The 55,590-nt window shown below is 63.2% G+C and carries 58 protein-coding genes and 1 pseudogene (2 of these 59 running past the window's edge); 29 read left to right on the forward strand and 30 right to left on the reverse strand.

Going from position 1 to position 55,590, the window contains the following annotated elements:
- The 9 genes from ACFFNA_RS24935 to ACFFNA_RS24975 form a co-directional block, all read left to right on the forward strand.
- On the forward strand, positions 1-69 hold the end of the coding sequence (locus ACFFNA_RS24935) for a hypothetical protein (RefSeq protein WP_378922395.1). Its footprint begins 324 nt before the window's first position; 69 of the gene's 393 nt are visible here — the last part of the coding sequence; the start codon falls outside the window, past its left edge; it ends in the stop codon at positions 67-69.
- Positions 36-554 carry a hypothetical protein gene (locus ACFFNA_RS24940; RefSeq protein ID WP_378922397.1) on the forward strand — a complete coding sequence of 173 codons (519 nt, stop codon included), beginning with the start codon at positions 36-38 and terminating at the stop codon, positions 552-554. The genes ACFFNA_RS24935 and ACFFNA_RS24940 overlap by 34 nt, the downstream gene beginning before the upstream one ends.
- Positions 529-1,011 carry a hypothetical protein gene (locus ACFFNA_RS24945; RefSeq protein ID WP_378922399.1) on the forward strand — a complete coding sequence of 161 codons (483 nt, stop codon included), beginning with the start codon at positions 529-531 and terminating at the stop codon, positions 1,009-1,011. The genes ACFFNA_RS24940 and ACFFNA_RS24945 overlap by 26 nt, the downstream gene beginning before the upstream one ends.
- Positions 1,012-1,155: 144 nt before the next feature.
- A complete protein-coding gene (locus ACFFNA_RS24950) occupies positions 1,156-2,061 on the forward strand; it encodes a ribokinase (protein WP_378922401.1) in 906 nt (301 codons plus the stop codon).
- A 1-nt stretch (position 2,062) separates the two neighbouring features.
- Positions 2,063-3,511 carry an amidase gene (locus ACFFNA_RS24955; protein WP_378922403.1) on the forward strand — a complete coding sequence of 483 codons (1,449 nt, stop codon included), beginning with the start codon at positions 2,063-2,065 and terminating at the stop codon, positions 3,509-3,511.
- A gap of 113 nt (positions 3,512-3,624) precedes the next feature.
- On the forward strand, positions 3,625-4,239 hold the full coding sequence (locus tag ACFFNA_RS24960; protein WP_111548778.1) for a LysE family translocator: 615 nt from the start codon (positions 3,625-3,627) through the stop codon (positions 4,237-4,239).
- Positions 4,240-4,358: 119 nt separating this feature from the next.
- Positions 4,359-4,676, forward strand: coding sequence for a hypothetical protein (locus tag ACFFNA_RS24965; RefSeq protein ID WP_146606215.1), 318 nt, complete (start codon positions 4,359-4,361; stop codon positions 4,674-4,676).
- The gene (locus ACFFNA_RS24970; protein WP_146606216.1) at positions 4,673-5,047 is read left to right on the forward strand and encodes a hypothetical protein; all 375 of its coding nucleotides are present in this window, start codon (positions 4,673-4,675) and stop codon (positions 5,045-5,047) included. Before ACFFNA_RS24965 ends, ACFFNA_RS24970 begins: the two co-directional genes overlap by 4 nt.
- Before the next feature lie 160 nt (positions 5,048-5,207).
- Positions 5,208-5,519 (forward strand): hypothetical protein, encoded by a 312-nt coding sequence (locus ACFFNA_RS24975; protein ID WP_378922406.1) that lies wholly within the window; start codon positions 5,208-5,210, stop codon positions 5,517-5,519.
- 83 nt (positions 5,520-5,602) lie between these two features.
- On the opposite strand, the gene ACFFNA_RS24980 is transcribed toward ACFFNA_RS24975, so the two are convergent.
- The gene (locus ACFFNA_RS24980; RefSeq protein WP_111548782.1) at positions 5,603-6,544 is read right to left on the reverse strand and encodes a nucleoside hydrolase; all 942 of its coding nucleotides are present in this window, start codon (positions 6,542-6,544) and stop codon (positions 5,603-5,605) included.
- A gap of 315 nt (positions 6,545-6,859) precedes the next feature.
- On the opposite strand from ACFFNA_RS24980, the gene ACFFNA_RS24985 reads away from it, so the two are divergent.
- Complete coding sequence (locus ACFFNA_RS24985; protein WP_111548783.1) at positions 6,860-7,285, forward strand: Hsp20 family protein; 426 nt, start codon at positions 6,860-6,862, stop codon at positions 7,283-7,285.
- Between the two features lie 65 nt (positions 7,286-7,350).
- Entirely contained in the window at positions 7,351-7,608 is a 258-nt protein-coding gene (locus ACFFNA_RS24990) for a BQ00720 family protein (protein WP_095084707.1), read from the forward strand.
- A 73-nt stretch (positions 7,609-7,681) separates the two neighbouring features.
- Here the strand turns inward: ACFFNA_RS24990 and ptsN are convergent, their stop codons facing one another.
- From ptsN to lptC, 6 genes are all read right to left on the reverse strand, one after another.
- Positions 7,682-8,146: a PTS IIA-like nitrogen regulatory protein PtsN gene (ptsN, locus tag ACFFNA_RS24995; RefSeq protein WP_111548784.1), complete on the reverse strand. Its 465-nt coding sequence runs from the start codon at positions 8,144-8,146 to the stop codon at positions 7,682-7,684.
- 59 nt (positions 8,147-8,205) lie between these two features.
- Positions 8,206-8,790, reverse strand: coding sequence for a ribosome hibernation-promoting factor, HPF/YfiA family (hpf, locus tag ACFFNA_RS25000; protein ID WP_378922409.1), 585 nt, complete (start codon positions 8,788-8,790; stop codon positions 8,206-8,208).
- Positions 8,791-9,056: 266 nt separating this feature from the next.
- Positions 9,057-10,583 (reverse strand): RNA polymerase factor sigma-54, encoded by a 1,527-nt coding sequence (gene rpoN, locus ACFFNA_RS25005; protein WP_378922411.1) that lies wholly within the window; start codon positions 10,581-10,583, stop codon positions 9,057-9,059.
- A 200-nt stretch (positions 10,584-10,783) separates the two neighbouring features.
- Complete coding sequence (lptB, locus tag ACFFNA_RS25010; protein WP_111548787.1) at positions 10,784-11,602, reverse strand: LPS export ABC transporter ATP-binding protein; 819 nt, start codon at positions 11,600-11,602, stop codon at positions 10,784-10,786.
- Positions 11,602-12,183: an LptA/OstA family protein gene (locus ACFFNA_RS25015; protein ID WP_111548788.1), complete on the reverse strand. Its 582-nt coding sequence runs from the start codon at positions 12,181-12,183 to the stop codon at positions 11,602-11,604. The genes lptB and ACFFNA_RS25015 overlap by 1 nt, the downstream gene beginning before the upstream one ends.
- Complete coding sequence (gene lptC / locus ACFFNA_RS25020; RefSeq protein ID WP_111548789.1) at positions 12,170-12,883, reverse strand: LPS export ABC transporter periplasmic protein LptC; 714 nt, start codon at positions 12,881-12,883, stop codon at positions 12,170-12,172. Before lptC ends, ACFFNA_RS25015 begins: the two co-directional genes overlap by 14 nt.
- Before the next feature lie 412 nt (positions 12,884-13,295).
- Here lptC and sppA point away from each other — a divergent pair, with 412 nt between their 5' ends.
- The 4 genes from sppA to lhpI all read left to right on the forward strand — a co-directional run bounded on the left by sppA (position 13,296) and on the right by lhpI (position 16,020).
- Complete coding sequence (gene sppA, locus ACFFNA_RS25025; RefSeq protein WP_378922414.1) at positions 13,296-14,252, forward strand: signal peptide peptidase SppA; 957 nt, start codon at positions 13,296-13,298, stop codon at positions 14,250-14,252.
- Positions 14,253-14,333: 81 nt separating this feature from the next.
- The gene (locus ACFFNA_RS25030; RefSeq protein WP_006200394.1) at positions 14,334-14,618 is read left to right on the forward strand and encodes an integration host factor subunit beta; all 285 of its coding nucleotides are present in this window, start codon (positions 14,334-14,336) and stop codon (positions 14,616-14,618) included.
- 42 nt (positions 14,619-14,660) lie between these two features.
- Positions 14,661-15,017, forward strand: coding sequence for a LapA family protein (locus ACFFNA_RS25035; RefSeq protein ID WP_111548791.1), 357 nt, complete (start codon positions 14,661-14,663; stop codon positions 15,015-15,017).
- A 37-nt stretch (positions 15,018-15,054) separates the two neighbouring features.
- Entirely contained in the window at positions 15,055-16,020 is a 966-nt protein-coding gene (gene lhpI / locus ACFFNA_RS25040; protein ID WP_378922419.1) for a bifunctional Delta(1)-pyrroline-2-carboxylate/Delta(1)-piperideine-2-carboxylate reductase, read from the forward strand.
- On the opposite strand, the gene ACFFNA_RS25045 is transcribed toward lhpI, so the two are convergent.
- Positions 16,017-16,454 carry an EVE domain-containing protein gene (locus ACFFNA_RS25045; protein WP_378922421.1) on the reverse strand — a complete coding sequence of 146 codons (438 nt, stop codon included), beginning with the start codon at positions 16,452-16,454 and terminating at the stop codon, positions 16,017-16,019. The two genes, lhpI and ACFFNA_RS25045, sit on opposite strands and share 4 nt — an antisense overlap.
- Positions 16,451-16,846, reverse strand: a complete 396-nt coding sequence (locus ACFFNA_RS25050) for a VOC family protein (protein WP_378922423.1) — start codon at positions 16,844-16,846, stop codon at positions 16,451-16,453. The genes ACFFNA_RS25045 and ACFFNA_RS25050 overlap by 4 nt, the downstream gene beginning before the upstream one ends.
- Positions 16,847-17,054: 208 nt before the next feature.
- Here ACFFNA_RS25050 and ACFFNA_RS25055 point away from each other — a divergent pair, with 208 nt between their 5' ends.
- On the forward strand, positions 17,055-17,384 hold the full coding sequence (locus tag ACFFNA_RS25055; protein ID WP_378922425.1) for a hypothetical protein: 330 nt from the start codon (positions 17,055-17,057) through the stop codon (positions 17,382-17,384).
- A 27-nt stretch (positions 17,385-17,411) separates the two neighbouring features.
- On the opposite strand, the gene ACFFNA_RS25060 is transcribed toward ACFFNA_RS25055, so the two are convergent.
- The 3 genes from ACFFNA_RS25060 to ACFFNA_RS25070 form a co-directional block, all read right to left on the reverse strand.
- On the reverse strand, positions 17,412-18,101 hold the full coding sequence (locus ACFFNA_RS25060) for a helix-turn-helix transcriptional regulator (protein ID WP_378922427.1): 690 nt from the start codon (positions 18,099-18,101) through the stop codon (positions 17,412-17,414).
- An 82-nt stretch (positions 18,102-18,183) separates the two neighbouring features.
- Positions 18,184-18,795, reverse strand: coding sequence for a peptide chain release factor H (prfH, locus tag ACFFNA_RS25065; protein WP_378922429.1), 612 nt, complete (start codon positions 18,793-18,795; stop codon positions 18,184-18,186).
- Positions 18,782-20,002, reverse strand: coding sequence for an RNA ligase RtcB family protein (locus ACFFNA_RS25070; protein WP_378922431.1), 1,221 nt, complete (start codon positions 20,000-20,002; stop codon positions 18,782-18,784). The genes prfH and ACFFNA_RS25070 overlap by 14 nt, the downstream gene beginning before the upstream one ends.
- A gap of 327 nt (positions 20,003-20,329) precedes the next feature.
- Between ACFFNA_RS25070 and ACFFNA_RS25075 the strand changes: the two genes are divergently transcribed.
- The 6 genes from ACFFNA_RS25075 to olsB all read left to right on the forward strand — a co-directional run bounded on the left by ACFFNA_RS25075 (position 20,330) and on the right by olsB (position 27,327).
- The gene (locus ACFFNA_RS25075) at positions 20,330-21,415 is read left to right on the forward strand and encodes an RsmD family RNA methyltransferase (protein ID WP_378922433.1); all 1,086 of its coding nucleotides are present in this window, start codon (positions 20,330-20,332) and stop codon (positions 21,413-21,415) included.
- Positions 21,416-22,273 carry a TrmH family RNA methyltransferase gene (locus tag ACFFNA_RS25080; protein ID WP_378922435.1) on the forward strand — a complete coding sequence of 286 codons (858 nt, stop codon included), beginning with the start codon at positions 21,416-21,418 and terminating at the stop codon, positions 22,271-22,273.
- 13 nt (positions 22,274-22,286) lie between these two features.
- Entirely contained in the window at positions 22,287-22,769 is a 483-nt protein-coding gene (lspA, locus tag ACFFNA_RS25085) for a signal peptidase II (protein WP_378922437.1), read from the forward strand.
- 57 nt (positions 22,770-22,826) lie between these two features.
- On the forward strand, positions 22,827-23,816 hold the full coding sequence (acuI, locus tag ACFFNA_RS25090; RefSeq protein WP_111548954.1) for an acrylyl-CoA reductase (NADPH): 990 nt from the start codon (positions 22,827-22,829) through the stop codon (positions 23,814-23,816).
- A gap of 143 nt (positions 23,817-23,959) precedes the next feature.
- Positions 23,960-26,248, forward strand: coding sequence for a hybrid sensor histidine kinase/response regulator (locus ACFFNA_RS25095; RefSeq protein ID WP_378922439.1), 2,289 nt, complete (start codon positions 23,960-23,962; stop codon positions 26,246-26,248).
- A gap of 206 nt (positions 26,249-26,454) precedes the next feature.
- Complete coding sequence (gene olsB / locus ACFFNA_RS25100; RefSeq protein WP_167458820.1) at positions 26,455-27,327, forward strand: l-ornithine N(alpha)-acyltransferase; 873 nt, start codon at positions 26,455-26,457, stop codon at positions 27,325-27,327.
- A 131-nt stretch (positions 27,328-27,458) separates the two neighbouring features.
- Here olsB and ACFFNA_RS25105 read toward each other — a convergent pair whose 3' ends face one another.
- Positions 27,459-28,091: a trimeric intracellular cation channel family protein gene (locus ACFFNA_RS25105; protein WP_378922441.1), complete on the reverse strand. Its 633-nt coding sequence runs from the start codon at positions 28,089-28,091 to the stop codon at positions 27,459-27,461.
- Between the two features lie 139 nt (positions 28,092-28,230).
- Positions 28,231-28,866, reverse strand: a complete 636-nt coding sequence (grpE, locus tag ACFFNA_RS25110; protein WP_378922443.1) for a nucleotide exchange factor GrpE — start codon at positions 28,864-28,866, stop codon at positions 28,231-28,233.
- A gap of 242 nt (positions 28,867-29,108) precedes the next feature.
- Between grpE and ACFFNA_RS25115 the strand changes: the two genes are divergently transcribed.
- Entirely contained in the window at positions 29,109-29,306 is a 198-nt protein-coding gene (locus tag ACFFNA_RS25115) for a hypothetical protein (RefSeq protein ID WP_111548804.1), read from the forward strand.
- A 249-nt stretch (positions 29,307-29,555) separates the two neighbouring features.
- The gene (locus ACFFNA_RS25120; protein WP_378922445.1) at positions 29,556-30,578 is read left to right on the forward strand and encodes a fatty acid desaturase; all 1,023 of its coding nucleotides are present in this window, start codon (positions 29,556-29,558) and stop codon (positions 30,576-30,578) included.
- Between the two features lie 130 nt (positions 30,579-30,708).
- Here ACFFNA_RS25120 and ACFFNA_RS25125 read toward each other — a convergent pair whose 3' ends face one another.
- The 7 genes and pseudogenes from ACFFNA_RS25125 to cysG all read right to left on the reverse strand — a co-directional run bounded on the left by ACFFNA_RS25125 (position 30,709) and on the right by cysG (position 38,165).
- On the reverse strand, positions 30,709-31,329 hold the full coding sequence (locus ACFFNA_RS25125; RefSeq protein WP_258596473.1) for a DJ-1/PfpI family protein: 621 nt from the start codon (positions 31,327-31,329) through the stop codon (positions 30,709-30,711).
- A gap of 193 nt (positions 31,330-31,522) precedes the next feature.
- Positions 31,523-33,129, reverse strand: a pseudogene (locus ACFFNA_RS25130) (GMC family oxidoreductase).
- Between the two features lie 142 nt (positions 33,130-33,271).
- Positions 33,272-33,805: a DUF934 domain-containing protein gene (locus tag ACFFNA_RS25135; protein WP_378922447.1), complete on the reverse strand. Its 534-nt coding sequence runs from the start codon at positions 33,803-33,805 to the stop codon at positions 33,272-33,274.
- A gap of 166 nt (positions 33,806-33,971) precedes the next feature.
- Positions 33,972-34,736, reverse strand: coding sequence for a phosphoadenylyl-sulfate reductase (locus tag ACFFNA_RS25140; protein ID WP_378922449.1), 765 nt, complete (start codon positions 34,734-34,736; stop codon positions 33,972-33,974).
- Positions 34,711-36,381, reverse strand: coding sequence for a nitrite/sulfite reductase (locus ACFFNA_RS25145; RefSeq protein ID WP_378922451.1), 1,671 nt, complete (start codon positions 36,379-36,381; stop codon positions 34,711-34,713). Before ACFFNA_RS25145 ends, ACFFNA_RS25140 begins: the two co-directional genes overlap by 26 nt.
- Before the next feature lie 42 nt (positions 36,382-36,423).
- On the reverse strand, positions 36,424-36,717 hold the full coding sequence (locus ACFFNA_RS25150) for a DUF2849 domain-containing protein (protein ID WP_378922453.1): 294 nt from the start codon (positions 36,715-36,717) through the stop codon (positions 36,424-36,426).
- On the reverse strand, positions 36,714-38,165 hold the full coding sequence (gene cysG / locus ACFFNA_RS25155; RefSeq protein WP_378922455.1) for a siroheme synthase CysG: 1,452 nt from the start codon (positions 38,163-38,165) through the stop codon (positions 36,714-36,716). Before cysG ends, ACFFNA_RS25150 begins: the two co-directional genes overlap by 4 nt.
- 484 nt (positions 38,166-38,649) lie before the next feature.
- On the opposite strand from cysG, the gene ybaL reads away from it, so the two are divergent.
- Positions 38,650-40,437: a YbaL family putative K(+) efflux transporter gene (gene ybaL, locus ACFFNA_RS25160; RefSeq protein ID WP_378922457.1), complete on the forward strand. Its 1,788-nt coding sequence runs from the start codon at positions 38,650-38,652 to the stop codon at positions 40,435-40,437.
- A gap of 91 nt (positions 40,438-40,528) precedes the next feature.
- Here ybaL and ACFFNA_RS25165 read toward each other — a convergent pair whose 3' ends face one another.
- Entirely contained in the window at positions 40,529-41,338 is an 810-nt protein-coding gene (locus ACFFNA_RS25165) for an AraC family transcriptional regulator (RefSeq protein WP_378922459.1), read from the reverse strand.
- 205 nt (positions 41,339-41,543) lie between these two features.
- Between ACFFNA_RS25165 and ACFFNA_RS25170 the strand changes: the two genes are divergently transcribed.
- On the forward strand, positions 41,544-42,527 hold the full coding sequence (locus tag ACFFNA_RS25170) for a zinc-binding dehydrogenase (protein ID WP_378922461.1): 984 nt from the start codon (positions 41,544-41,546) through the stop codon (positions 42,525-42,527).
- Between the two features lie 47 nt (positions 42,528-42,574).
- Here the strand turns inward: ACFFNA_RS25170 and ACFFNA_RS25175 are convergent, their stop codons facing one another.
- The 7 genes from ACFFNA_RS25175 to ACFFNA_RS25205 all read right to left on the reverse strand — a co-directional run bounded on the left by ACFFNA_RS25175 (position 42,575) and on the right by ACFFNA_RS25205 (position 48,817).
- Complete coding sequence (locus tag ACFFNA_RS25175) at positions 42,575-43,327, reverse strand: SDR family NAD(P)-dependent oxidoreductase (RefSeq protein ID WP_095199543.1); 753 nt, start codon at positions 43,325-43,327, stop codon at positions 42,575-42,577.
- Between the two features lie 51 nt (positions 43,328-43,378).
- Positions 43,379-45,655, reverse strand: coding sequence for a transglycosylase domain-containing protein (locus ACFFNA_RS25180; RefSeq protein WP_378922463.1), 2,277 nt, complete (start codon positions 45,653-45,655; stop codon positions 43,379-43,381).
- A gap of 191 nt (positions 45,656-45,846) precedes the next feature.
- Positions 45,847-45,993, reverse strand: coding sequence for a hypothetical protein (locus tag ACFFNA_RS25185; protein WP_013529552.1), 147 nt, complete (start codon positions 45,991-45,993; stop codon positions 45,847-45,849).
- 25 nt (positions 45,994-46,018) lie between these two features.
- Positions 46,019-46,273 carry a GlsB/YeaQ/YmgE family stress response membrane protein gene (locus ACFFNA_RS25190; RefSeq protein WP_111548817.1) on the reverse strand — a complete coding sequence of 85 codons (255 nt, stop codon included), beginning with the start codon at positions 46,271-46,273 and terminating at the stop codon, positions 46,019-46,021.
- A gap of 110 nt (positions 46,274-46,383) precedes the next feature.
- Complete coding sequence (locus tag ACFFNA_RS25195; RefSeq protein ID WP_378922466.1) at positions 46,384-46,587, reverse strand: hypothetical protein; 204 nt, start codon at positions 46,585-46,587, stop codon at positions 46,384-46,386.
- A 99-nt stretch (positions 46,588-46,686) separates the two neighbouring features.
- A complete protein-coding gene (locus ACFFNA_RS25200; RefSeq protein ID WP_378922468.1) occupies positions 46,687-47,307 on the reverse strand; it encodes a ribonuclease D in 621 nt (206 codons plus the stop codon).
- A gap of 124 nt (positions 47,308-47,431) precedes the next feature.
- Positions 47,432-48,817 carry a M20/M25/M40 family metallo-hydrolase gene (locus tag ACFFNA_RS25205; protein ID WP_378922470.1) on the reverse strand — a complete coding sequence of 462 codons (1,386 nt, stop codon included), beginning with the start codon at positions 48,815-48,817 and terminating at the stop codon, positions 47,432-47,434.
- Positions 48,818-49,238: 421 nt separating this feature from the next.
- Here ACFFNA_RS25205 and polA point away from each other — a divergent pair, with 421 nt between their 5' ends.
- Positions 49,239-52,205 (forward strand): DNA polymerase I, encoded by a 2,967-nt coding sequence (polA, locus tag ACFFNA_RS25210; protein ID WP_378922610.1) that lies wholly within the window; start codon positions 49,239-49,241, stop codon positions 52,203-52,205.
- A 179-nt stretch (positions 52,206-52,384) separates the two neighbouring features.
- Here the strand turns inward: polA and ACFFNA_RS25215 are convergent, their stop codons facing one another.
- The gene (locus tag ACFFNA_RS25215) at positions 52,385-52,789 is read right to left on the reverse strand and encodes a transcriptional repressor (protein ID WP_378922472.1); all 405 of its coding nucleotides are present in this window, start codon (positions 52,787-52,789) and stop codon (positions 52,385-52,387) included.
- A gap of 260 nt (positions 52,790-53,049) precedes the next feature.
- On the opposite strand from ACFFNA_RS25215, the gene ACFFNA_RS25220 reads away from it, so the two are divergent.
- Together ACFFNA_RS25220 and ACFFNA_RS25225 are read left to right on the forward strand one after the other, a co-directional pair.
- Positions 53,050-55,254 carry a caspase family protein gene (locus ACFFNA_RS25220; RefSeq protein WP_378922474.1) on the forward strand — a complete coding sequence of 735 codons (2,205 nt, stop codon included), beginning with the start codon at positions 53,050-53,052 and terminating at the stop codon, positions 55,252-55,254.
- Positions 55,255-55,361: 107 nt separating this feature from the next.
- Positions 55,362-55,590: the 5' portion of a hypothetical protein gene (locus ACFFNA_RS25225; RefSeq protein ID WP_378922476.1), read on the forward strand. Its footprint extends 152 nt past the window's final position; the window shows 229 of its 381 coding nt (coding positions 1-229); it begins with the start codon at positions 55,362-55,364; its stop codon lies off the right edge, out of view.

The raw sequence follows: 55,590 nt of genomic DNA on the forward strand, positions 1-55,590 counted from the left end.
TTTCCCAATCAGCAGACCCAGATAAAGGCACAGATATGCGGAAAGTTTTTTGGGCACCGCAAGTCCTGACAGTCGCGCTTGCAGCGATGTCAGCGGGGATCTCGCCGGTTCTGGCCGAGGATGTCTACAATCTCAACCAGAATGAGAGCGGCTTCAACCTGCCCGGTGTGACCTTGCCTCAGGGGCAGGACGAGGTCCACGCTTCCGACGGCACCACCTGCCGTTCCGCCGTCTCCGGTTCCGGCGCCTATCTCGACCTCGGCGTCATTAGAGGCAATAACCGGTCGAACAATGACGTCGCCACCTACGGCCGCGTGGTGATTCCGATTGGGCGTACGCCGAAGCGCGTCGACTGCAGCCGCCTCTACGAGCTTGAGGTCGAGCGCCTGCAACTGGAGCTGAAACTCCTCAAAATGGGGCTCGGCGCCGACGGCCAGACGGCGAGCGTGGCCGCGAGCGCTCCCGCTCCTGCGGCCGCATCACCCGGATGGGCCAACGAAGGCTGGAGCATCAGGACCGGAAATGGCGATGGCACGAAAAAGAAAAAGAAATAACCGCGCGTTGCTTGCAACGGCAGCACTTGCCGGCTTCTGCCTTCCGGTGCAAGCGGCGATCATCGGCACCTGCACCATCATGGTCGGGGCGTCGGGAACGATGACCGCAAATCCCGCCATCGGCATACTGGGCTCCAAACAGGCAGGCGGATCGAGTGCGAGCGCCACCATCGTGGCAAGTTCCCTGGCGTGCTCCGTGCTCAACTTGCTGGACTGCTATTCCGTTTCGGCGCCGGCGCCTGCCGCGTTCTCGTCCGCGCCAAGCGGCGGCGGCACCAACGTCACCTTCGCCTCGGTCTTCCGTCTCGACGGCTCGGGGGTCGACAACAACGGAAGCGTGCCGCAGAGGGTTATCAACGGCACCCACCCCATGCAGGTCGACCTGACCGCCACCAAGTCGAGCGGTATCTTTCCTGCCGGCAACTATCAGGGCACGGTCACCGTGCGCTGTGAATAACCACAAATCGAGCTGGACCATTCGCGTGGTCTGGCAAGCCGCGGCCTTACAGGTTAGCTTCCCGCGCGATTGGAACGACCGGCGTTCGCCCGCATGCACAAAGGACGCTCCAACATTTGAATTTGTTCTGGCAGGAGGCCTTGCTTGATTATCGTTATCGGCTCGATCAACCTCGACCTGATCGCCAATGTCGACCGCTTGCCGAGCCCAGGCGAAACGGTAGGCGGCTCAAGCTTTGCCACGGCGCCCGGCGGCAAAGGGGCGAACCAGGCGCTGGCGGCGGCACGCGCCGGCGCCCCGGTGCGCATGGTGGGCGCCGTTGGTAAGGACAGCTTCGCCGCCGAGGCGCTGGCATTGCTGCGCGACGGCAAGGTCGACCTGTCCGGCGTCGCCGAGACTTTTGCCTCGACGGGTACAGCCCTGATCATGGTCGGCGACGACGGCGAGAACATCATCGCCGTGGTGCCGGGCGCCAACGCTTCGGTCGTGCCCGGCGATCTCTCAAAAGCCTTTCTGAAAAAGGGCGATGTCGTACTCCTGCAGCATGAGATTCCGCTGGCGACCGTCGATGCCGCGCTCGACCAGGCAAGAGTGGCCGGCGCCATCACGGTGCTCAACACCGCGCCTTTCCAAGGCGAAGCAGCGGCCTTTCTCGGCAAGGCAGACTATGCCGTAGCCAACGAAACCGAATTCGACCTCTATGGCGAGGCGCTGTCGCTGAACGGCCGCGACCGGGCGGCGCGCATGCGCGACTATGCCGGGAAGACCGGCCGCACCATCGTCGTCACGCTCGGCGGCGACGGTGTGATGGCAGCGACGCCAAGCGATTTCCTGACCGTTCCGGCGATGAAGATCACCCCTGTCGACACGGTCGGGGCCGGCGACACATTCTGTGGTTATTTTGCCGCCAGCCTGTCGTCCGGCCTCGCGCTCGACAAGGCGCTGGCACGCGCCAGCGCGGCCGGCTCGCTTGCCTGCCTGAAGCCAGGCGCCCAGCCGGCGATCCCGCTGGCCAAGGATGTCGACCAGGCGTTGCAGGAAACTCATTGAGATGCTGCGCCCTCAGACGAAACACGCCGTGGCGCCGGCCGGCGACATCTGCCGCCTGTCCGCGGTCGCACTTGCCGACGCGATCCGCCAAAAGAAGCTTTCCGTCCACGAGGTGGTCGCGGCTTTCCTCGACCGCATTGAGACGGTCAATCCGCTGGTCAACGCAATCGTCTCCTTGCGCGACCGCGGCGACATCCTGCGCGAGGCCGACGCTGCCGATGCCCGGCGGGCAGATGTCGAAACCGGCCCGCTCTTCGGCCTGCCGATCGCCATCAAGGACCTCGCCTCGACCGCGGGCCTCAGGACCTCGCTCGGCTCGCCGATCTTCGCCGATTTCGTGCCGCAGGAAGACGATTTCTTCGTCGAGCGTATCCGCGACGCCGGCGCCATCATCATCGGCAAGACCAACGTTCCGGAATTCGGGCTTGGCTCCAACACCTACAACAATGTGTTCGGGCCGACGCTGAACGCCTTCGATCCAGCCCTGACCGCCGGCGGCTCGAGCGGCGGCGCGGCGGTGGCGCTGGCGCTCGACATGCTGCCTGTCGCCGATGGCAGCGACTTCGGCGGCTCGCTGCGCAACCCGGCGGCCTGGAACAATGTTTTTGGCTTCCGCCCGTCGCAAGGGCTTGTTCCCGGCGGACCCGACTTCGAGGTCTTTCATGCGCAGATGGGTGTCGATGGGCCGATGGGCCGCAATGTCCGCGACATGGCCCTGCTGCTCGACGTGCAGGCGGGTTATCATCCGCACGCGCCATTGTCCTATGAGAAGCCGGGCTCGTTCCTCGATGGGCTTGGAACAGCGACGACTGGCGGCCGCATTGCCTGGTTCGGCGACCTCGGCGGTCATCTGCCGGTCGAAGCCGGTATTGTCGACCTGTGCGAGACAGCGCTCGGCCGGTTCGCCGATGCATCATTCCCCTGCGAACCGCTACGACCCGATTTCGATTTCGAAGCTCTGTGGCAGGCCTTTGTGACACTGCGTCAAGCCAGCAGCGGCTGTGCGCTCAAAACCCACTACGACGATCCCTCGAAACGCGGCCTGCTGAAGCCGGAAGCCGTCTGGGAGGTAGAGAACGCGATGCGGCTGACGGCGCCGCAGATCCGCGCGGCCTCGGTCATCCGCACGTCCTGGCATCGAACGCTGCTGTCGATCTTCGACCGCTTCGACCTCGTCGCGCTGCCGACCGCGCAGGTCTTCCCCTTCGATGTCGGCACGCACTGGCCTCGCGAGGTCGCCGGACGAGCGATGGACAGCTACCACCGCTGGATGCAGGTTTCCGCATTCGCCACCCTGGGCGGCTGTCCGGCGGTCAATGTGCCGGTCGGCTTCGACGACAAGGGCCGGCCAATGGGCATGCAGTTGATCGGCCGCCCGCGCGGTGACCTCGCCGTGCTCAAGGCGGCAGCCGACTATGAGGCGACGCTGCCCTGGCAGGCCGGCGCCTGAACCGGGTGCACTGGCGTATCGCAGCGCTTCGCGTACCGGCTTGCACCGGCAGCGCAGCTATGCATTGATTATCGTCAGCCGCGCCGCCCTGGCGGCATTCCAAGGGAAAAATCATGTCGCTGGAACTCTACGCCGCCTATGTCGTCGCTTGCATCGTCATCATCCTGGTGCCCGGCCCAACGGTCACGCTGATCATCGCCAACAGCATCCGCCATGGCTCCCGCGCCGGGCTCGCCAATGTCGCCGGCACGCAGGCCGGGCTCGCCGTGATGATCGCCATCGTCGGCATTGGCCTCAACACGCTGATCTCGGGCATGGGCCACTGGTTCGAATGGGTGAGGCTGATCGGCGCCGCCTATCTGATCTGGATGGGCGTGCAGATGTTCCGTTCCAAGGGCACGTTGAACGCTGATGGAACGGCAAGGAAACCGCGCGGCGGCTTCTTCCTGCAGGGCCTGCTGGTGGCGCTCAGCAATCCCAAGACGCTGGTGTTCTTCGGCGCCTTCTTTCCGCAGTTCATCGCGCCTCAGGGCAACTACTCGCTGCAGATCGTCGTCATGGGCCTCACCGCCATGATCTTCGCCGCCATATCGGATTCGACCTATGCACTGGCCGCCGGTCGCGCCGGGCGTCTGCTGTCGGCCAGCCGCATCAAGCTCATGTCCAGGATCAGCGGCAGCTTCCTGGTCGGCGGCGGCCTGTGGCTGGCGTTTTCACGGTCGAAGTAGTTAACAAGGCCGCTAAAGCACCGACACTGGCGACATGCGTTCGTCAGGGCATCAAGCCGATGCATTGAAATTGGGATTTCTGGTCTCCACATGATTTCATGAACAGGGGGCCAGGGTTCGTGCCGCGGACTTCTTTGGAATCGCGACTTGATACGCCGGGTGCAATCATCATAGGCGTGTTTTTTGCAATTTTGGTTGCCCTGTTTTTTATCAGGCTTGCAAATGAAGTGAGTCCGATCCGATCTGTTGACGTGTTCGATGCAACGATCAAAAGCGTCTATTGGGGCAAAGGCCACGGCACCACATACGCGCTGTCCCTCAACGACAACTCGTTGGTGCTCGTCGACGATGAGCAACCGCACCTCATCGGCTCAAACGTCAGGCTTGAGCGCGCTACCCACGACAACGGTTCCGTCTCTTACCGGTTTGCCAATTGAGCCATATGGCAAAAGCGCGGTTCGCCCTCGCCTTCATGCTCCTGCAGGAGAATCTCAGGGGTATCGTCATTACTGGCCTGATCGTCGGCACGTGCATTCTTGTGATCGGCATCCCGATTGCAAGGCGGAGCAGCCCGATCGTCACGCTGGAGCGCTTGACAGGTACAGTCGCCACCGTGCTCGACGCCTCTCCATCACCTGATACCGGGATCACCGGCGGGTTCCGCTACCTCTACGGAATCCGCCTCGACGAAAATGGCCCGTTGGTATTCGTCTACGACGCAGCGCCGCGAGCTGCCGGATCTAGCGTTTCGATCGAACGGCAATATCGTGAGAACGGGGTCGATACCTTCCGGTTGCTTCGCGAGTGAACGGTCCTGGCCGGCATTTATCAGGATCGAATTGGCCAACATATTTTAGATCGGCTCTATTGAAGTGAACTCTTGTTCCACTCAAATATACAGCATGGGCCAAACACGGCTTTCTCTTAGAAATCGACTAATTCTGCTTCAAGCAGAATATCGAGACGCAGTGATCGGCGTGGCTTTATTCTGTGCGATTGCTCTGATGAAATCCTTGCCGATTTTGACAAGGCAGAATAGCCCGATTGTCGACACGCAACGCGTGAGCGGCATCGTCGAATACGTTACGATGCCGCAAAATCCGAAAGTTTCCATCGGTCGCGGATTCTATTTCACCTATGAAGTCCGCCTTCAGGACATCAATGCCGTTGTGTTTGTCGATGGCGAAGTCGATACGCCACATAGGATCGGATCGGAAGTTTCTCTCGAACGACAGCACCACCAGAATGGCACCGACACGTACCGATTGCTCAACGGATGAACCCGATCCGTGACGCCCAGAAGCCTACGCCCGGGCTTACCCGAGTGTAGGCAGCAGTGCCGGCGACATGTCTGAGAAGGCGCCTAAAGCCTCCCCAACCTCTCGACCAGCAGTGCGAAGAAGCCATCATGGTCGATGTCGCGCATCACCATGGCGTTCTTCGGCCGATTGGTCACGCTCCACCAGTCGATGACGGTCATGCCCATGGTCAGTTCCGAGGTGGTTTCCACGCTGACATTGCAGTTGCGGCCTTTGAACAGGTCCGGCTTCAACAGATAGGCGATGACGCAGGGGTCGTGCAGCGGCCCACCGTCGGTGCCGTATTTCTCCTCGTCGAAGCGCTCGAAGAATTCCAGCATGTCGGCGGTCGCCGTGCCGACCTTGGTGCCGAGCGCGCGGAAGGCCTGCGTGCGCTTGGCGGTGGTCAGCGCCTTGTGGGTGACGTCGAGCGGCATCATCACGATCGGAATGCCGGATTTGAGCACGACGTCGGCCGCCTGCGGATCGACATAGATGTTGAATTCGGCCGACGGCGTGACGTTGCCGCCTTCGAAGAAGCCGCCGCCCATCAGCACGATTTCCTTGATGCGCGGTGCAATGCGCGGTTCGCGGATCAGCGCCAGCGCAATGTTGGTGAGTGGCCCGAGCGGGCAAAGCGTGATGGTGCCGCTCTCTTCCTTCATCAGCGTCTCGACGATGAAATCGACGGCATACTGCTCCTGCAGCTTCATCGTCGGTTCGGGCAATTGCGGCCCGTTGAGACCGGTCTTGCCATGCACTTCCTCGGCGGTGACCAGTTCGCGCATCAATGGCCGGATGGCGCCTGCATAGACCTTGATGTCCGGCCGGCCGGCCAGCTCGCATATCTTGCGGGCATTCTTTTCAGTAAGCTTCAGCGGCACGTTGCCGGCAACGGCGGTGATGCCGACGATCTCCAGCTCGGAGCTGCCGAGCGCCAGCAAAATGGCGACGGCATCATCCTGGCCGGGATCCGTGTCGATGATGATCTTGCGTGATTGAGGCATTTCAATTCCTTGTTTGGCGAGGCCGTGGACTTGGACGAATCCGATCGAAACATCTAAATGACGCCGAAGCGGCTGCGAGCTGCCATGTCGAACCGCTCGACCGGGGAAGACAATCCCGACCTGCGCGCTTCTCCTTGCATCTGCGAGCCGTTTCAAGCGCCATGTCGATCATTCCTGTGAGTCCACGACCTGGTCTTTTTGGGCGGGTCTTTTGACGGCTTGAACTTGGTCGCGGGGCGGACCATATCAAGACCATCGGGAAAAATGCCATCTGGGTTTTTCCACTTTATGTCGCTCTTGAGAGGACAGTGTAACATGAGCCGAATGACGCCCTTTTCCAGCCCGCTTCTCCTTGGTTTCGACGCCATGGAAAAGACACTGGAACGTCTGGCGAAGTCCGGTGACAGCTACCCTCCCTACAACATCGAACGCCTCAGCGGCGCCGACGGCAAGACCGAAAGGTTGCGCATCACATTGGCGGTCGCCGGTTTCGCCGAAAGCGATCTCGATGTCTCCACGGAGGAAAACCAGCTGGTCGTGCGCGGTCGTCAGACCGACGATACCGAGCGCGAATTTCTTCATCGCGGCATCGCCGCGCGCCAGTTCCAGCGCTGTTTCGTGCTGGCCGACGGCATGCGGGTGATCGCGGCGGAACTGAAGAACGGCCTTTTGTCGATCGATCTCGATCGGCCGGAGTCCGAACGGCTGGTACGAAAAATAAACATATCGGTGAAAGACTGATCTTTACCGATGGCTCTCATGCGGGATGGCCTTGAGCGGCGTCCTCGCGCCAAGGAGGCTTTGAAATGACCAGAACTGACGAAAATCTCACCATGACCAGCGGCGAATTCGCCCATCTCGGCGAGGGCTCGGTCGCCTATCTGCGCAAGGTCTCGAGCGACGAATTGCTCGGCCGTTTCCCGAACCTCGGTGAAATCGCTCCCGGCATGGAACTGTGGGCGCTGTTTGCCGCCAATGGCCAACCGATCCTGCTTTCCGACGCGCGCGACCGCGCGCTGGCCGGCGCCATGGAAAACGACCTGACCACGGTCGCCATTCACTAAGCCCGGCGCGCCCGGCTCAAACGGACAGGGCCGCCCACGGCGGCCCTTGAGTCTGGTTCAATCCAGAAAAATGTCAGGCCGCGTGCGAGGCTTGCGTATCCGACAGCAGCGCATGGATTGCCGTGGCGTCGCGCGTACCCCTGATCTTGGCCACCGTGTCGGCATCGCGCAGCACCCGCGCGATGCGCGACAAGGCCTTGAGATGGTCGGCGCCTGCCCCTTCCGGCGCCAGCAGCAGAAACACCAGATCGACCGGCTGATCGTCCAGCGATTCGAAATCGACCGGCGTCTCCAGCCGGGCGAAAACCCCGGCGATGCGCTTCACGCCGGCCAGCTTGCCGTGCGGAATGGCGATGCCGTTGCCGACGCCCGTCGAGCCCAGCCGTTCACGCTGCAGGATGGTGTCGAAAACTTCCCGCTCCGGAATGCCGGAAATCGCCGCCGCCCGTTCGGACAGCAATTGCAACAGCTGCTTCTTGGAGTTCGCCTTCAACGCCGGCAGTATCGCCGGAACGTTGATAAGATCGCTCAGATCCATGCTTGAAAATCCCTTGTTCGCCTGCCGTCACCAGTCCTCACCCCTCGTGCGGCCGGCTCTTATCCTTGTGCGACCTTGGTCGTGGACGGGTCGATCCAGCCGATGTTTCCATCGGGCCGGCGATAGACGATGTTGAGATGGTCGTTTCCGGCGTTGCGGAAGACGAAGACCGGGCTGTCCTTGGTGTCGAGCTCGATGACCGCCGACGCCACCGACATGGTCTTCAGCGTCATGGTTGATTCGGCGACGATGGCCGGCGCGAAATTCTCCGGGATGTCCTCGTCGTCATCGGCCAGCGGCGCCATCACCGTGTAGGCGATGTCGGTCAGATCGCCGTTGGCGGTGCCCGAATTGTGCGATTTCAGCCGGCGCTTGTAGCGCCTCAACCGGGTTTCCAGGCGATCGGCGGCGGCCTCGAAGGCCACCGTCGGATCCTGGGCATCGCCGGTGGCCTGTAGCGAGGCGCCGGAATCCAGCCGGATCATGCAATCCGCCGAATAGCGCGAACCTGATTTGATGACCGTGACGTGTCCGGCAAAACCGCGATCGAAATATTTGCCGATCGCTTCGCCGACACGATCGTTGATGCGTGTACGGAACGCATCGCCGATATCCATGTGTTTTCCCGATATGCGCAGATTCATCTGAAAACTGACCTTCCTTGCTCAGGCTTCAAACTGGCCCGAGTTTATACTCGTGGTCCGTGCGCACAAGCTTTGCGGCGTCACTCGCGCCGATTTTAAATCCGAACTTTCCGGTTGATCACAAGCCGTCCTTTTGACCGTCCCGAGGCCAACGTCGTGACGGACCATCCGCATGGGGGCATCTAGCCCCTCTCATGCGGGCGGGCTTCTAGCCACTTCGCCGCGGCTTGTCAATGAAGTGCTGGCCTGTGGAAAATCGAACCGTATCAGCGCCCGGCGCTGGCCAGTGCCCGTTTCTCGCGTCGGCGCTGCACCGAGGAGGGAATATTCATGCCTTCCCGGTACTTGGCGACGGTGCGCCTGGCGATATCGACGCCACTCTCGCGCAACATGTCGACGATCGCATCGTCGGAAAGCACGTCGACGGGTTTTTCCTCATCGATCAGCTGCTTGATGCGATCACGCACCGATTCCGAGGAATGCGCATCGCCGCCACCCGACGCAGCGATCGGGGCGGTGAAGAAGTACCGCAGTTCGAACACGCCGCGCGGCGTCAGCATGTATTTGTTCGCGGTGACCCGGCTGACCGTCGATTCGTGCATGCCGATGGCATCGGCCACCGTGCGCAGGTTGAGCGGCTTCAGCTGGCGCACGCCATGGACGAGGAACGCATCCTGCTGGCGAACGATTTCCGAGGCGACCTTGAGGATGGTCTTTGCCCGCTGGTCAAGGCTGCGCGTCAGCCAGTTGGCGTTTTGCAGGCATTCGGCGAGGAAGTCCTTTTCCGCCTGGTTCTTTGCCTGCGGCGAAACCTGGGCGAAATAGATATGGTCGACCAGCACGCGCGGCAGCGTTTCGGCATTGAGCTCGACCGTCCAGCTGCCGTCATTGGCCGCGCGCACCTCGACATCGGCGACGATCGCGTCGCTGGCGCCGCCTGAAAACGCCATGCCCGGCCGCGGATCAAGGGCCCGGATCTCGGCCAGCATGTCGAGCAGATCCTCCTCGTCGACACCGCAGATCCGTTTCAGCGCATGGAAATCGCGCCGTGCCAGCAGTTCGAGATTGGCGACCAGCGCCTTCATCGCCGGATCGAGCCGGTCCCGCACGGCAAGCTGCAGCGACAGGCATTCGGCAAGGTCGCGGGCAAACAGGCCGGCCGGCTCGAACGTCTGGCACACCGCCAGGACCTTGCTCACCGCGGCAGCGTCCGTGCCGAGACGGGCGGCGATCTCGGCCAGGTCTGCGCGCAGATAGCCGGTCTCGTCGAGGCCGTCGGCAAGGTCGGCAGCGATCAGCCGTGCCGCCGGATCGGCGAAGGCGAGCGCCACCTGTTCGCCGACATGGTCGCGCAGCGTGATCGCCGCGGCCGCCATGTCGCCGGCGTCAAAACCCTCGGATGAGGAACTCGCGCCATTGCCGGAAGCCGATTTCCATTGCGCCGTCAGGTCGGGACCGAGCCGCTCGCTCGTCCCCGGATCGTCGGGAAACAGGTTTTCCAGCGACGTATCGAGCTTGTCCGAGATCGCCTCGGCGCTCCACTGCGTCTCGTTTTCGAACCAGTCGCCGTCGGCGGCGGCTTGCGGCTCCGCCTCGGTCTTCTGCGACTGATCACTGGCGGCATCGTCCTGCGGCTCGGCGCGCTCCAGCAGCGGGTTGCGCTCTATTTCCTCGTCGATGAAATGCTCGAGCTCGACATGGGTGAACTGCAGCAGCCGAATCGACTGCATCAGCTGCGGCGTCATCACCAGCGACTGCGATTGTCGTAGCTGTAGTTTCGCCGCCAATGCCATCGTCTGGTTTCAAACGCCTCGTCTACGCATCCGGGCTTCCGGACAGGAATTTTTGCAGCCGGTCATAGAAACTGGCCCAGCTTTTGCTTGTCAAGGCAATAGCTAGCAAAACTCGCTTACCGGAGCGTTATCTGGCGGCAAAATCGAAGAAAAAGGGCCGACTGGGCACCAAAAATCGTGTCAGGAAACAAATTTCACGCTCAGAGCGTAAAACCCTCGCCGAGATAGAGCCGCCGGACATCCGGGTTTGCCACCACTTCGTCGGCCCGGCCATGGGTCAGCACTTGGCCGGCATGGATGATGTAGGCGCGGTCGATCAGGCCGAGCGTTTCGCGCACATTGTGATCGGTGATGAGGACGCCGATGCCGCGCGCCGTCAGGTGGCGCACCAATTGCTGGATATCGGCGACGGCGATCGGATCGATGCCGGCAAAAGGCTCGTCGAGCAGCATGTAGGCCGGACGCGTCGCCAGCGCACGCGCGATTTCCAGGCGCCGCCGCTCGCCGCCGGAAAGCGACATGGATGGTGCCTTGCGCAGATGGCTGATGTGGAATTCCTCGAGCAGTTCGTCGAGATTGCGCTCGCGCTCCTTGCGGCTCTTTTCGACCACTTCGAGCACGGCGCGGATGTTCTGCTCGACACTCAGGCCGCGAAAGATCGAAGCCTCCTGCGGCAGATAGCCGATGCCGAGGCGCGCACGACGGTACATCGGCATCGAGGTAACGTCGAAGCCGTCGATCTCGATCGTGCCCTCATCCACCGGCACCAGGCCGGTGACCATGTAGAAACAGGTGGTCTTGCCGGCGCCGTTGGGGCCGAGCAGCCCGACGGCCTCGCCGGCGCGCACGCCGATGGTGACGCCGCTGACGACCTTGCGGCCCTTGTAGCTCTTGGTCAGACCCTTGGCGATCAGGGTTCCCTTGAACTTTCCCTTATCGACGGTCACCGTGGCCGGCGCCGAAACCTTGCCGGCGGCCCGTCCCGGAAGACGCGCCGTCAGCGACGACAGGCTGGCCATCAGGGGTTCGCCGCTCCCGATTTCGGCGGCGGTGTGATCGACATCTGGACACGTTGCCCAGCGCACGGATCAACCTGGGCCAGCCCGGTTTTCATCTGCACGACGAGCTTGCAGCCGACCAGCACGTTGTCGTTTTGCGAGAGCACCACCTTCTGACCCGAAAGCACCAGAACCTGGCTCTTCATATCGAAGCTGCCCTGATCGCCGGTCGCGATCTGCGCATCCGACTTGATGTAAACCTTGTCAGAGATCTCCAGATGATCGATGTTGGCCGAGCCGGTCATCGCCGCACCCGCGGCTTCCGTGCCCTTGGCCGCGGCATTGGGGTCCTTGACATAATAGACCGTCATCTTGCCGGCCTTCATCAATGTCGGCCCCTGGACGACGCTGACATTGCCCGTGAAGATGGCGACATTTTCGGCCTGGCGGACTTCCAGCTTGTCGCTTTCGATCTGGATCGGCTTGTCGCCGGACAGTTTGAGACCTGATTGGCTGGTGGACTGCGCCAATGACGGCACCAGCCCGAGCAGCAGCAACGCCGAAGTTGCAGCCGCGAGCCGCGTCGAACTACTGAGCCGCATTGGTTTCTCCGCTGTTTCCCTCTGCCGTCTTCAAGGCGGCGGAATCGATGTTGACGCGCACTTTGTTCTCGAAAACCAGAACCTTGCCATTGTCCTGGACCGACATCGAATCCGCCGTGATCCGCGACCCTTCACGGCCGACATCGACGGGATCTCCCGTCTTCATAGTGCCTTTGCCCATGTCGAGGAAGACCGATTTGAACTTGGCCCGCATGCCGTCGGTCGTGGTGATGGTAACGTCGCTGGTCAGGTTCATCGTATTGCCGTTGCGATCGTAGGTGCCGTGCGAGGCCTTGATCGCCGCGATATTGTCAGGTCCGACCGGGACCTTGGCGTCGATGCCTTCCAGTTCGATGATACCTTGCGTGCTGACATCCTGGATGGCGCGCAGGGCGGTCATCGAATAGGGCTGCTTCTGCTTGGTGAAACCGTTGAGCTTGGGATTGGCCATCACCAGCTTGCCGTTGGAAAAAGCGGTGCCATCCGCCTGGACCGCGACGGAGACGGGTGCGGCGAGATAGGAATAGACCGGGAAAGCGACGGCGATCAGTACCGCAGCCAACGGCACGGCAAACTTGAGAACGCGCACGCGGCGCGAATGACGCTGCGCGCGGTCGAAAGCATCGCCACGCATCCGGCCGTCCGCCGGGGGAGCCAACTCCATCTCGGCGTTGGTCGATTCAATCGGTCGCGCTAACATTTACCGCTTTCTTCTAAACCCCTTGCCCACCCGCGAGCACCGCCTATAGGTGGGACGCCGGCGCCTTCAAGCAAGCACAAGCCTATGAAAACTGCAAAAATGTGACAGCCGCGTTTGTACAGATGAAAATGAGATCCGCACAACTGCCCGTTCTTCATAGCAGAAACAGACACGCGGCGTAAAATTTATCAACTATCGGTCACGCCGTCCGACCTCGCGGCGATTGCACAAATACGTGAAGAGAGCTGTGCCTGGAGGGGGGCGGAGCCCGCCTGACCGCCCGATCGCGCATCCGGCATGGCCATCTTGACCGTCCGCGCCGATTGTCTCGTCTGGCCGGAAAAGAGAATTGCTTCCAGATGGGAAGATGATGGTCTAAAAGCGTGTCCTCCCGCCGACTGAAAGGCTGACCATGGCACTGAGAGCCGACGACCTGATCGACCGCCGCCGCTTGCGGCGCAAGCTGACATTCTGGCGGATTGCCGCCATCGGCATCGTAGCCCTTGGGGTGATTGCACTTTCAGCTTGGTTCTACGGCGACGATTTCACCGGCTCGGCGGTCGACCATATCGCCAAGGTCAGGATCGAAGGCACCATCACCGAGGACGAGGAGCTGATCAAGCGGCTGGAAACCATCCGCCAGTCGTCGAAGGTGAAAGGCGTGATCCTGTCGATCGATTCGCCTGGCGGCACCACGGTCGGCGGTGAATCGATCTACGAAGAGGTGCGCAAGCTGGCCGCCGACAAGCCTGTCGTGGCCGAAGTCGGCACGCTTGCCGCATCGGCGGGCTACATGATCGCCAGTGCCGCCGATCACATCGTCGCCCGCAAGACCTCGATCGTCGGCTCGATCGGCGTGCTGATCCAGTATCCGGACGTCAGCGGCCTGATGGACAAGCTCGGCGTCAAGCTGGAGGAAGTGAAGTCCTCACCGCTGAAAGCCTCGCCGTCTCCCTTCAAGCCGACCAATGACGAAGAGCGCGCCATGGTCCGCAAGCTCATCCTCGATAGCTACGACTGGTTCGTCGGCATCGTCGCCGAGCGTCGCAAGATGACCCGCGAGCAAGCGCTGGCGCTCGCCGATGGCTCGATCTTCACCGGCCGCCAGGGCGTCGCCAACGGACTGATCGACGGCGTCGGCGGCGAGACCGAAGCCGTCGACTGGCTGGCGACCAAGGGCGTCGATGCCAAACTGAAGGTCGTCGAGTGGAAGGATACGGAACGGCGCGGCGGCTTCCTGTTCTCGAAAGCGATGGCGCAAACGATCGGCAGCGCGCTCGGTCTGCCCGCCTACAGCGGCGATGTCATCCATGAACTCGGCGTCGACCGCTTGTTTCTTGACGGTCTCGTTTCCGTCTGGCACCCTTGAGATGCCGCTTGGGGCAAGTGAAAAAGCAAATAAAATCATCCTCATAATTTTGACCGCACTGCTTTCACGGGGACCCGTCTGATGATCAAGTCCGAACTTGTGCAGATTATTGCCACGCGCAATCCGCATCTTTTCCTGCGCGACGTCGAAAACATCGTCGGCGCGATCTTCGATGAGATCACCGACGCTCTTGCCGAAGGCAATCGTGTCGAGCTGCGCGGCTTCGGTGCTTTTTCGGTGAAAAACCGTCCCGCCCGCACCGGCCGCAATCCACGCACCGGCGAATCCGTCGAGGTCGAGGAGAAATGGGTGCCGTTCTTCAAGACCGGCAAGGAGCTGCGTGAAAGGCTGAACGGCGGCAAGTAGCCGCGGCGTCAGCGCCAAACGGCCTTTCCGACGGAAAACATCATGTTCAATCGCTTCATGCTCATCGTGGTCTTCGTACCCCTGGCGGTCATCCTGATCGCGCTCGCCGTCGCCAATCGCGAACTGGTCGCCTTCACGCTGGACCCGTTCAACCCCGGCAATCCAAAGCTGACGCTGACCTTGCCGCTGTTCATCTTCCTGTTCCTGGCGCTCGCCGTCGGCATGGTCGTCGGCAGCCTGGCAACCTGGGTCAAGCAGGGCCGCTACCGCAAGCTGGCGCGCCAGCGTGGCGCCGAGGCCGAGAACCTGCGCCAGGCGATCAGCCGCGCGCCGGCGGCACCGCAAGGATCGGCCCAGGGGTCAGCCCAAACACCGGTCTTGCCGAAACCGACCACTTGAACCGCCGGTCGGCGGTTTTCTCTCCACGGAGTTTTCCATGCTGACCATTTCGGCCGCCGAGGTCGATCATGCGCTGACCTTTCCCGGACTGGTCGAGACGCTGCGCTCGGCGTTTCGTGACGGTGCGGTGCAGCCGGTCAGGCACCATCACTCGGTCGAACGGCCCGACGGCGCCGCCTCGACGCTGCTTTTGATGCCGGCATGGACCGACTTCAACGCCGCCGGCACGTCTTCCGGTGGTCACATCGGCGTCAAGATCGTCACCGTTTCGCCCGACAACAATACCATCGGCAAGCCCGCGGTGATGGGCCTCTATCTCCTGCTCAACGGTGCCACCGGCGAACCTGAAGCCTTGATCGACGGCCAGCGGTTGACGCAGTGGCGCACCGCCTGCGCTTCGGCGCTGGCCGCTTCCTATCTCGCCCGCGAGGACGCTTCGCGGCTGCTTGTGGTCGGGGCCGGCGCGCTGTCGCCCTTCCTCGCCAAGGCGCATTGCGCCGTGCGGCCGATCAGGACCATCCGCATCTGGAACCGCACGCCGGCCAATGCCGAGAAGGTCGCCGCCGATCTGCGTGCCGATGGTTTGGCGGCCAGCGCCGCAAGCGATCTCGATGCCGAACTTGGGCAGGCCGACATCGTCTCCTCGGCGACGATCACCACCACGCCGCTGATCAAGGGCGCGTTGCTGCGGCCGGGAACGCATGTCGACCTGGTCGGCGGCTTTACCCCGACGATGCGAGAAAGCGATGATGACGCGATCGCGCTTGCCCGCGTCTATGTCGACACCCGCGCCGGCGCCACCAAGGAGGCCGGTGACATCGTTCAGCCGCTGGCCTCCGGCGTGCTGAAGCCGGACGCCATCGTTGCCGATCTGCACGAATTGGCGCGCGGCCAGAAGAAGGGTCGCGAGAGCGCCAGTGAAATCACGCTGTTCAAGTCGGTCGGCGCAGCACTCGAGGACCTTGCCGCCGGCATTGCCGTCTACAAGGCGCTCGTGGCTTAGTTTGCTGCCACGGCCATTTTGGCGGCCATCGCCTTGGCGATCACACGAAAATCGTGATCGCTGATTTCGAAAAGCCCGAAGCGAAGCTGATAGCCCCAGTTCGACTTGCCGGCGGTGAATTCCAGCCTGTCGAGCAGCGGCTTGATCGATGTTTCCTCGGCCTTTGCCCACGCGACATCGCGCCGGAACGGCGTGAAGCCGCCGCCCATGTCGCCCTGATAGGGCTCGCCTTCCCGCACCGTGCCAATTGCCGTGAAAGCCTGAAGGCCGTCCTTTTCGCGAAGAACAGTGGTCGGCGAATAATAGATGATGCCGTCACCGGGTTTGACGCGACGCAAGGGTGCTGCCTTGCCGTGATTGACCTGCATGAAGCCGCCCAGGCGGCCGCGCCGGACATGGTCGGCCGACGCCACCGCGATCCAATACGCACTCATTTCTGTCCCCCATTGGCCTGTTCCCCATCGGACAGCCAGTAGACGCGCAGGCGATGATTGTCGGGATCGAGCGCGACGAAGGTGCGGCCGAAATCCATGTCGGTCGGGGTCTGCAGGATCTTCAGCCCGCGCCCGGCCCAGTCGGCATGGGTAGCGTCGACGGCATCAGGCGTATCCAGCGCAAAGACGATTTCGGCGCCACCGCCTGCCGCGGCGGCTGCCGGCTCCACCGTGTGGCGCGACCAGAGGCCGAGCTTGAAGCCCGCATCGAGAACGAACAGCACGAAGGTCGGCGAACTTTCGACCGGCTCGCGACCGAGCAGCGCGCTGTAGAAGGCGCCGCTCTGCCGCGGCTGGTCGACATAGAGGATGACGAAAATCGAGGCGGTCATGTCTGCTCTCCAAGGTTCAATGTTTCGACTTGGCGACCATAGGATGAGCTACTGTCAGATTCTGGCAGTAGCCGTCAGGTGACCTACGCCTGACCAACGGTTTCTCGAAGAAGGTAGGGCAGCACGCCAACGCGGTGGTTCATTCGTCCAACCGCCGTGAACCCTTGCGGGCATTGGACATTTTAGTGCATCATGCTAGTTCAGTTAGATGTTTTTTCTGATCTTATCCTTTGTAGCAGTCGCCATCCCGTATGGTCTTGAGCGACTCTATTTTGCGAGAAAATTTGGATTCTTTGCAGCTCTATTCTGGCTGTTTGTCTTTCAATCCAGCATTATGTTCGTCGGTGAAATCATTCTCGAAAATCGGGTAGGCCAATCGTTGCCCAGTTGGATTAAATCCCTCGGCCTTGCGATTGGAGTATTCGCCTACCTGACGATTGGCATGACGTCTTTCGCTGCCGTCGTAGCCGCATTGGGATTCGGGACCGTGATCGCAGCCAGCTGGTTCTTGAGAAAGCTAGGGGACAATTCAAACTGACCCGCTACCAAATTAGGGCAATGGCCGTCAGGAACCACGCGGCTTGTCGAGTGTCGCCCGCCATTCCTTCAGCAGCGCCTGGCGACGGCGCGGATAGCGCGTATCGGTGGTGTTGAGGCCAGATATGCGATCGGCGCGAAAATGCCGGAAATCCTGGCGCATCTCGCACCACGCCACCACGACCCGCACCTTGTCGAAGAACCCCAGCGCAAACGGCCAGACCACGCGTTCGGAGGCGGCGCCACCGGCATCGCGGTACAAAAAGCCGAGCTTGCGCTCATTGCGGATGGCCTGCCGAACCAGGCCGAGGTCGATGCCCTCGATGGCCGCGGCGGGAGGCCCGACCAGCAGCGTGCTCGCATCGAGATCCTCGCGCAGATCGTCCGGCAGCACGGCGGCGATCTTGGCCAGCGCGTTGGCGGCGGCGGCCGAGAGACGCTGGTCCGGCTGCTTGGCGACCCATCGCGAACCGAGCACGATGGCTTCGATCTCCTCGTCGCTGAACATCAGCGGCGGCAACATGAAGCCGGGCTTGAGCACATAGCCCAGGCCAGCTTCACCATCGATCGGCGCACCCTGGCTCTGCAGCGTGGCGATGTCGCGGTAGAGCGTGCGGATCGAAATCCCGAGTTCATCAGCCAGCGCCTGCCCGCTCACCGGCCGGCGGTGCCGGCGCAGCGTTTGGATCAGGTCGAGCAGGCGTTCTGAGCGGGACATGATTCTCGGGTTTTTCTGTCTCCACGATAATGCATGTCGCCCGCAAGTGCGCAGCGGGTTTGACGCTGATGGCGCGGCAACGTCAGAGATGGAATACCTTGACTGCGTTGCCGCGTTCCAAGGCCTTGTTGGCGACGAACATCTGCGTCTTCGACATGTCGATTTCACGGTCGGCAAGGACACGCAGCATCGCCTCCAGCCGCCGCAGTGCGATCGCCTTGTTGCGGTGCTGCGAGCGTTCATTGCGAGCCACCACGGCAATGCCGGTCGGCAGGTGAACGGCACGCACCGCACTGTCGGTGGTGTTCTGATGCTGTCCGCCGGGACCACCGGCCCGCAAGGTTTCGAAACGGACATCGGACGGCGCGACCGACACGGCAGTCGCCACCGTCAAATCGACGGTCTGCACGCCGACGAACCAATTCTGCCGTTTGTGGCCCAGCCGCACCGGGCTCTTGAAGACGACCTTGACGGTGCCGCAATACTCCTCAGCGAGTGCCGCGGCGGTACGCCCCTCAAGACTGAGTATGGCGGATTTGGCGCCATGCCGGTCCGGCTTGTGGCCAAGCGTAACTTCGATCGTACAGCCAAGCCGACCGGCTTCGCTCTCGATGATATCGACCAGCGCCATCAGGGCGATGCGGCATTCCACCGGTCCGCTGCCCGATGTGACGAGCATGTCAATTGCGGCCATGGTCTGCCCTCCTTGGAACGCGTTCACGCGATGGCTTCTTGCGTGTCCGATCGGGCGGGCCGTCTATCGCCTTCTTGTAGGTCACCAGCGGTTTCATCGCCGCAAGCGTCACGACCAGGCCGGCATCGGCGAGATCTTGCACCACCTGCCCGGCATCCTTGTAGGCGGAAGCCGCTTCCTCGATGACCAGGTTACGGTCATCGCAGATCAGCTGCCCTCCCCACACGTTTCTCAGCAAGGCGTCGCGCTCTGACCTGTTGCGCCCGGCACGGCCATGCATGGTGGCGCGGTCGTATTTGCGGCCGGCGCCATGCGAGATGCCGCCCAGCGATGGACCCGTCCCGTCGAGTGCCCGCACGACATAGCTCAGACTGGCGCGCGAACCCGCGATCGGTGCGATATCCCCTATTCGCACCGCGGCCGATCCCTTGTGATGGACGAAACCATCGGCCCGGTCGCGGACAAGATTGTGCGGTACATCAGCCACCAGCCGGACTTCGCTGCGCAGGGCGCTTGCAGCACGCTCGGCGATCAGCCTGCGGTTGAGCGATGCCCAGGTGACGCAGAGATCATGCTGGCGGCGCCAGCTCCTTCCTGCGGCGGACTCCGGATCGAGCCCGGCCGTGACCGCCGACTGAAGGTCGAGCATCTGCCCGAACACAAAGGCGCCCAGCCCACGCGAGCCGGGATGCACCAGGAGATAGAGCTTTTGGCGGTCGAGGCGGCCTTCATCAGCCGTTTCGATCACCTGATCGACCGCCTGCAACTCGCAGAAATGATTGCCGCCGCCGATCGTGCCCAGCGCGTCCGGATAGAGATCCAGCGGCAGGTCCGCAGCTGCGAGCGCGGCGTACGGGTCGATATCCTCCGCTTCGATCTGGCGCAGGCATTCGACGGCCTTGTCGATCCTGAGTTTGCGCAGCGGTAAATCGAGTTCGAACAACGACATGCCGCAGCCAATGTCATTGCCAATCAGCTGCGGATGCAGCCGTTCCGACAACACGGCAATTCCGGTCGGACCATATTTGCCGGGATGCAGGTCCGGAAAAGCCGCAACCGAGGTAACGCCGGGCAGAGCCGCGACCGTTTGCAACTGCTGAAGCGCCGCACCTTCGATCCAGGTGCGCGGTGAAAAACAATGCTGGATATGCGCCGTCGCGGCAACGCGCGGCGAAGAGGAGGCTGAGCCCCCGGTCAAATTGCCCATGATGGAACACTTCTGGATACAGGTCAGAATGCGGACGCCATCAGGCATCCGTTCGACCGGCGGCAGTCAGCAAGATGCTGGCTTACGCCGGAACCCTCGAGGGGTGCGCGGTGAAGATGTGCGTCATCTTTCGCTCCCATGCCAGAAAACAATGCGGGCCTCGTAAACGAAGCGCGCGAAAAAACAAGTGTAATGCTGCAACACCCCCCGCACTGTTTCGAACGCTAGGGCTTCCAGCCTGCACCAATCAACCCTGGAGGCCATCGCTTGTTGCACCGCCGCTGTCCTCATGCCAAAAGCGGCCACGCCGCTCGGAGATGCTCCTGCTTGAAGTCTTTTCGCGACAAACGCCGCGACAACCGCCCGCCCGCGAAGGGCGGATCTGGAGAGGCGCGCCCGCATGAGACGCGTGGCACAGCAAGGCCGGACGCCAGGCCGCGCGAGCGGCTCGAGGCGAAAGCGGAAGACCGCTCCGGGCCGAAAACGGCGCCGCGCATCCTTGCCCGCCGCGATGGTATCCTGCCCACCGAGCATCTTCCTGTAATCCTCGAAGTGGCGCCCAATGCCGATTATGCGCTGCTCGACAGCGGCGCCGGGCAGAAGCTCGAACAATACGGCCCCTACCGCATCGTGCGGCCCGAAGGCCAGGCGATCTGGCAAAAGGCCTTGCCGGCAAAAGACTGGGAGCGCGCCGACGCCATCTTCACCGGTGATACCGACGAGGAAGGCATCGGCCGCTGGCGCTTCCCGAAAACGCCGCTCGGCGAGACCTGGCCGATGAAGCATGATGGCATCGACTATCTCGGCCGTTTCACCTCGTTTCGGCATGTCGGCGTTTTTCCGGAACAGGCCTCGCACTGGGATCACATGGCCGGGCTGATCTTGGCGGCGAAACGGCCGGTCAAGGTGCTGAACCTGTTCGGTTATACCGGTCTTGCCTCACTGGTGGCGGCCCGCGCCGGCGCCGAGGTCACGCATGTCGATGCCTCGAAGAAGGCGATCGGCTGGGCCCGCGAAAACCAGGAAATGGCCGGGCTCGGCGGCAAGCCGATCCGCTGGATCGTCGACGACGCGGTGAAATTCGCCGAGCGCGAGGAACGCCGCGGCAGCCGCTACGACATCATCCTGTTTGACCCACCGGCCTATGGCCGCGGCCCCAAGGGCGAGGTCTGGCAATTGTTCGAGGATCTGCCTGATCTGACCGACCTTTGCCGCGCGATCCTGACACCGAAACCGCTCGCCGTGGTGCTGACCGCTTATTCGATCCGCGCCTCCTTCTTCGCCATCCATGCCTTGATGCGCGACACCTTTGCCGGCATGGGCGGCACGGTCGAATCGGGCGAGCTGATCATCCGTGAAAAGTCCGCCGGCCGGGCGCTTTCGACCTCTTTGTTTTCGCGTTGGGTGGCCTGAATGAACGAGCGGCATGCAGGCGCACCCGGGCTGGTGAAGGAAGTCACCAGCCTCGCCAACCCGCTGGTCAAGGATATCAAGGCGCTTGCCCAGAAGAAATTCCGCGACCAGCAGAACGCCTTCATGGCCGAGGGATTGAAGCTGGTCATCGATGCGCTCGATCTCGGCTGGCAGATCAGGACTTTGGTTTTCGCCAAGGCCGGACGCGGCAACGCCGCGGTGGAGAAGGTCGCTGCACGCACGGTTGCCGCCGGCGGCACGGTGCTCGAAGTGTCAGAAAAGGTGCTCGTCGCCATCACCCGCCGCGACAATCCGCAAATGGTGGTCGGCGTCTTTTCGCAGAAATTCCTGGCCTTGAAGGATATCCGCGCCGACAATGGCGATGTCTGGGTGGCGCTCGACCGGGTGCGCGATCCCGGCAATCTCGGCACCGTCATCCGCACGATCGATGCCGTCGGCGCCAAGGGTGTCATCCTGGTCGGTGACACCACCGATCCCTTTTCCGTCGAGACGGTGCGCGCCACCATGGGTTCGATCTTTGCCGTGCCGGTGGCCAGGGCGACGACCGAGGCCTTCCTTGCCTGGCGAGGCGGATTTTCAGGCCTTGTCGCCGGCACCCACCTGAAAGGCGCGGTCGACTACCGCTCGGTCGATTTTTCCCGCGGCCCGGTGCTGCTGATGATGGGCAACGAGCAGCAGGGGCTGCCCGAAAGCCTGGCGGCGAGTTGCGACAGGCTGCTTAGAATCCCGCAGGCGGGCCGCGCCGATTCGCTCAATCTTGCGGTTGCCACCGGCGTCATGCTGTTCGAGATCCGGCGCGGCGCGCTGAAGCTCGAACCGTTCGTGGACCAGCAATGAAGGTTGCCCGCCCGTGAGATCATGGTCCCCCTACGCGCTGCTCGTCATCGCGGCCATAGCGCTCGACCAGTGGATAAAACGCCTGGTCGAGACCGGCCTGCCCTTTCAGGAAAAGCTCGATCTCGTGCCTTTCCTGGCACTGTTTCGCACCTACAACACCGGCATCGCCTTCTCGATGTTCTCGTCCTTCGGCGACACCGGGCTGATCGTCATCTCGCTGGCGGTCGTTGCCTTCGTGCTGTTCCTGGCGACGCGAATCGCGTCGTCCCAGATCCTTGCCCGCACCGGCTTTGCGCTGATCGTCGGCGGCGCACTCGGCAATCTGATCGACCGCGCCGTCTACGGCCACGTCATCGACTACATCCTGTTCCACACGCCGGTCTGGTCCTTCGCCGTCTTCAACCTGGCCGACGCCTTCATCTCGGTGGGCGCGGCACTGGTCGTCTTCGACGAACTGTTCGGCTGGCGGCGCGAGCCGAGACCTTCGAACGATTGACCCCGTGCGGCCATCGCCGCACAGTCCATGTCGCTAAACAAGATCGCGGAGAAAGAGATGCCCGAAACCTTCAAAGCCATCCTCGTTTCGCGTGACGCCGAGAAAAAGCAGTCGGTAGCAGTGACCGATCTCACCGAGGCCGACCTGATGGAAGGCGACGTCACCATCGCAGTCGAGGCGACGACGGTGAACTACAAGGATGGTCTTGCAATCACCGGCAAGGCGCCGGTGATCCGCCGCTGGCCGCTGGTGCCGGGCATCGATTTCGCTGGCACCGTCATCTCGTCTTCCCATCCCGACTGGCGCGCCGGCGACAAGGTCATCCTGAACGGCTGGGGCGTCGGCGAAACCCATTTCGGTGCCTATGCCGGCCGCGCCCGCGTCAAGGGCGACTGGCTGGTGCCGCTGCCGCAAGGGATGAGCCCGCATGACGCGATGGCGGTCGGCACCGCAGGCTATACCGCCATGCTCTGCGTCATGGCGCTGGAGCGGCACGGCATCCTGCCCGATCGCGGCCCGGTGGTGGTGACGGGGGCGGCCGGCGGCGTCGGCTCGGTCGCGATTTCGATCCTGTCCAGCCTCGGCTACCATGTCATTGCTTCCACCGGCCGCAATGCCGAAAGCCCCTATTTGATCAACCTTGGCGCCGCCGAAGTGATATCGCGCGACGAGCTTGCCCAGCCGGCCAAGCCGCTGGCCAAGGAGCGCTGGGCCGGCGGCGTCGATGCGGTCGGCAGCCACACGCTGGCCAACGTCCTGTCGATGACCTCCTATGGTGGAGCGGTCGCCGCCTGCGGCCTGGCCGGCGGCATGGACCTGCCGACGAGCGTCGCCCCCTTCATCCTGCGCGGCGTCTCGCTGCTCGGCATCGATTCGGTGATGGCGCCGAAGGCGGTCCGCCTCGAAGCATGGCGGCGCATCGGCACCGACCTCGATCTGCAGAAGCTCGCCAGCCTGTCGACGACCATCGGTTTCGACGGCATCGTCGATGCCGCGCACGACATCGTCGACGGCAAGATCCGCGGGCGCGTCGTCGTGGATATGTGAACCGCTCGACGGCCGGGAGAAAGCGGACGGAATTGCCACGTCTGATGGCAAATCCGCCACCGCGGCGGCAAAAAGCGCTCATCCGCTAAAATTCGAACGATCCGCCGCAATTTTCCATAATCTCTATCTGGCAAGGGTCTCGCATGATCGCGGAATCCGGCAGCCAACAGGCGGACACTGGCGAAGACGTTGATGCGGCGACCCCGCCGACGTCGACGCGGCGCTTTGTCGCCGCGCCGCCGCTGGTGCCCGAGCCACAGTTCTCCACGCGCGAAGGCCTGCCCCTCCTGACGTTTGTCGCCATCGTCGTGCTGGCCGGCCTGGCGCATCTGACCGGGGCGCCGATCTTCATCAGCGTTGGATTGCTGGTAACCGGCCTCGCCGGCCTTGTCATGCATCTGCACGCAAGGCGGAGCAAACACCGTACCGCGGTCCTGCTTGACGAGACCACTGCCCGCAGCCGCGCCGAGATCGAGACGCTGGCCGACCGCATGTGGGAAATGCAGGAGAGCGAGGAACGCTTTCGCGGCCTGATCGACGCGCTTGGCGACCTCGTCATTCATCGCGACCGCGATGGCTACATCGTCTATGCCAACAAGATCTTCGCGGACCTCGTCGAAAGCGATCAACGCGACCTCGCCGGCAAGACCCTGGCGGAACTCGGCATCGATGTCGGCATCGTTCCCGATGCCGCCTTTTCCGACCATGAGTGCCTGAGCTCCACCGATGTCGCCATCCGCACGCCGAGCGGTCCGCGCTGGTTTTCGTGGATCGAACTGTCGGTGCGCGACAAGGACAGCGGCGCCGTTTCGCATCGCGCCATCGCGCGCGACATCACCGCCCGAAAACGCGCCGAATCCTCGCTGATCACCGCTCGCGAGCGGGCTGAATACGCCAGCCAGGCCAAATCCCGCTTCCTCGCCACCGTCAGCCATGAAATTCGTACGCCGATGAACGGCATCATGGGCATGGCCAGGCTGCTGGCCGACACCAGCCTGTCGCCGGAACAGCAGACCTATGTCGGCGCCGTGTCGACCTCGGCCAGCGCATTGCTCGCCCTGATCGAGGATCTGCTCGATTACTCCAAGATCGAGGCCGGACGCTTCGACCCGGAGCCGCAGCCGATGTCGGTGCGCGAGATCGCCGACAACATCGTCGAATTGCTGGCCGCCCGCGCTTTCGCCAAGGATATCGGGCTGGGCTGCCATGTCGAACCCGACGTGCCGCAATTGATCACCGCCGATCCGGGCAAGGTCAGGCAGGTGCTGCTCAACCTGATCGGCAATGCCATCAAGTTCACCGACAGCGGCGGCGTATTGGTGAGCATCGCGCGCGCGCGCACCGAGACCACCGACCGCATCTGCTTCACCATCGCCGACACCGGTCCAGGTTTGCATGAGGACGACCTGGAGCGCATTTTCGAAGAATTCGAGCAGGCCGACGGCACGTCGACGCGCACACATGGCGGGGCTGGCCTCGGCCTTGCCATCTCCAAACGCCTGGTGGCCGCCATGGGCGGCACGATTTCAGTATCGAGCCGGCTCGGTCAGGGATCGGAGTTCGTCTTCGAAATCCCGGCAATATCGGCCACCGAGGCGCCGCAGAGCCGGCAGAACGCGCTCTCGGGCAAGCGCGCGGTGATCCTGTCGAAAAACGCCGTCGAGGCCGACGCCATCGCCCGCACCATCCGCGCCAATGGCGGCGCGGTCGATGTCGCCACCACCGCCGCGCAGGCCGCGCCCTTCGCCGACGGCTGCGATGTGCTTCTGGTCGACGCAGCCATGGAAGAGAGCGACGGAAGGCTGCTCAAGCGCCTGCGCCAAAGCGGTTTCGACGACTGCGAGGCCATCACGCTGATCGCACCGACCGACCGTGGCATGCTTGGCGAGTTCCGCGCCAGCGGTTACGCAACCTTCCTTGCCAGGCCGGTGCGTGGCGGAACGCTTCTGCGTGTGCTGTTGAACAGTCATGCTCCCGCCCTCGCCCAGCCGCAGCCGGAAAAGAGTCGCGGGCCCGCACTTCGTGCCGTTGGCAGCCGCCAGCGGGGCCTGTCGGTGCTGATTGCCGAGGACAATGACATCAACGCCATGCTGGCCCGCGCCACGCTGCTGAAGGCCGGGCACCGCGTCAAGGTGGTCGGCAACGGCAAGGCCGCCGTCGAGGCTGTCACCGGCGCCGGACACAACCACCGCTTCGACGTGGTTCTGATGGATCTTCACATGCCGGTCATGGACGGGCTGGACGCGATTGCCGCCATCCGCCGCCACGAGGAGGAAACTGCCGTGCCTCCGGTGCCGATCATGGTGCTGTCGGCCGATAGCCAGGAAAAGACCCGCCATGCGGTGCTGGCCCATGGCGCCAGCGGCTTCGTTACCAAGCCACTCGACCCTGACGCGCTGGTCAATGCCGTCGAAGGACAGGTCGCGGCCTAGCGCATGGTCCCGAACCGAAGGTCAGGATTTCGACCGCCCATCCACCCCCGCCCGCTCGCGTAACGTAGCCGGTTGACCGTATTCGCCAGCCGACGAAGTATTGCCCACGACGTCGTATCACGGTACTGTCACAATCCTGTTGCACCTACACCGTATCCCCGTGCCAAGAGGGATGGCTCGAAGGAGAATCACTCGTGCATACAGTTATGCCGGAATGTGACACTCGGCCCAACGCCAGCAGCTTGCTTGCCGGACGTAACGTCGATTCCGTCATAAAGGGCGCAGCACTCGGCCGAATAGGTAATCTTGAAGTGCGGCTTGCCCGCAACGAGGCCGAGATCGCGGCCGCGCAGGAAGTCCGCTACCGAGTGTTTTACGATGAACTCGGCGCCAGGAAGGATCTGTTCCAGGCGCAGGATCGCCGTGATGCCGACCGGTTTGATCCGCTCTGCGACCATCTGCTTGTCTTCGATACTTCACTCTCCGGCCCCGAACATCGCCGCATCGTCGGCACCTATCGCCTGCTGCGGCAAGAAATCGCGGCCGCCGCGGGAGGATTCTATTCCGAGGGCGAATTCGAGCTGACCAAGCTCATCGCCCGTCATCCCGGCCAGCGTTTTCTCGAGCTCGGCCGTTCCTGCGTTTTGCCTGAATACCGCTCGAAGCGCACCATCGAGGCGCTGTGGCAAGGTATCTGGGCCTATATCAACCACTACGAAATCGGTGTGATGACCGGCTGCGCGTCCTTCCACGGCACCGTGCCGGCCGCGCATGCCGAAGCGTTCACCTATCTCGCCCACCATTGCCGGACGAATTCGGCCTGGGACGTACGCGCGGTGTCCGGGCGCTACTGTTCGATGGATCTGATGCCGATCGAAGCGGTCAACGCCAAGGCAGCGATCGCGGCGATGCCGCCGCTGGTCAAGGGCTATCTGCGCGTCGGCGCCCGCATCGGCGATGGCTGCGTTATCGACCGCGAATTCTCGACGGTCGACGTGTTCGTCGTGATGCCGGTCAAGGAAATCGGCGCCCGCTACGTCAACTACTATGGCGGGGAAGCCCAGCGCTTCGCTGCGTGAATAGCGAATAGCGAATAGCGAATAGCGAATAGGAATAGGAATAGGAATAGGAATAGGAATAGGAAGTAGTAGCGGGAGCTGCACGGCAACAACCACTATTCGCTACTCCCTATTCGCTACTCTCTTTCTTTTCATGGAATATCTTCTGGTCGCCGGCCGGGCCGGCTCTTGTAGGGGGGAAACGCCCAGCCGAAACGGAGCGCGCCGCCGCGCACGGCGAACGCCGCGGCGAAGCCGGCCAATCCTGAAACAATCTGCGGCAAGCCGGCGACATCGCCTGCTGTAAAGATGGCAGCGCCGACGAGCGCGGCCGTGACATAGATTTCTGGCTTCAGCAGCACCGAAGGCTCCCCCGCCAGAAGATCACGCAGGATACCGCCGAATGTGGCGGTCAGCATGCCGGTGATCACCGACACCGCCGGCGAGCCGGTGATGGCAAGTCCCTTGGCCGCGCCCATCACGGAAAACGCGGCAAGGCCGATGGCGTCGAGCCAGAGCAGCAGCTTGTAACGGGATTCGACACGGTGCGCGGTGAAGAACACCACCACCGCCACCACCGCGCAGATCAGCACATAGTCGCGGTTTCCCACCCAGAACACCGGCACGTTGAGGATCAGGTCGCGAAACGTACCGCCGCCGATTCCGGTGACGTTGGCCAGGAACAGGAAACCGATAATGTCGAGCTGCTTGCGTGAAGCAGCAAGCGCCCCGGTCGCGGCAAAGACGGCGACACCGGCATAGTCGAGAAGCGCGATGGGGTTCATGGCAGGACCAGGGAGTAAGGCAGTAGGGGAGTAGGGCAGTATGTTTTAGCACGAAGCCGCACTCTTGGGACGACCTCCCAATTCTCCTACTGCCCTACTGCCCTACTGCCCTACTGCCTCTACCTGCCTTATTCCCTAACTACGCATCCTTCTCGGCCTGCTCATTGACCGGCCCCGGCTCGACCGGTGTTTCGCCGGCGGCATGCTTGGGGCCGCCCTTGGCGACGCCGACCATGGCCGGGCGCAGCACCCGCTCGCCGATCGAATAGCCCGGCTGCATGACCTGGACCACGGTGTTGGCCGGGACATCCGGATTGGGCACTTCGAACATCGCCTGGTGGAAATTGGGATCGAACTTCTCGCCTTCCGGCGTGAGCTTCTTGACCCCGTGCCGTTCCAGCGCCGACAGCATGGCGCGCTCGGTGAGGTCGACGCCTTCGATCAGCGCCTTGAAGCCGGCATCGCCGGATGCCTTGGCCTCGGCCGGGATGGCGTCGAGCGCGCGGCGCAGATTGTCCGACACCGACAGCATGTCGCGTGCGAAATTCGCCACCGCGTAAGTGCGCGCGTCGTGCACGTCGCGTGCGGTGCGGCGGCGCAGGTTTTCCATCTCGGCCGCGACGCGCAGCGCGCGGTCCTTCAGGTCTTCATTTTCCTTCAGCAGCCGCACAAGGGCTTCATAGTCGCCATCGATGCTGCCCTCCGTACGCTCGGCATTGGCCTCGGTCGCCTCGACTTCATCGGACGCGCGTTCGTCTTTTGCCTGGTCGCTCATCGCCGTTTCCCGTCAATCTCGAATGGTAGGGATTTTGAGCCCGATATCGAGGTTTGGCGGCCAAAAATCAAGGGGTAAGCGATAGTGGAGGCTCTCGGCCAGGGCAGGACAACGAACGGCAGGGTCCTTCGATTTTAATTCAAATTTTACCCTGATCGCCAGCTTTGCTTGCCACAAAGGCGTGATGCGGGAACCATTCCCTTGCTGGAGGAGTTTCGAAGCCGACACAGGATTTTGAGACGATGACCCGCAACAAAGGCGAAAAGGGAGAAAAGCTGGCCACCGAGGTCAGGCGCCAGTTCGGCGCCGAGGCGGTGACGCGCTTTCTGCGCACCTTGCCGGCCTTCCGCACCGAGGCCGACATTCCCGACCGCTTCAGGGAGTTGCTCGACCGCCTCGACGGGGCGGAGGACAGTGACGTCGGCTGGCGCCGGCAATAGCACGACAACCGCCCCATCCTCGATCGCGAGTAGAGATCGGCCCTAAAAGCGGAAAACCCCTATGCTCAGACGACAGAGCGAGCATCGGGTCCCGGAACGATTGGACTTGAAAGCCCGGCGCTCCAAGGGTGAACCATCACGCTGATCAAGCGATTGGCTGGCTCGACCGCCGGGCACGCGACAATTACGCACAGTAATTTTGCGTGACCTGTGTCTTGCGGTGGCGGGGCGCCCTGACTATGCTTCCTGATGAACATGATTTCCCCTGAGGCGGCCGCCAACAGCAAGCGCGCCTGGCTTAAGATTCTGGCGCGCTACAAGAAGCCCGACAGGCGCCGCAGCGCGCTCGAACTCGCCATCACCCTTATTCCCTTCGTCACGCTCTGGGCGCTCTCTTCGGCCGCCTACTCCTACGGTCATTGGTGGGGTCTGGTCCTCATTCTTCCGGCGGCCGGGTTTCTGGTGCGCATCTTCATGATCCAGCACGATTGCGGCCACGGCTCCTTCTTCGCCAATCGTTATGCCGACGACTGGATCGGCCGCGCGCTCGGCATTCTGACGCTGACGCCCTACGACTGCTGGCGGCGCGCCCACGCGACCCATCATGCCAGCGCCGGCAATCTTGACGAACGCGGGATGGGCGACATCAGGACGCTGACCGTTGCCGAATACCGGCAATTGTCATGGCGAGGCCGCCTTGCCTATCGTCTCTATCGCCACCCGCTGGTGATGTTCGGGCTCGGGCCAATCTGGCTGTTCATCTTCGAGCAAAGATTGCCCATCGGCATGATGCGGGGCGGCCTGACGCCCTGGGTGTCGTCAATGACCACCAATCTTGGCATCGCAGTTACGGCAGCTATCCTCATCTGGTTCGTCGGCCCCGGCGCGTTCCTGGTTGTTCATCTGCCGATCGTCATCCTCGCCGGTTCGGCCGGCATCTGGCTGTTCTACGTCCAGCACCAGTTCGAGGAGACGGAATGGGCAAAGGACGCCGACTGGGAATTCCAGCACGCCGCCCTGCACGGATCGTCCTACTACGATCTGCCGCCGGTGCTGAACTGGTTCACCGGCAACATCGGCGTCCACCACGTCCACCACCTCTCCGCCAAGGTGCCGGGCTACCGGTTGCAGGAAGTGCTGCGGGATTATCCGGAGCTGCGCGGCATCGGTCGCGTCACGCTGCTCGACAGCCTGCGCTGCGTCAAACTGGCGTTGTGGGACGAAAACCGCCGCAAGCTGGTGTCGTTCCGCGAGGCGCTGGCAGCGGCGTAGAGAACCGCCGCACCATACGGCGCGGCGGCATTGGCAAAATCCTGGATTTGGTTTTGGCGCAATTCCGGACGGAAAACCGTTTCACTTTTCCTGGACTTGCTGTCTTTGTTTTGCCTGGAATTGCTCCGGATCAGGCCGCCTGGCGCTCGTCGCGCATCAGGATCTCGCCATGGCGGATTTCCGTGCCCAGCACCTTCAGGCATTCGCGGATGAAGTTGGACAGGCCCGGCCAGCCCTTGGCTGACACGAGATTGCCATCGACATGAGCGCCGGTCGGCGCGACGTCGATGTAGATGCCGCCGGCCAGCGTCACCTCCGGCTCGCAATAATGTAGCGCCGCGACTTCCCGGCCTCGCACCACGCCGTCGACGGCGATCAGGATCTGCACGCCATGGCAGATGGTGAAGATCGGCTTGCCGGCCTCGTGGAAATGCCGCACCAGCGCCTGCACCCGCTTGTCGATGCGGATATATTCCGGCCCGCGCCCGCCCGCCGCATAGACGGCATCATAGTCGTCCGGCTTCACCTCGGCGAAGGTCTTGTTGAGGATGTAGTCATGGCCAGGCTTTTCCGTATAGGTCTGGTGGCCTTCGAAGTCATGCAGCGACGTCTTCAGGATGTCGCCGGCCTTCTTGTCGGGGCAGACGACATGCACCGTATGGCCAACGGCATGCATGGCCTGTTCAAAGACGAAAATCTCGTACTCCTCGCTGAACTCACCAACGAGCATCAGTATTTTCTTGCCAGCCATTCCCGGTTCCTCCCTTGTGGCCACATTTATTTCGGATCACGAAATAATGGACCTATCCTAAGGGCAGGACGATAAAAGAGAAAGCGCAAATCGCATGATTGGTAAGACCAGTTCATGTTGATTGCCGTCGGCATCGCCACGAGACGTTCCACAACAGGCGAAGATAGCACTACTGGTTCGACCAGAACTCCGATCAGACGGCCGCTTTGATCATGTCCGCCGCCTTTTCGGCGACCATGATGGTCGGCGCATTGGTGTTGCCACCGATCAACGTCGGCATCACCGAGGCGTCGACCACCCGCAAGGCCCGTATGCCGCGCACGCGGAGCTGCGGGTCGACCACCGACAGATCATCGATGCCCATCTTGCAGGTGCCCGCCGGGTGATAGATCGTATCGGCGCGGGCTCGGATATGGGTCATCAGCTCTGCATCGCTCGAAACGCCGGCGGTGTAGATTTCCTTGGCGCGGTATTTGGCCAGCGCCGGCGCCTCCAATATGCCGCGCATCATTCTGACCCCCTTGAGCAGCAGCTCGGCGTCGCGTTCGTCGGACAGGAAACGCGGATCGATGCGAGGTGGCGCCAGCGGGTCCGGCGTCGACAGCCCGACCTCGCCGCGCGAATGGGGTCGCAGCACGCAGACGTGGCAGGAAAAGCCATAACCCATATGCAGCTTGCGGCCATGATCATCAACGATGGCGATGCAGAAGTGCAGTTGCAGGTCGGGCCGGTCGATCGCCGGGTCGGATTTGAGGAAGGCGCCGCCTTCCGCGTAGGGCGTGGCGATCATGCCGCCGCCATCCTTGCGCCAGTGCCGCAGATGCCGCAACAGGCCAGGCAGACCGCGCAGGCCTATGCCCATCATGTCGGCATCCTTCGATGTCCAGCCCATGATGAAATCGAGATGATCCTGCAGGTTCTTGCCGACGCCTGGCAGTTCATGAACGACCGGGATTCCGTGCGCTGCAAGCTCGACAGCCGGGCCGATCCCGGACAGCAACAAGAGCTGTGGTGAGCCGAAGGCACCTGCGCAAACGATGACCTCGCGCCTGGCTTTCGCAACGGCTTCGCCCTTGCCCGCGCGGTAGCGCACGCCGGTGGCCCGCTTGCCTTCAAGGACGATGCCCGTGGCGTGCGCTCCGGTGACAACGGTGAGGTTTGGCGGCTCATCGCCGGATGCAGATAGGCGGCGGCCGCCGAGCAGCGCTCACCATTGCGGCGTTCGCCCCAGAATTGCGTGACCTGATAAAGTCCGGCTCCTTCCTGTTCGGCCCCGTTGAAATCATCGTTGCGCCGGATCTGGTTTTCGCTACAAGCCTCGACAAAGGCCCTGGAGAGCGCACGCGGCTCCTGCTGCTCGGCGACCCGCAACGGTCCGTCACCGCCATGCAAGGCATCACCGCCACGCTGATTGCCTTCCGCACGCCGGAAATAAGGCAGCACCTCGTCCCATGACCAGCCGTCGCAGCCGAGATCGGCCCATTCGTCGTAGTCGCCGCGGTGCCCGCGTGTGTAGAGCATGGCATTGATGGCGCTCGAGCCACCCAGCGCCTTGCCGCGCGGCTGGTACCCCTTGCGGCCGCCAAGCCCCTGCTGCGGCACCGTCTCGAAGGCCCAGTTGTTGATCTTCGGCCGGCCCGGCAACAGCGCGATGACGCCTGCCGGCGCGCGGATGAGCAGGTCTTTGCCCTCGCCGCCGGCTTCGATCAGGCAAACCTTTTTCGATGGATCTTCGGAGAGTCGCGCGGCAAGCGTGCAGCCGGCGGACCCGCCACCGGCAATGACATAGTCGAAATCCATGATCTCCTCCCGGTTGGAGCGCCGCGCGTCCAAAGGACGCGCAAAGCACGCTCCAAGACTCACCCGGCGGATGTTTCCGTCCGGATGACCAAGAGAAGGCCCGATCACAGTCGATGTAAAGACGCGCGGAATTACCGCTGCGTCAGCTGACGCGAACGCGCCGCCAGGAATATTTTGGTCCCTTGGGCTCCGGCACGGCGGTTGGCTGATAGTAGAGCCCCAACCCGCCGGTGCGGCCCTCTTCCAGCCGCTTCAACAGCACCGGGTTCGAAATCTCGAATTCGTCAAAGCCGAGCCGCAGCATATGCGGCAACTGGTCGACGAGAACCTGCCCCGTGGCGCGCACCACACCCTCGAAATGATAACGGCTGCGCAGCAATTCGCCCTTGGAGAAGGAGCGGCCGTCGCTGAAGGCCGGGAAGGCCAGTGCCACCAGTGATAGCTGCTCGAGCAGATCAACTATCTTCTCGAGCTGGTCGCCGGGCTGCAGCGCGACGCCGAGCCGCTCTTTGGCGGACCGGCGCACCTCAGGATCGAGATGGAGGAACGCCTGCAGCGGCAGGATGAAGCGGCCATTGCCGGACAGCGCGTCCGCGCTTTCGGCATGAGCCCACTCGTCCTCGCGAAAACCCGTTGGGGTCCAGAGGCGGATCTCCGGTGTCGTCGGTTCAGTCATCAAAAATTCCTAAGTCCAAAAGAATTCAGGGTGCGTGAAATTCAGGTCAGGCCGAGACGAAAATGGTGGGTTCCGAGAACCGGAGCGGAGCGTACTTAAGTACGTGAGCACCGGAAGCGCAGGAAACCGCCATTTGCAGGCCGGCACCACCTGAATACCACATACCCTAGAGCGATGCGTCGGTCAGCGACTTTTCAAGTCCCGACAGATGAATGCCGCACTCGGTCTTGGCATGACCTGCCCAGCGGCCGCTGCGCGCGTCGTCGCCCGGCTGCACCGGCTGCGTGCACGGAAAGCAGCCGATCGACAGATAGCCATAGGCGACCAGCGGATTTTCGCGCAGCGCGTGCGCGCGCATGTAGTCGGCCTGGTCCGACGTCGTCCAGTGCGCCAGCGGATTGATGCGGATGCGCGGGCCGACAGCTTCGAACACCGGAAGTGCTGCCCGGGTCGAGGCCTGGAAGCGCTTGCGGCCGGTGAACCAGGCGCGGAAGGGTGCAACGCCACGCGCCAGCGGCTCGACCTTGCGCACGTCGCAGCAGGCATCGGTATTGCTCTGGTGCAAATTGCCCGTCGGATCGATCCGTTCGAGCGCCGCTTCTTCGGGCTTGATCACCCGGATGTTGGTCAGCCCGAAATCGGCGGCAAGCGCGTCGCGATAACCGAGGGTCTCCTCGAAATGCTTGCCGGTGTCGAGGAAGATGACCGGCAGCGTCCGGTCGATCTTGGAGATCATGTGCAGCAGCACAGCCGAATCCGCGCCGAATGACGACACAGCGGCGATCTCGTCGTTGAACAGTTCGCGGGCCGAGCGTTCGATGATCTCGAGCGGGTTCAGATGCCCGTAAAGCGCATCGAGCCCCGCCGCTTTCGCGGCGATGCCGTCATCGACGTCGACGATACGGTCAAGCGGCCTTGGCTTCGCCAGCATAGAGCGCCTCCTTGAACGGCGCGGGACCGACACGGCGGTAGGCGTCGATGAATTTTTCTTGGCTGTTGAGCCGAAGGCCGAGATAGGTCTCGACGATCTGCTCGATGGCGTCGGTGATCTCTTCCGAGCTGAAGCCGCGGCCGATGATCTCGCCGACCGACGTGTTCTCGTCGGCCGAGCCGCCCAGCGTCACCTGATAGAGCTCGGAGCCCTTCTTCTCGACGCCGAGGATGCCGATATGGCCGACATGGTGATGGCCGCAGGCATTGATGCAGCCGGAGATCTTCAGCTTCAGTTCGCCGATCTCGCGCTGCCGCTCCAGCGAGGCGAAGCGACGCGAGATTTCCTGCGCGATCGGGATCGAGCGCGCCGTCGCCAGCGCGCAATAGTCGAGGCCCGGGCAAGCGATGATGTCTGATATCAAATTGGAATTGGCCGTCGCCAGCCCGATGTCGACCAATGCGTCATAGACCGCCTTGAGGTCGGCGCGCGCCACATGCGGCAGGATCAGGTTCTGCTCATGGCTGACACGCAGCTCGTCGAAGGCGTATTTCTCGGCGATGTCGGCGACTGCTTCCATCTGGCTGTCGGAGGCGTCGCCCGGCACCTCGCCGATGCCCTTCAGCGAAATGGTCACCGCCGCATAGTCGGGATGGCGGTGCGTCACCACGTTCTGGTCGAGCCAATCGGAAAAGCTCTTCGAATCGAGGCGCGCCAGCTTCACCGCTGCGTCGCCGTCCGGCCGGTCAGCGAGCAGAGGCGGCGCGAAATAAGCCTCGATGGCGCGGATGTCGGCGTCCGGCAGCTTCAGCTCAGCGTCCTTCAGTTCCTGCCACTCGGCCTCGACCTGGCGGGTGATTTCCTCGACGCCGGTCTCGTGGACAAGGATCTTGATGCGCGCCTTGTACTTGTTGTCGCGGCGGCCATAGAGGTTGTAAACGCGCAGGATCGCCGTGCAGTAGGAGAGAAGGTCAGCTTCCGGCAGGAAGTCGCGGATCTTCCTGGCCACCATCGGCGTGCGGCCCTGGCCGCCACCGATATAGACGGCGAAGCCAAGTTCGCCGGCGGCGTTCTTCTTCAGGTGCAGGCCGATATCATGCGTCTGGATGGCGGCGCGGTCGCGCTCGGCACCCGTCACCGCGATCTTGAACTTGCGCGGCAGGAACGAGAATTCCGGATGCACCGACGACCACTGGCGCAGGATTTCCGCATAGGGGCGCGGATCGGCGACCTCGTCGGCGGCGGCACCGGCGAAATGGTCGGCGGTGACGTTGCGGATGCAATTGCCGCTGGTCTGGATGGCGTGCATCTCGACGCTTGCCAGATCCGCCAGGATTGCCGGGATGTCCGACAGCGCCGGCCAGTTGAACTGGATGTTCTGGCGCGTGGTGAAATGGCCGTAGCCCTTGTCGTATTTGCGGGCGATGTGACCGAGCATGCGCAACTGCTTGCCGTTCAGCGTGCCATAGGGCACCGCGATGCGCAGCATGTAGGCGTGCAGCTGAAGATAGACGCCGTTCATGAGCCGCAGCGGCCGGAACTGGTCCTCGGTGATCTCGCCGGCAAGACGACGCTGGACCTGGTCGCTGAACTCGGCGACGCGGGCCTGGACAAAATCGTGGTCGAACTCATCGTAACGGTACATGCTTCGTCTTTCAGGGCGCGTCCGCCCATGCCTGGTGTCTTGTTAAGCTGCCCGGGCAGCCTGCTTGCCGAGATCGTTGCGGATGGTCGGGCCGGCGGCGCGGATCTTCTCGCGCAACCGCACCGGCTCGACGATGCCGCTGACGACATCGGCGTCGATCAAATTGACGTCGACCACTTCGTTGGCGGTGTAGGCCTTGGCACCGATCGCCTCCAGGCGATCCTCGGCCGCCTTGTCGTGCGCGAGGTCGGCATGGTCTACCGTCTCGGCCCAGCCGCCATCGGCATACCAGACGGCAATGCCGTCACTCAGGCGGTTGGCGGTCAGTATCTTCACTGCTGAACTCCTTCGGCGGCAGCCACGGGCGCGCCTTCATGCCTGTGTGCCGCGAGCGGCTCGGACCGTTCAAAATTGGCGCCGGCAACCGCATCGCCGATGATGGTCATGACCGGGCCGGAAAGATCGGTGCGCGCTTCCAGCGACGGCAGGTCGGCAAGCGTGCCGTGGAAGCGACGCCGATTGGCAAGGCTGGCATTCTCGACCACGGCCACCGCCGTATCGGGCGACAGACCGGCCTCGATCAGCCGGCCGGCAACCTCGGCCGCCACCGAGCGGCCCATATAAACGGCGACCGTAGCGCCCGAAATGGCGAGCTTGGCCCAGTCAGGCAGCGAATTGCCCTTGAGGTCGTGGCCGGTCGTGAACACCATCGACGAGGAAACGCCGCGCAAGGTCAGCGGCAATTCGAAATCGGCTGCTGCTGCAAAAGCAGCGGTGACGCCCGGAACCACCTCATAGGCAATGCCGGCATTACGCAGTGCGGCCATCTCCTCGCCGGCCCGGCCGAACACCAGCGGATCGCCCGACTTCAGCCGCACGACACGCTTGCCTTGGCGTCCAAGCTCGACCAGCAGCGCATTGATCTCGGCCTGGCTCTTGGTGTGGCAGCCCTTGCGCTTGCCGACCGGCAGGCGCTCGGCATCGCGGCGGCCCATGGCGACGACCGCTTCCGGCACCAGCGCGTCATGGACAATGACATCGGCCTCCATCAGCAGACGGTGCGCGCGCAAGGTCAAAAGATCCTCGGCGCCCGGACCGGCACCGACGAGCGCGATATGGCCCGAAGCCAGCGTGTTCGAAAGCAGAAGATCAACAGCGGTGTCGTGCGCCTGCGAAAGCTGGCCGGCGTTGACGGCATGGGCAGGCGCACCGCCGAAAAAGTCGCTCCAGAAGCGGCGGCGGGCATTGCCCTTCGGCAGCAGCTTCTCGGCAGCACCGCGAAACGATGCGGCCAGAGTTGCCAGCGGCCCGAGCGATGGCGACAGCATCTGGTCGATGCGGCTGCGCAGCATCTGGGCAAGCACCGGGCCTGCCCCTTCCGTGCCGATGGCGATGGCGACCGGCGCGCGGTTGACCAGCGCCGGGGTGAAGAAATCGCAGAGTTCCGGCCGGTCGACGGCATTGACCGGGATACCCAGCCGGCGCGCGTCCGTAGCCACGCGGCGATCGAGTTCCTCGTCGCCGCTGGCGGCAAACACCATGACCGCGCCTTCGAGTTGCGACGCGTCGTAAGCGGCGGCAAAATGGTTCGCGCCGGTCTGAGCGATGAAGGCCAAGAGGTCCGGCTCAGCGTGTTCCGCGATGATACGCAAGACCGCGCTTGACTGTCCGATCAGCCGCGCCTTGGCCAGCGCCTGTTCGCCGCTGCCGACGATGGCCACGGCTTCGCCCTCGACCCGCAGGAAGACGGGGAAGGCATTGAGCTTGGGAGCAGTGTGCGGCATGGACGCTAGCGGTATCCTGAACAGGCTTGCAGTTCTACGCGCGGGCGCGAAAAACCTGAAGGAACGCACTCGCGCATCGTTTGTCGGGATGCAATCGCTTTTCTGAAAGCTTCTCGGCCAAGAGAAAAATATTCCTCGTTGGCACATGGAGCGGATTCAAGCTGCTGCCGCAGGCCTTGATTTGTACCTCTTTTAGCGCCGAGCGCGAAATGCGGCAAAACAGTTTTTTCTAAATTCTACCAATTTAGTAGATTAAGGCCGCCTGCACCAAAATCCAAGCAGGGCAGCGAAATCACCACCCTTTCGGTCAGGCGGTGGCATGATCTGCGTGAATTCTGACGGCCATTCGTTTTTGCGCTGTCGCCGTCGATTTCGCGCCCTTGCGGGTTGCACCGCCGACACCCCATCCACCATATTGCAAACAGGCGGCGGCTTCGGGCGCCGCACATCCGACATCCCAGGTTTGAAAGGCGCTCCATAGACAATGCCGCATGACACGCCCCTTATCGCCACCATCGTCGCCGGTCTGGGGCTGGCTTTCGTCTTCGGGGCTCTCGCCAACCGCTTCCGCATTCCGCCGCTGGTCGGCTACCTCGTAGCCGGCGTGCTGGTCGGGCCGAACACGCCGGGCTTTGTCGCCGACGCCGGCCTTGCCAACGAACTGGCCGAAATCGGCGTCATTCTCCTGATGTTCGGCGTCGGCCTGCACTTCTCGCTGAAGGATCTTCTGTCGGTGCGCGCCATCGCCTTGCCCGGCGCCATCGTCCAGATCGGCTTTGCCACCGCACTCGGCGCCGGCCTATCTTGGATGCTCGGCTGGTCGATGGGCGCCGGCCTGGTTTTCGGCCTGGCGCTCTCGGTCGCCTCGACCGTGGTGCTGCTGCGCGCCTTGCAGGAACGGCGCCTGATCGAGACGGAACGCGGCCGCATCGCCGTCGGCTGGCTGATCGTCGAGGACCTGGCCATGGTGCTGGCGCTGGTGCTGCTGCCGGCCCTTGCCGGCGTGCTCGGCGGCCAGGAACAGGCGGACGCCCACGCGAGCGGCTTGCTGTCGCTGCCGGCCAGTTACGGCGTCTGGGGCGTCGTCGGCATCACGCTGGCCAAGGTCGCCGCCTTCGTCGTCGTCATGCTTGTCGTCGGCCGCCGGGTCATCCCCTGGATCCTGCACTACGTTGCCCACACCGGCTCGCGCGAACTGTTCCGGCTCGCCGTGCTGGCCATCGCGCTCGGTGTCGCCTTCGGCGCAGCCAAGCTGTTCGGTGTCTCGCTGGCGCTGGGCGCCTTCTTCGCCGGCATGATCATGAGCGAGTCCGAGCTCAGCCATCGCGCCGCCGAGGAATCGCTGCCGCTGCGCGATGCCTTCTCCGTGCTGTTCTTCGTTTCGGTCGGCATGCTGTTCGATCCGTTCAGCCTGATCAGCAATGGCTGGCCGATCCTGGCGACGCTGGCCATCATCGTCATCGGCAAGTCGTTGGCGGCATTCGTCATCGTCATTGCCTTCGGCTATCCCCTGGCCACGGCGCTGATGATTTCGGCAAGCCTTGCCCAGATTGGCGAATTCTCCTTCATCCTGGCCGAGCTCGGCGTCGGGCTGAAACTATTGCCCGAACAGGGCCGCGACCTGATCCTCGCCGGCGCCATCCTGTCGATCGTCCTCAACCCGTTGATGTTCCTGGCCATCGACTGGATGAAGCCATGGCTGGAGAAGCGGGCCGCCAGGACGGCGCCGCCGGTCGAGGCAAAGCCGGTCGGCCCGGCGACGGAACCCGGCCAGGTGGCCTCGGTTGCGGCCACGGCCAAAGGGGAAGACGGGCCGCCGCCCAGGACAGCCCTCGCCAACCACGCCATCCTGGTCGGCTATGGCCGTGTTGGCAGCCTCGTCGGCGCGGCGCTGAAAGAGGCCGCCCTGCCCTTCCTCGTCATCGAGGATGCCAACAAGACACTGGCCAGGCTCAAGGCCGACGGCATCGAGACCGTGGCTGGCAACGCCGCCAACGCCGAAGTGTTCGCCGCTGCCAATCCTGAAGGCGCCAGGCGGCTGATCCTGGCCATCCCCAACGCCTTCGAGGCAGGCCAGATCGTGCTGCGCGCGCGGGCAGCCAATCCCGGCATCAACGTCATCGCCCGCGCCCATTCCGACGCCGAGGTCGATCACCTCAAGCGCCTCGGCGCCGACACGGTGATCATGGGCGAGCGCGAGATTGCACGAGGGATTGTCGAAGAGGTGTTGGGGCAGAAGCCACCAGAGGCCTCTGAACCGTCCGCTGCCTGAGCCGATCCTGAACGATTATTGTTCGCCTCTGGCCGACGGCCGGTGACAGATTGCATAGCCGATCTCAACCGTCCGCCGTCAATCGAATTGATCACGCAACGAACGCAGAGCCGCCATTCTGCGCGATGCTGCTGAGATACTGGGCGGGAGGCTTGCCCAGCGCCTTCTTGAACATGGTGATGAAGGCCGTGACGGACTCATAGCCGAGATCTGCCGAAACCTGCTGCACGCTCGCGCCCGAGGCCAGTTCCCGTATCGCGACGATCAAATGCAATTGCTGGCGCCAGCGTCCGAAGCTCAGGCCTGTTTCTCTCACCACCAGGCGTGCCAGGCTGCTCTCGCTGAGAGCGACACGCCGGGCCCATTCTGCCAGATTGCTGCGGTCGGCAGGATTTTCAGCCAAGGCATCGACGATCCGCCTCAAGCGCGGCTCTGACGATATCGGCATATGCAGCTGCTGGACAGGCATGCGCGGCAGCTCGCTGAGCAGAACCTTGGTCAGCACATCCTGCCGTGAATTGTCGTCCTGCCCATGATCGGCCAGCTCGACGATCAGTTCGCGCAGCAGAGGCGAGATCGACAGCGTGCAGCACCGGTCCGGCAGATCGGTGGCTCCGGGCTCGATGTACACGAAGAAAATCCGGGCATTGGCGGTGGCGATATTGCTGTGCTCCATATCGCCGGGAATCCACACGCCGCAATGAGGCGGCACCATCCATAGGCCGCTGGGGACGCGGCAGGTGACGCCGCCACCGAGCGCGAAGACAAGTTGGCCTTTGCGGTGCCGATGGGAGGGGACCTCGGCCCTGGTATCGGTGACGTCAACGCGCACGGCAATCACCGGCTCGGAAAGCTCATCCACATCGAAATTGAGCCAGGGGTAGCGGAGGGGTTGTCTCATGATTGACGGTTTTTAGCGATCAATTGCTCTGATATCTAAATTATTCAAGCGGGAAAGTCGATAGGTTCCGGCTTGTGGATGACCACGTCTGGAGCGTGCGGGGTGCAGGGTTCTTCGATTAGCAGCCGTCTGCGAACCAGCAAGACCGAGGCACAGCAGCCGCCCGAAGGCTATGCGTCCGCCACGCAGCAATGAGGTATGAACCATGCTCGCCCTAGTCATCTCTCCCGACAGCGCCACCGGGCTGAAGCTCGCCGAGCTCGACGAGCCTCAGCAGGCCTCGAACGAAGCCCTGATCTCGGTCCGCGCAACCTCGTTGAACCGTGGTGAACTGCGCCTGCTCGCCATCCGACCGAACGGCTGGATACCCGGCCAGGACATCGTTGGGGTTGTCGAACGCGCAGCAGCCGATGGCTCCGGGCCAGCCGTAGGCGCCCGGGTTGTGGCTTTGGTCGACCAGGCCGGCTGGGCCGAACGTGTCGCCGTTCCAACTGACCGCCTCGCCGTCCTGCCGGATGACGTCAGCTTCGTCTCCGCGGCCACGCTTCCGGTCGCGGGCACGACGGCGCTGCGCACTCTGCGCCACGGCGGTGACCTGGCCGGCCAGCGGGTTCTGATCACCGGCGCAAGCGGTGCGGTCGGTCGTTTCCAGATCCAGATCGCCCGCGAGCAGGGCGCGTCGGTGACCGCGGTCTCCGCCGCGAGGCATGCTGATGATCTCCGCGGCCTTGGAGCCGAGCGGGTTGTCGAGTCGATCGAGCTGGCCGAAGGGCCGTTTTCGCTGATCACGGAGTCAGTCGGCGGTGAGAGCCTCGCACACGCGATCGAGCGGGTCGCGCCTGGCGGCACCATTGTCATGTTCGGCTCGAGCAGCGGCGAACTCACGCCCATCAACTTCCGCCAGTTCGTTCCGGGTCACGAGGGAGCGAGGCTTCAGACTTTCGCGTACTACACTTCTGGTTCAGGCATTGGTGCGGACATCGCCTCGCTGCTCGCTCTGGTCGCGGCGGGCCGGCTTGAAACGCGCGTGGCCTTGACCGTGCCGTGGACAGGCGTCGCGCACGCCCTCGACGCACTGCGACAACGCAGCATCAGCGGCAAAGCCGTTCTCACCATAAGCTCGGCAGCCTTGCCGGACGGGCGAGAGCGATCTAACCGCACGGCCCCGGAGAGAGTACTATCCACTTAGACGGGCTTGCAGGGGACAGCGTCCACGATTGACAAAGATCAACCGGCTCACACGTGCTGGCCGCCATTGATGTGGATTTCCGAGCCGGTCACGTAGGACGCCTGCTGCGAGCACAGGAAGAAGATGATGTCGGCGACCTCCGCCGTGGTGCCGAGGCGCCGCAGCGGAATGGTCTCGACGATCTTGTCCGTGCCCGGCGACAGGATAGCGGTGTCGATCTCGCCGGGTGCTATGGCGTTGACGCGGATGCCATGCGGGCCGAAATCATGCGCCATCTCGCGCGTCAGCGAACCGAGAGCGGCCTTCGATGTCGCATAGGCGGTGCCGGCAAAGGGATGCACGCGAGTGCCGGCGATCGAGGTGACGTTGACGATCGAGCCCTTGGCTGCCGCCAATTCCTTGAACAGCCCGCGCGCCAGCATGATCGGCGCGAAGAAATTGACCTGGAACACGTCGCGCCAGACATGCATCGGCGTGTCGATCGAGTCCATCCGGCTATTGCCGTCCTTGAGCTTCGGCGAGATGCCGGCATTGTTGACCAGCGCATGCAGCTGGCCGCCATGCGCTTCCAGCCGGTGGCGGATTTCCGAGACGGCGATGCCGACATCTTCCTGGTCGGCGAGGTCGACCTTGATGTGGTCTTCGGGGCCGGCCGGCCACGGGCAATCCTCGGCAAAGGCCTGGCGCGAGCAGGTGATGACGCGCCAGCCCTCACGTGAAAAACGCTTGACCGTGGCGTGGCCGATGCCGCGGCTGGCGCCGGTCAGCACGATGGTCTTTCTGGTGTCGAGTTCAGCCATTTTGGGAGGTGTAGCCGAACCGCGTCGCGGAGGCGAGAGGCGAGTTGCCGCTCACCCCCCACCGAGGATGTCGAGGATCGAGGTCTGCTTCTTCTTCAGGGGACCACCGACATTGCCCGGCGGCACCGGATGCTTGATCGACGCGGTGGCGCTATCGTCTTCCGGCATGGCAAGGCTATCGGCATCGACCGTCTGCGCGGGACGGGCCGCGCGGACCGGCGCTGGCGGCGGCGCAGGTGCAGCGGCCTGTGCGGCCGGCGCCTGCCGGCCAACGGATGCGGACGGAACCGGCGCCGGCGGTGCGTTGTTTGCCGAAGGTATCTCGTCGGGCACGATGGTGTCGGCCGGTGTCGACTTCCAGGTGCCGGGCAGCGGCCGCACCGGCACGCCTTCATGCGCGGCGACCATGAATTCGTGCCAGGCCTGCGCAGGCAGCGCGCCGCCGGTGACCTTCTTCATCGGGCTGCCGTCGTCATTGCCGAACCAGACGCCGGTGGTGAGATTGGCGGTGTAGCCCACAAACCAGGCGTCGCGCGAATTCTGGCTGGTGCCGGTCTTGCCTGCCGCCGGCCAGGCGAAAGCTGCTTTCCGGGCGGTGCCGGTCTCGACCGTACCCGTCATCATCGAGTTCATCATGCCGACGATTTCAGGCTTGACGACACGCGGCGCGCTGCCGCCACCGCTATCGTAAAGCACCTTGCCGTCGGTGGTCGTCACGCGGCGGATGAAATGGATGTCCGGCTTGTAGCCGCCATTGGCGAAGGGCACATAGGCCGATGTCAGCTCCAGCGGCGTCACTTCCGAAGTGCCGAGCGCGATCGAGGTGTTGGACTGCAGTTCGGACTGGATGCCCATGCGGTGCGCCGCCTCGACAACCGCGTTCGGCCCGACCTCCATGGTCAATTGGGCAGCGACCGAATTCAGCGATTTGGCCAGCGCGGTGGCCAGTGTCACCTTGCCGAAATATTTGCCGCCGTAATTGTCGGGCGTCCAGTTGCCGATCTTGATCGGCGCATCGTTGCGCACGCTGTCGGGTGTGCGGCCGGCTTCGAGGGCGGCCATATAGACGAATGGCTTGAACGCTGAGCCCGGCTGGCGGCGTGCTTCCGAAGCACGGTCGAACTGGCTGGTCGAATAGTCGTAACCGCCGACCATGGCGCGCACCGCGCCGGAATCGTCGATCGACACCAGAGCGCCCTGGGTGACGTTGAGCTTCTTGCCGCTGTCGTCGATCAGCCTGCGGATCGACTGTTCGGCGAGCTTCTGCAGCGTCAGGTCGACGGTGCTGTCGACGATGATGTCGCCGCGCACGTCGCCGATCAGGTCAGGCAGTTCTTCCATGATCGTGTCGGCGACGTAATTCTCCGAGCCGGTCCAGTAGGACGGCGAGCGCGTCGCCGGCGCGCTCATCGCAGAAGCCAGCTCCCTGGCGCTGATCTTGCCCTCGTCGCGCATGGCGGCAAGCACGAGCTGCGAGCGTTCTTCGGCAGCCTTCGGATCGCGCGCCGGCGACAGCCGCGACGGCGCCTTCAACAGGCCGGCAAGCAGGGCAGCTTCCGACAGGGTGACGTCGCGCGCGCTCTTGCCGAAATAGCGGCGCGAAGCCGCCTCGACACCATAGGCGCCCGAACCGAAATAAACCCGGTTGAGGTACATTTCGAGGATCTGGTCCTTGGTATGCTTGTGCTCAAGCCACAGCGCCAGCAGCACTTCCTGCACCTTGCGTTCCAGCGTGCGGTCGGGGGTCAGGAACAGGTTCTTGGCCAATTGCTGGGTGAGCGTCGAACCGCCCTGCGAGAAATGCCTGCCAAGCAAATTGGTCACCATCGCGCGCGACAGGCCGATCGGGTCGATGCCGAAATGCGAATAGAATCGGCGATCCTCGATGGCGATGACGGCCTCGGGGATATAGGGCGACATTTCGTGCAGGCCGACGGCCTCGCCGCCGCTCATGCCGCGATTGGCGAGCAGTTGGTTATCGGCTGAGACGATCTTGATGTTGGGGGCGCGGTCGGGGATCGACCAGGTCGTCGCCGCCGGCATCTTGGCGCCGTAGTAGACGACGATTCCAGCCGCCGCGATGCCGCCCCATATGGCGAGCACGAAACACCAGTAGAACAGCCGGCCGAACACGCCGAACAGGCCGCGCCGGCTTCTGCCGCGCCCACCGCGCGACGATTTGCCCTTGGCCGGCTTGCGTTTTGCAGAGGCTTTGCGGTTGCTCGGCACGACGCGATCCTCCTCGTTCACCGAAAGACCCGCCGAGGATCTCGCCTGCGGCGGTCCCTCGAAACTGGGTTCGATGCGACTGTCTCTGCGGTTCGCCATGCGCTGTGCTGTCTGTCCCCGATGCCTATGGCGTTCGGGTTGAAGAGTAGATGCGGCGATTTAAGGGCGGGTTAAGTCGGGAAAAATCGAAGCAATGTGGATTCAATTGCTTGCGGACCGGCTCGAACGGCGCGTCAGCACCGCCCGCTTGCCACAACAAGGCGGTGGCGGTCGGCGCCGATCCGATGCCATCAATTCTGCTGGATCGAGATGCCCTTGTCGTCGATCTTGAGCTCGACGCCCTTCGGTTTGGTCTGTTCGCGATAGACATAAATACCGAGCGCGATGACCACGACGACGAGCGCGCCAATGACGAGATAGAGCGTATTCTGTTTCATGGCGCGCTCTTTCGGTTGTCGAGCTTCAAGCTCGTTTCAGGACCTTGACCAGCACCAGCAGGATGATGGCGCCGATCGTGGCGTGGATGATGGAGGCGAGAACGCCGCCGCCGATGGAGAAGCCGATCCGCGGGAACAACCAGCCGGCGATGAACGCGCCGACGATGCCGACAATGATGTTGCCGATCAGGCCGAAGCCGAAACCGGACACGATGAGACCGGCGAGCCAGCCGGCGATGGCACCAATGATGATGAAGACGAGCAGGCTTTCAGCACCCATAGCGATTTCCTCCGAGCAAGAGGACGACGGCGAAGCGGAAAGCTCCGAATCGGCCTCGATATCAACGACTTCAGGCTATTCGAAAGCAGCCAGCCTCGCCAGCGGCGCGCTCACTGGTCGTCATCATCGCTCGCGGCAGGTCGCCAGCTGGTCGGCTCGACCTTCTTTTGCGTATGACTGTCGGTGTAGACCCACCAGCCGTCGTCGCGATATTGCGCCATGGATTCGTTGATGACGCCGTCGCTGTCCTTCCAGGTGACGGAGACCTTGGAGCCGTCCCTCGGCGCGGTCGAAATCGGCTTTCTGTCCGCCATGTCATCCCCCTTTTAAACCGACAAGACTGAGCCGACAGAACGCGGCGGCCTGCATCTGGTTCCAAACGGGCCGTCGGCAGCAGATCCTCGCCAAACCCATCAGCTGTGGGCGAAGATATCCTCTTCGCCCCAGCCCATGAGGTCGAGTTTGGCACGCGTCGGCAGGAAGCGGAAGCAGGCATCGGCCTCCTTTGTCCGCCCGTCTCGCGCCAGCCGCCCGTCCAGCACATCGCGCAACCGGTGCAAATAGAGCACATCGGAAGCGGCGTATTCGAGCTGTTCGGGCGACAGCGTCTCGGCCGCCCAGTCCGAGGATTGCTGCGCCTTCGACAGGCCAACGCCAAGAAGCTCGAAGCAGATGTCCTTCAGCCCGTGCCGGTCGGTGTAGGTGCGGGTCAGCCGCGAGGCGATCTTGGTGCAGAACACCGGCTCGGGCATCACCCCGAACGCATTGTAGAGCACGGCAAGGTCGAAGCGGCCGTAGTGGAACAGCTTGGTCACACCGCGATTTCTCAGCAGGCTGACAAGGTTCGGCGCCTTCTTCTGGCCCGGCGCGATCTGGATCACGTCGGCTGTGCCGTCGCCCGGCGAGATCTGCACCACGCACAGCCGGTCGCGATGCGGGTTGAGCCCCAGCGTCTCGGTGTCGATGGCCACCGCGCCGACATTGTAGTGCGAAAGGTCGGGCAGGTCATGTTTGTGGAAACGGATGTCGGCCATTGTCTTCTCCGGTCGAGCCTTGGGCGTCCCTTGACCGGCAAGGGACGCCGCGGCGCTTTATCTCGTGGCCCCGTCCTCGCTGTGATCCGCCGAAAAATCAACAGAAAGTTGCGTTCCCGCCACGTCAGCGGGTTAGCGCTTCCAGAATCCGCGCCCAGGAGCGCTGGCCCTTGTGGAAGGAGCTCAGCTCGTATTTCTCGTTGGGCGAGTGGATGCGGTCGTCGTCGAGGCCGAAGCCGACCAGCAGCGATTCCATGCCGAGATAGGTCTGGAAGTCGCCGACGACGGGAATCGAGCCGCCGCCGCCCGTCGTCACCGCCGGCTTCGGCCATTCGTCGGACAGCGCGTTCTTGGCCTTGGCCAGGAACGGCGAGTCATAGGAAAGCTGGATTGCCGGCGAGCCGCCATGCGGGTGGAATTCGACCGAACAGTCGGCCGGAATGCGCTCCTTGACGAATTTCTGGAACGCGGCGCGGATCTTGGCCGGATCCTGCTTGTGGACGAGGCGGAACGAGACCTTCGCCGAGGCTTCCGCCGCGATCACCGTCTTGAAGCCCTTGCCGGTGTAGCCGCCGATGATGCCGTTGAACTCGGCGGTGGGCCGCGCCCAGGTCAATTCCAGCACCGAGCGGCCCTTCTCACCCGACGGGATCGACAGGCCGACAGGCCCGAGGAAGGTCTCGGCTGTCTCGCCAAGCGTTTCCCATGATTTCAGGATCTGCGACGGCGTTTCCTCGACGCCGTCATAAAAACCCGGGATGGTGATGTGGCCGTCCTTGTCGTGGATGTCGGCCAAAACCTTGGCCAGGATGCGGATCGGGTTGGCGGCGGCACCGCCATAGAGGCCGGAATGCAGGTCGCGGTCGGCGGCCTTCACCGTGATCTCCTCACCGACCAGTCCGCGCAATCCGACGCAGATCGACGGCGTATCGCGGTCCCACATGCCGGTATCGCAGACCAACGCGAAATCGGCCTTGAGTTCGTCGGCATTGGCCCCGAGGAACGGCTTCAGCGACGATGAGCCGGACTCTTCCTCGCCCTCGAACAGAATGGTGATGCGGCACGGCAAATTGCCATGCACCTGCTTCCAGGCGCGGCAAGCCTCGACGAAGGTCATCAGCTGGCCCTTGTCGTCGGCCGAACCACGCCCGGTGATCACCTTGTGGCCGGGCTCGACCTCTTTGACCGCGGGCGCGAACGGATCGCTTTCCCACAATTCGATCGGATCGACCGGCTGCACGTCGTAGTGGCCGTAGAACAGCACATGCGGCGAGCCGGCTGGCCCGTCATGATGCGCAACCACCATCGGATGGCCGGGCGTGTCGCGAACGCTGGCGTCGAAGCCGATCAGCTTGAGCTCCGCCACCAGCCATTCCGCCGCCTTGCGGCAGTCGGCGGCATAGGCCGGATCGGTGGAGATCGACTTGATCCTGAGCAGGCCGAACAGGCGCTCAAGGCTCTGGTCGAGATTCTTGTCGAGGCGATCGAGAACGGGAGAAACTGCGGACATTTGTGAAGCCTTTCGATTCAGTGCCGGAACCGTAAAGGCAGACCGGGCAAACGAAAAGCCCGGGACGATTGGACCAAGGCCCGCCATGCCTGTCGAACGACAAAAAAAGACCGCCGTGGTGGAGGGGGAACCACGGCGGTCTTCTACTCGAAACGATGCGGCAGCCCGGAGAGGGGGGATAGGCTGCCGCAAGTGTCCGGGATAGGCGGGGGACGGGCCTTGCTCCGGACTCGGCGAAAACTGCCGATGACCCTTATTTGTGTCTTTGAACGTGGCGATTCAAGGGCATGAAAATTACACTTTTGTAACATGGGCGTGAGCAGGCCGACCCGCAGCCATTCTGTCAGGGTGTTGCCGGAACCGGTGGGTGCCGGTGCCTTTGGCATGGACCGCAGCATCGAGCCGCGCTATCCCTGCCGACATGAAAAAAGGCGATCATCTCTTCCTTATCGACGGCTCCGGCTACATCTTCCGTGCCTATCATGCGCTGCCGCCACTGACCCGCAAATCCGACGGCTTGCCGGTCGGCGCCGTTTCAGGCTTCTGCAACATGCTGTGGAAGCTGATGCTGGATGCCCGCAACACCGATGTAGGCATTGTGCCGACGCATTTCGCCGTTATTTTCGATTATTCCTCGAAAACCTTCCGCAACGATCTCTACCCTGAATACAAGGCCAACCGCTCGGCGCCGCCGGAAGACCTGATCCCGCAATTCGGCCTGATCCGCCAGGCGACCAGGGCGTTCAACCTGCCTTGCGTCGAGATCGAAGGCTACGAGGCCGACGATCTCATCGCCACCTATGCCAGGCTCGCCCGCGAAGCGGGCGGCGACACCACCATCATCTCCTCCGACAAGGATTTGATGCAACTGGTCGGCGACACGGTCGGCATGTACGACCCGATGAAGGACCGCCAGATCGGCATTCCGGAAGTCATCGAGAAATGGGGCGTGCCGCCGGAGAAAATGGTCGACCTGCAGGCGCTGACCGGTGACTCCGTCGACAATGTACCCGGTGTGCCCGGCATCGGGCCGAAGACGGCCGCGCAGCTGCTCGAGCAGTTCGGCGACCTCGACGGGTTGCTGGCCCGCGCGAGCGAGATCAAGCAGGACAAAAGGCGGGAATCGATCATCGCCAACACCGACAAGGCGCGCATTTCACGCCAGCTGGTGACGCTGAAGAATGACGTGCCGGTGACCGAGGGGCTGGACGACTTCGTCCTGCACGCGCCGGACGGACCGAAGCTGATCGGCTTCCTCAAGACCATGGAATTCACCTCGCTGACCCGCCGCGTGGCGGAAGCGACCGGCACCGAGGCCGGTGATGTCCAAGCCGTTGCGGTGACCGTCGAGCGCGCCGATAGCGCGCATGGGCCTGATGTTGGATCGGGAGCGCCGGCCGTTGCCCGAAGCGCGGCCGGCACCGAACTGGGCCAAGCTGGCGGAGCGACAACCACACCGGCGACGGAAACGCCAAAGCAAGGCGACACCCCTTCCCTGCTCGCCGCGCTCCGGTTGGAGAGCGCGGCCACCCGCAAGATAGATACGTCAGCCTATCACTGCATCCGCGATGTCGCGACCTTGAAAGCCTGGGTCGCCGAGGCGACCGAGACCGGCCTTGCCGCTTTCGACGTCAGGGCGACGTCGGCCGATCCGATGCAGGCCGAGTTGATCGGCATGTCCATCGCCACCGCGCCCGGCCGCGCCGTCTACATTCCTTTTGCCCACAAGAGCGGCAACGGTGACCTGCTCGGTGGAGGCACGGTCGAAAACCAGATCCAGCTTCGCGAGGCGCTAGCCGTGCTGAAACCGCTGCTGGAAGACAAGTCGGTTCTCAAGATCGCGCAGAACCTGAAATACGATCTTGTCGTCATGAGCCGCTATGGCATCGATGTCGCGCCTTTTGACGACACCATGCTGATTTCCTATGTGCTCGATGCCGGCACCCCTCATGGTCACGGCATGGATTCGCTTGCCGAGAAATGGCTTGGTCACACCCCTCTCCAGCTCAAGGACGTGACCGGCTCCGGCAAAAGCTCCGTTGGTTTCGATCAGGTCGGCATCGACAAGGCGACCGCTCATGCCGCCGAAGACGCCGATGTGACGCTGCGGCTCTGGCTGGTGCTGAAGCCGCGGCTTGCCGCCAAGGGGCTGGTGTCGGTCTATGAACGGCTGGAGCGGCCGCTGGTGCCGGTACTGGCGCGCATGGAACAGCGCGGCATCTCGGTCGACCGGCAGATCCTGTCGCGGCTCTCTGGCGAACTGGCGCAGGGCGCCGCTCGCCTCGAAGAAGAAATCTACCAACTCATCGGCGAACGCATCAACATCGGCTCGCCAAAACAGCTCGGCGACATCCTGTTCGGCCGCATGGGCTTGCCCGGCGGTTCGAAAACCAAGACCGGGCAATGGTCGACCTCGGCGCAGCTTCTCGAAGACCTCGCCGCCGAAGGCCATGAACTGCCGCGCAAGATCGTCGACTGGCGCCAGCTGACCAAGCTGAAATCGACCTATACCGACGCGCTGCCGGGCTTCATCCATCCGGACACCAAGCGCGTCCACACCTCCTACGCGCTGGCAGCGACGACGACGGGCCGGCTGTCATCATCCGATCCGAACCTGCAGAACATTCCTGTGCGCACCGCCGAAGGCCGCAAGATCAGGACCGCCTTCATCGCCGACAAGGGCAACCGGCTGGTCTCGGCCGATTACAGCCAGATCGAGTTGCGGGTGCTCGCCCATGTCGCCGAAATCCCGCAACTGCGACAGGCCTTCGCCGACGGCGCCGATATCCATGCCATTACCGCGTCGGAAATGTTCAACGTGCCGGTAGTGGGCATGCCTTCGGAAATCCGCCGTCGCGCCAAGGCGATCAATTTCGGCATCATCTACGGTATTTCCGCCTTCGGCCTCGCCAACCAGCTGTCGATCCCGCGCGAAGAGGCCGGCAATTACATCAAGAAGTATTTCGAGCGTTTTCCCGGCATCCGCGACTACATCGAAGAGACCAAGGCCTATGCCCGCGAGCATGGCTTCGTCGAAACGATCTTCGGCCGCCGCATCCACTATCCTGATATCCGCTCGTCGAACCCGTCGCTGCGCGCCTTCAACGAGCGCGCCTCGATCAACGCCCGCCTGCAAGGCACCGCCGCCGACATCATCCGCCGCGCCATGGTGCGCATGGACGAGGCGTTGGAAAAGGCAAAGCTGTCGGCCCGCATGCTGCTGCAGGTGCATGACGAGCTGATCTTCGAAACGGTCGAGGCGGAAGTCGAGGCGACGATCCCCATCGTGCGCCACGTCATGGAAAACGCGGCGATGCCGGCGGTGTCGATGTCGGTGCCGCTGCATGTCGACGCCCGCGCCGCCAACAACTGGGACGAGGCGCATTAGCGCCAACTCAAGGTGTGTTGAGATTCAGGTCAGGCCGAGCCGGAGTCGAAGACGGGCGCAAAGCGACCAAACTGGATGGCTCCCGAGAACCGGAGCGGCGCGTACTTTTGGGCACGTGAGCACTGGAAGCGCAGGGAGCCACCACTTACAGACCGGCATCACCTGAATATCAGCGCACCTTAAGCAGCCTGCGCCAGGCACTTGGCACACGTCCCGCGAAATTCGATCACCGCCTTCTTGGCGGCAAAGCCCGTCGAGCGGACCCATTCGTCCAGCCGGTGGTCGACATCGTGATCGGACATTTCGGTGACTTGCCCGCAGGTGTCGCAGATGGCGAAGGCGGTCATCGAATGGCTGTGGTCATGCGGCTCGGCGCAGGCGACGAAGGAATTGATACTTTCCAGCCGGTGCACGAAGCCGGACTTCACCAGCGTGTCGAGCGCGCGATAGACCTGCAGCGGCGCGCGAAAACCGCGCTCGCGCAGCTGGTCGAGCAAGGTGTAGGCGCTGAGCGGCCCGCTGGCGGCCTCGAGTTTCTCGAGCACGCACAGCTGGTTCTTCGTCAGCACATCCCTTGCCGCCATGATCCTGTTTCCAACCTGTCTTGCGTCGCTTGCGCATCATTTCCGCGCGCAAACGATCCCTGTCCATCCAGATAGCGACGAACAGGCATTTTTGCTACTGTTTCCAACATCTCTGCCCGGGAGGCTATCGAGAACGCCTATCGTCGACCGGAGTGGGATAACAGGCGGGCTGCTCTGCGATGCAACATTCAAAATACTGACAAAATCCTCGGCAAGAGTTGCCGCGCTTGGGAAATTCGATCGGGCTTGGGGAAGCAATCATGATCAAATTGACGCGGCGGACGCTGCTGGTCGGCACGTCCGCGCTGACGATGGCCGGGATGGTGTCGTTCAGGACCATGGCTGCATCGCGCACGTATCATGCGCTGCTGGTCGCCTGCACCGAATATCCGAACCTGCCACAGAGGAACTGGCTGATCGGGCCGAAGAACGATGCCGGCCTCGTCCACGAGTACCTGTTGAAGAACGTGCCCGACCCGGTGCGGTTCGCGCCCGAGAATGTCACGCTGCTGGCCAAGGACGTCCCGGGCGCCAATGGCTTGCCGACCCATGCCGCGATCAAGGCCGCGCTGGCCGACCTCGCCGCAAAGGTGCAGCGCGACGATTTCGTCTATCTGCACCTGTCCGGTCACGGCGCCCAGCAGCCGGAGAGGGTCAAGGGCGACGAGACCGACGGGCTCGACGAGATTTTCCTGCCTGTCGACATCGACAAATGGATAAACCGTGATGCCGGGGTGCCGAATGCGCTGGTCGACAACGAGATCGGCGCCGCGCTCGACGCCATCCGCAACAAGGGTGCCTTCGTCTGGGTCGTGTTCGACTGCTGCCATTCCGGCACTGCGACCCGCGCCGTCGAAGTCGACGACGAAATGGAGCGCAAGGTCGAGTTCGCCGACCTGGTCGGCGGCAGCGAAGCCGAGCGAGCCGCTGCGATCAAGGCCTATGACGAGGCGACATCCGCCGCAGGCTCGCGCGGCGTCGACGACAACGGCACGCGCAAGCCCGCCTTCAACCTGACGCCAACCGGCGGCGAACCGATCACCAAGGGCAAGCTGGTCGCCTTCTATGCCGCCCAGACGGTGGAGACGACGCCGGAGATGCCGCTGCCCAAGGGCACGACGGATGCACCACGGTTCGGTCTGTTCACCTTCACCATCCTGTCGAAACTGGCCGAGAATCCCAATATCACCTATCGCCAGCTCGGCCAGGCCGTGCTGCAGCAATATTCGGCCGACAGCCGCACGCGGCCGACACCGCTGTTCGAAGGCGAACTCGACGCACGCGTGTTCGGCACCGACAAGACGGACGCGGTCATGCAATGGCCTGTTGTCATCAAGGACGGCGACGCGACGATCGGCGCCGGCGTTTTGCATCGCCTCACCCCCGGCAGCAAGCTCGCCATCCTGCCGTCGGCGCTGTCGCAACTTTCCGACGCGGTCGGCTATCTCGAGGTGCAGTCTGCCAAGAACCTGGAGAGCCGCGTCAAGCCGGTCGAATTCGACAACAAGCCGGCGCTCAAGCTCGCCGACATCCCCACCAATGCCTATGCGCGAGTGGCCGAGATCGCCGTCGACTACAAGCTCGTTGTGGCGCGGCCGGCGGCGACCAAGGGACTTGAGAAGGAAACCGCTCTGGTCAATTCGGTTCTCGACGAACTGGCCACGGCCAAGGAGACCGGCTTCAACATCGAACTGGTCGACCCCGGCATGAGCGCCGAGCTTCGCTTTGCGGTGATGCGCGAGAATGCCATTGCCGGCGCCGCCAAGGACGCGACCGACAAGCCGGCGCTATGGTTCCTGCCAGCCTCAGGCGACGTGACCTTGAAGGATGGCAGCAAGCCGCCGGTGATCATCATCCACATGGATGACCGGAAAAAGCTGGTCGAGGCGACAACGAGGAATCTGCGCACCATCTTCCGTGCCACCGGGCTTTCGCGGCTGGCGGCGGCCTCCGATTACAAGCCCGAGGACGTCGACGTCCAGTTCCAGGTCAAACGCCGTGACAAGGACGGCCTCGAACCGTTGCAGGCTTCCGTGGTGCCTCGCGTCTCGCCGGGCGACGAAGTGCATGTGCTGGCAAAGAACGGCTCTGATCTGCTGGTCGACATCAACGTGCTCTATGTCGGCAGCGACTATTCGATCACCCACATCGTTGCCGAGCGCCTTGCGCCGCAAGCCACGCTCGAGGAGGGGCTGCTGGCCTTCACCGACACCAGCTTCGGCATGGAAAGGATGATCGCGGTTTTGACCGAGGCGCCGCCGGAGAGCGAGAAGGAGGATCTGAGCTTCCTGGCACAGGATGGCGTTGCGTCCATGACGCGCGGGCTAGGCCCTGCCAGCTTCACCGACATGCTGACCGATATCGGCATGGCGCCGGCAACCCGCTCGGTGATGCGGCTTGCCGACAAGAGCGGCCCGAAGGGCGCGGTGATGATCTTCCCGATGGAGACGGTGCCACGCGCCTGAGCGAATGCCGGCACAAGAGCCGGCTCTTGCGCGATCGGCGCGATATGAGAACATTCCCGGCAGGCGCAATGGCGCATGATGGCCGGATGAGGCGGATAGGATCGATTGTGAAGAATTCTATTTTTTCCTGGCGTGGAGCGGTGGCCGGCCTTGCTGGTGGCCTGCTCCTGATCGCCAATGCTTCGGCGGACGAGGCCTGCGGTCTTTGTGTCAAGCAGATCGTCACCAACTCGGAACTGGCAACCTGTTTTCTCGAACAGTACGACCAGATCGCCAAAAGCAGCAGCGGCGCCGTTGTCGTCGATCTCAGCAACTGCGCCTCGCGCGGCGTGGTCG

Source organism: Mesorhizobium kowhaii (genome assembly GCF_042431665.1).
Classification (GTDB): domain Bacteria; phylum Pseudomonadota; class Alphaproteobacteria; order Rhizobiales; family Rhizobiaceae; genus Mesorhizobium; species Mesorhizobium kowhaii.

Bases quoted from the DNA above. Each gene is read 5' to 3' on its own strand.
- polA (WP_378922610.1), top strand. From the start codon at position 49,239: ATGAAAAAAGGCGATCATCTCTTCCTTATCGACGGCTCCGGCTACATC.
- ACFFNA_RS25115 (WP_111548804.1), top strand. From the start codon at position 29,109: ATGACCCGCAACAAAGGCGAAAAGGGAGAAAAGCTGGCCACCGAGGTC.
- ACFFNA_RS25055 (WP_378922425.1), top strand. From the start codon at position 17,055: ATGTTTTTTCTGATCTTATCCTTTGTAGCAGTCGCCATCCCGTATGGT.
- lhpI (WP_378922419.1), top strand. From the start codon at position 15,055: ATGCTGACCATTTCGGCCGCCGAGGTCGATCATGCGCTGACCTTTCCC.
- ACFFNA_RS25185 (WP_013529552.1), bottom strand. From the start codon at position 45,993: ATGAAACAGAATACGCTCTATCTCGTCATTGGCGCGCTCGTCGTCGTG.
- ybaL (WP_378922457.1), top strand. From the start codon at position 38,650: ATGCCGCATGACACGCCCCTTATCGCCACCATCGTCGCCGGTCTGGGG.
- sppA (WP_378922414.1), top strand. From the start codon at position 13,296: ATGGCACTGAGAGCCGACGACCTGATCGACCGCCGCCGCTTGCGGCGC.
- rpoN (WP_378922411.1), bottom strand. From the start codon at position 10,583: ATGGCATTGGCGGCGAAACTACAGCTACGACAATCGCAGTCGCTGGTG.
- ACFFNA_RS25145 (WP_378922451.1), bottom strand. From the start codon at position 36,381: ATGTACCGTTACGATGAGTTCGACCACGATTTTGTCCAGGCCCGCGTC.
- ACFFNA_RS24940 (WP_378922397.1), top strand. From the start codon at position 36: ATGCGGAAAGTTTTTTGGGCACCGCAAGTCCTGACAGTCGCGCTTGCA.
- ACFFNA_RS25105 (WP_378922441.1), bottom strand. From the start codon at position 28,091: ATGAACCCCATCGCGCTTCTCGACTATGCCGGTGTCGCCGTCTTTGCC.
- ACFFNA_RS25175 (WP_095199543.1), bottom strand. From the start codon at position 43,327: ATGGCTGAACTCGACACCAGAAAGACCATCGTGCTGACCGGCGCCAGC.
- ACFFNA_RS25035 (WP_111548791.1), top strand. From the start codon at position 14,661: ATGTTCAATCGCTTCATGCTCATCGTGGTCTTCGTACCCCTGGCGGTC.
- grpE (WP_378922443.1), bottom strand. From the start codon at position 28,866: ATGAGCGACCAGGCAAAAGACGAACGCGCGTCCGATGAAGTCGAGGCG.
- ACFFNA_RS25140 (WP_378922449.1), bottom strand. From the start codon at position 34,736: ATGCTGGCGAAGCCAAGGCCGCTTGACCGTATCGTCGACGTCGATGAC.
- ACFFNA_RS25180 (WP_378922463.1), bottom strand. From the start codon at position 45,655: ATGGCGAACCGCAGAGACAGTCGCATCGAACCCAGTTTCGAGGGACCG.
- ACFFNA_RS25060 (WP_378922427.1), bottom strand. From the start codon at position 18,101: ATGTCCCGCTCAGAACGCCTGCTCGACCTGATCCAAACGCTGCGCCGG.
- ACFFNA_RS25030 (WP_006200394.1), top strand. From the start codon at position 14,334: ATGATCAAGTCCGAACTTGTGCAGATTATTGCCACGCGCAATCCGCAT.
- ACFFNA_RS25190 (WP_111548817.1), bottom strand. From the start codon at position 46,273: ATGGGTGCTGAAAGCCTGCTCGTCTTCATCATCATTGGTGCCATCGCC.
- ACFFNA_RS24955 (WP_378922403.1), top strand. From the start codon at position 2,063: ATGCTGCGCCCTCAGACGAAACACGCCGTGGCGCCGGCCGGCGACATC.
- ACFFNA_RS25050 (WP_378922423.1), bottom strand. From the start codon at position 16,846: ATGACCGCCTCGATTTTCGTCATCCTCTATGTCGACCAGCCGCGGCAG.
- ACFFNA_RS25170 (WP_378922461.1), top strand. From the start codon at position 41,544: ATGCTCGCCCTAGTCATCTCTCCCGACAGCGCCACCGGGCTGAAGCTC.
- ACFFNA_RS24990 (WP_095084707.1), top strand. From the start codon at position 7,351: ATGACCAGAACTGACGAAAATCTCACCATGACCAGCGGCGAATTCGCC.
- lptB (WP_111548787.1), bottom strand. From the start codon at position 11,602: ATGGCCAGCCTGTCGTCGCTGACGGCGCGTCTTCCGGGACGGGCCGCC.
- olsB (WP_167458820.1), top strand. From the start codon at position 26,455: ATGCCGGAATGTGACACTCGGCCCAACGCCAGCAGCTTGCTTGCCGGA.
- ACFFNA_RS25165 (WP_378922459.1), bottom strand. From the start codon at position 41,338: ATGAGACAACCCCTCCGCTACCCCTGGCTCAATTTCGATGTGGATGAG.
- cysG (WP_378922455.1), bottom strand. From the start codon at position 38,165: ATGCCGCACACTGCTCCCAAGCTCAATGCCTTCCCCGTCTTCCTGCGG.
- acuI (WP_111548954.1), top strand. From the start codon at position 22,827: ATGCCCGAAACCTTCAAAGCCATCCTCGTTTCGCGTGACGCCGAGAAA.
- ACFFNA_RS25135 (WP_378922447.1), bottom strand. From the start codon at position 33,805: ATGACTGAACCGACGACACCGGAGATCCGCCTCTGGACCCCAACGGGT.
- ACFFNA_RS25220 (WP_378922474.1), top strand. From the start codon at position 53,050: ATGATCAAATTGACGCGGCGGACGCTGCTGGTCGGCACGTCCGCGCTG.
- ACFFNA_RS24960 (WP_111548778.1), top strand. From the start codon at position 3,625: ATGTCGCTGGAACTCTACGCCGCCTATGTCGTCGCTTGCATCGTCATC.
- ACFFNA_RS25095 (WP_378922439.1), top strand. From the start codon at position 23,960: ATGATCGCGGAATCCGGCAGCCAACAGGCGGACACTGGCGAAGACGTT.
- ACFFNA_RS25200 (WP_378922468.1), bottom strand. From the start codon at position 47,307: ATGGCCGACATCCGTTTCCACAAACATGACCTGCCCGACCTTTCGCAC.
- ACFFNA_RS25015 (WP_111548788.1), bottom strand. From the start codon at position 12,183: ATGCGGCTCAGTAGTTCGACGCGGCTCGCGGCTGCAACTTCGGCGTTG.
- hpf (WP_378922409.1), bottom strand. From the start codon at position 8,790: ATGAATCTGCGCATATCGGGAAAACACATGGATATCGGCGATGCGTTC.
- ACFFNA_RS25195 (WP_378922466.1), bottom strand. From the start codon at position 46,587: ATGGCGGACAGAAAGCCGATTTCGACCGCGCCGAGGGACGGCTCCAAG.
- ACFFNA_RS25045 (WP_378922421.1), bottom strand. From the start codon at position 16,454: ATGAGTGCGTATTGGATCGCGGTGGCGTCGGCCGACCATGTCCGGCGC.
- ptsN (WP_111548784.1), bottom strand. From the start codon at position 8,146: ATGGATCTGAGCGATCTTATCAACGTTCCGGCGATACTGCCGGCGTTG.
- ACFFNA_RS25070 (WP_378922431.1), bottom strand. From the start codon at position 20,002: ATGGGCAATTTGACCGGGGGCTCAGCCTCCTCTTCGCCGCGCGTTGCC.
- ACFFNA_RS24985 (WP_111548783.1), top strand. From the start codon at position 6,860: ATGAGCCGAATGACGCCCTTTTCCAGCCCGCTTCTCCTTGGTTTCGAC.
- ACFFNA_RS25080 (WP_378922435.1), top strand. From the start codon at position 21,416: ATGAACGAGCGGCATGCAGGCGCACCCGGGCTGGTGAAGGAAGTCACC.
- ACFFNA_RS25215 (WP_378922472.1), bottom strand. From the start codon at position 52,789: ATGGCGGCAAGGGATGTGCTGACGAAGAACCAGCTGTGCGTGCTCGAG.
- ACFFNA_RS25125 (WP_258596473.1), bottom strand. From the start codon at position 31,329: ATGGCTGGCAAGAAAATACTGATGCTCGTTGGTGAGTTCAGCGAGGAG.
- ACFFNA_RS25120 (WP_378922445.1), top strand. From the start codon at position 29,556: ATGAACATGATTTCCCCTGAGGCGGCCGCCAACAGCAAGCGCGCCTGG.
- lptC (WP_111548789.1), bottom strand. From the start codon at position 12,883: ATGTTAGCGCGACCGATTGAATCGACCAACGCCGAGATGGAGTTGGCT.
- prfH (WP_378922429.1), bottom strand. From the start codon at position 18,795: ATGGCCGCAATTGACATGCTCGTCACATCGGGCAGCGGACCGGTGGAA.
- ACFFNA_RS24945 (WP_378922399.1), top strand. From the start codon at position 529: ATGGCACGAAAAAGAAAAAGAAATAACCGCGCGTTGCTTGCAACGGCA.
- ACFFNA_RS24980 (WP_111548782.1), bottom strand. From the start codon at position 6,544: ATGCCTCAATCACGCAAGATCATCATCGACACGGATCCCGGCCAGGAT.
- ACFFNA_RS25205 (WP_378922470.1), bottom strand. From the start codon at position 48,817: ATGTCCGCAGTTTCTCCCGTTCTCGATCGCCTCGACAAGAATCTCGAC.